The organism is Collinsella sp. SGI.184, assembly GCF_050313415.1.
Classification (GTDB): Bacteria; Actinomycetota; Coriobacteriia; order Coriobacteriales; family Coriobacteriaceae; genus Collinsella.
Genome location: NZ_JBNPLJ010000004.1, coordinates 1 through 57,671, shown reverse-complemented (window position 1 = coordinate 57,671; position 57,671 = coordinate 1). Strand labels below are relative to the sequence as shown.

Annotated in this window: 49 protein-coding genes and 1 tRNA gene; 12 read left to right on the top strand and 38 right to left on the bottom strand. The window is 59.6% G+C overall.

Going from position 1 to position 57,671, the window contains the following annotated elements:
- Nucleotides 1-283 precede the first annotated feature (283 nt).
- The gene (locus tag ACQRAJ_RS02235) at nt 284-679 is read right to left on the bottom strand and encodes a helix-turn-helix domain-containing protein (RefSeq protein ID WP_427747654.1); all 396 of its coding nucleotides are present in this window, start codon (nt 677-679) and stop codon (nt 284-286) included.
- A gap of 454 nt (nt 680-1,133) precedes the next feature.
- Entirely contained in the window at nt 1,134-3,164 is a 2,031-nt protein-coding gene (bilR, locus tag ACQRAJ_RS02230) for a bilirubin reductase, long form (protein WP_427747606.1), read from the bottom strand.
- A 738-nt stretch (nt 3,165-3,902) separates the two neighbouring features.
- Between bilR and ACQRAJ_RS02225 the strand changes: the two genes are divergently transcribed.
- From ACQRAJ_RS02225 to ACQRAJ_RS02215, 3 genes are all read left to right on the top strand, one after another.
- Complete coding sequence (locus ACQRAJ_RS02225; protein ID WP_427747605.1) at nt 3,903-4,556, top strand: hypothetical protein; 654 nt, start codon at nt 3,903-3,905, stop codon at nt 4,554-4,556.
- Nucleotides 4,557-5,060: 504 nt separating this feature from the next.
- The gene (locus ACQRAJ_RS02220) at nt 5,061-6,014 is read left to right on the top strand and encodes a helix-turn-helix transcriptional regulator (RefSeq protein WP_427727197.1); all 954 of its coding nucleotides are present in this window, start codon (nt 5,061-5,063) and stop codon (nt 6,012-6,014) included.
- Nucleotides 6,015-6,272: 258 nt separating this feature from the next.
- Nucleotides 6,273-7,937 carry a C45 family autoproteolytic acyltransferase/hydolase gene (locus ACQRAJ_RS02215; protein ID WP_427747604.1) on the top strand — a complete coding sequence of 555 codons (1,665 nt, stop codon included), beginning with the start codon at nt 6,273-6,275 and terminating at the stop codon, nt 7,935-7,937.
- A 324-nt stretch (nt 7,938-8,261) separates the two neighbouring features.
- Here the strand turns inward: ACQRAJ_RS02215 and ACQRAJ_RS02210 are convergent.
- Nucleotides 8,262-8,338 (bottom strand) — tRNA-Met (locus tag ACQRAJ_RS02210).
- A gap of 197 nt (nt 8,339-8,535) precedes the next feature.
- On the opposite strand from ACQRAJ_RS02210, the gene ACQRAJ_RS02205 reads away from it, so the two are divergent.
- A complete protein-coding gene (locus ACQRAJ_RS02205; protein WP_427718022.1) occupies nt 8,536-9,309 on the top strand; it encodes a type III pantothenate kinase in 774 nt (257 codons plus the stop codon).
- Between the two features lie 109 nt (nt 9,310-9,418).
- Here ACQRAJ_RS02205 and ACQRAJ_RS02200 read toward each other — a convergent pair whose 3' ends face one another.
- The 4 genes from ACQRAJ_RS02200 to ACQRAJ_RS02185 form a co-directional block, all read right to left on the bottom strand.
- Nucleotides 9,419-10,615, bottom strand: coding sequence for an ATP-binding protein (locus tag ACQRAJ_RS02200; RefSeq protein ID WP_427747603.1), 1,197 nt, complete (start codon nt 10,613-10,615; stop codon nt 9,419-9,421).
- Nucleotides 10,616-10,878: 263 nt separating this feature from the next.
- The gene (locus ACQRAJ_RS02195; protein WP_427747602.1) at nt 10,879-11,580 is read right to left on the bottom strand and encodes a hypothetical protein; all 702 of its coding nucleotides are present in this window, start codon (nt 11,578-11,580) and stop codon (nt 10,879-10,881) included.
- Complete coding sequence (gene folP, locus ACQRAJ_RS02190; protein WP_427747601.1) at nt 11,581-13,308, bottom strand: dihydropteroate synthase; 1,728 nt, start codon at nt 13,306-13,308, stop codon at nt 11,581-11,583.
- A 94-nt stretch (nt 13,309-13,402) separates the two neighbouring features.
- Nucleotides 13,403-14,155: an NAD-dependent protein deacylase gene (locus ACQRAJ_RS02185; protein WP_427747600.1), complete on the bottom strand. Its 753-nt coding sequence runs from the start codon at nt 14,153-14,155 to the stop codon at nt 13,403-13,405.
- A gap of 136 nt (nt 14,156-14,291) precedes the next feature.
- On the opposite strand from ACQRAJ_RS02185, the gene ACQRAJ_RS02180 reads away from it, so the two are divergent.
- Nucleotides 14,292-15,110: an exodeoxyribonuclease III gene (locus tag ACQRAJ_RS02180; protein ID WP_154516667.1), complete on the top strand. Its 819-nt coding sequence runs from the start codon at nt 14,292-14,294 to the stop codon at nt 15,108-15,110.
- A gap of 535 nt (nt 15,111-15,645) precedes the next feature.
- Here the strand turns inward: ACQRAJ_RS02180 and ACQRAJ_RS02175 are convergent.
- From ACQRAJ_RS02175 to ACQRAJ_RS02165, 3 genes are read right to left on the bottom strand one after another with little or no spacing between them, the layout of a single operon-like run.
- The gene (locus ACQRAJ_RS02175; RefSeq protein ID WP_427747599.1) at nt 15,646-16,359 is read right to left on the bottom strand and encodes a DUF6580 family putative transport protein; all 714 of its coding nucleotides are present in this window, start codon (nt 16,357-16,359) and stop codon (nt 15,646-15,648) included.
- A 4-nt stretch (nt 16,360-16,363) separates the two neighbouring features.
- Nucleotides 16,364-17,983 (bottom strand): ABC transporter ATP-binding protein, encoded by a 1,620-nt coding sequence (locus tag ACQRAJ_RS02170; protein WP_427747598.1) that lies wholly within the window; start codon nt 17,981-17,983, stop codon nt 16,364-16,366.
- Between the two features lie 23 nt (nt 17,984-18,006).
- Nucleotides 18,007-18,885: an energy-coupling factor transporter transmembrane component T family protein gene (locus ACQRAJ_RS02165; protein WP_427747653.1), complete on the bottom strand. Its 879-nt coding sequence runs from the start codon at nt 18,883-18,885 to the stop codon at nt 18,007-18,009.
- A 205-nt stretch (nt 18,886-19,090) separates the two neighbouring features.
- Between ACQRAJ_RS02165 and glmU the strand changes: the two genes are divergently transcribed.
- The 6 genes from glmU (at nt 19,091) to gltA (ending at nt 26,843) form a co-directional block, all read left to right on the top strand.
- On the top strand, nt 19,091-20,503 hold the full coding sequence (gene glmU / locus ACQRAJ_RS02160; RefSeq protein ID WP_427747597.1) for a bifunctional UDP-N-acetylglucosamine diphosphorylase/glucosamine-1-phosphate N-acetyltransferase GlmU: 1,413 nt from the start codon (nt 19,091-19,093) through the stop codon (nt 20,501-20,503).
- Between the two features lie 193 nt (nt 20,504-20,696).
- Nucleotides 20,697-21,683 carry a ribose-phosphate diphosphokinase gene (locus ACQRAJ_RS02155; RefSeq protein ID WP_154516678.1) on the top strand — a complete coding sequence of 329 codons (987 nt, stop codon included), beginning with the start codon at nt 20,697-20,699 and terminating at the stop codon, nt 21,681-21,683.
- 746 nt (nt 21,684-22,429) lie between these two features.
- Nucleotides 22,430-23,266 carry a hypothetical protein gene (locus tag ACQRAJ_RS02150; RefSeq protein WP_427747596.1) on the top strand — a complete coding sequence of 279 codons (837 nt, stop codon included), beginning with the start codon at nt 22,430-22,432 and terminating at the stop codon, nt 23,264-23,266.
- A 348-nt stretch (nt 23,267-23,614) separates the two neighbouring features.
- Nucleotides 23,615-24,244, top strand: a complete 630-nt coding sequence (pth, locus tag ACQRAJ_RS02145; RefSeq protein ID WP_427717993.1) for an aminoacyl-tRNA hydrolase — start codon at nt 23,615-23,617, stop codon at nt 24,242-24,244.
- Nucleotides 24,245-24,603: 359 nt separating this feature from the next.
- Nucleotides 24,604-25,443, top strand: a complete 840-nt coding sequence (locus tag ACQRAJ_RS02140) for a sulfide/dihydroorotate dehydrogenase-like FAD/NAD-binding protein (protein WP_006235793.1) — start codon at nt 24,604-24,606, stop codon at nt 25,441-25,443.
- Nucleotides 25,434-26,843 carry an NADPH-dependent glutamate synthase gene (gene gltA, locus ACQRAJ_RS02135; RefSeq protein ID WP_427728860.1) on the top strand — a complete coding sequence of 470 codons (1,410 nt, stop codon included), beginning with the start codon at nt 25,434-25,436 and terminating at the stop codon, nt 26,841-26,843. Before ACQRAJ_RS02140 ends, gltA begins: the two co-directional genes overlap by 10 nt.
- 127 nt (nt 26,844-26,970) lie before the next feature.
- Here gltA and ACQRAJ_RS02130 read toward each other — a convergent pair whose 3' ends face one another.
- From ACQRAJ_RS02130 to purF, 13 genes are all read right to left on the bottom strand, one after another.
- Nucleotides 26,971-27,594, bottom strand: a complete 624-nt coding sequence (locus ACQRAJ_RS02130; RefSeq protein WP_427717988.1) for an AAA family ATPase — start codon at nt 27,592-27,594, stop codon at nt 26,971-26,973.
- A gap of 173 nt (nt 27,595-27,767) precedes the next feature.
- Nucleotides 27,768-28,406: an amino acid ABC transporter permease gene (locus tag ACQRAJ_RS02125; RefSeq protein ID WP_427747595.1), complete on the bottom strand. Its 639-nt coding sequence runs from the start codon at nt 28,404-28,406 to the stop codon at nt 27,768-27,770.
- Between the two features lie 3 nt (nt 28,407-28,409).
- Nucleotides 28,410-29,156: an amino acid ABC transporter permease gene (locus ACQRAJ_RS02120; RefSeq protein ID WP_427747594.1), complete on the bottom strand. Its 747-nt coding sequence runs from the start codon at nt 29,154-29,156 to the stop codon at nt 28,410-28,412.
- Nucleotides 29,157-29,181: 25 nt separating this feature from the next.
- The gene (locus tag ACQRAJ_RS02115; RefSeq protein ID WP_427747593.1) at nt 29,182-30,057 is read right to left on the bottom strand and encodes a transporter substrate-binding domain-containing protein; all 876 of its coding nucleotides are present in this window, start codon (nt 30,055-30,057) and stop codon (nt 29,182-29,184) included.
- An 8-nt stretch (nt 30,058-30,065) separates the two neighbouring features.
- A complete protein-coding gene (locus tag ACQRAJ_RS02110) occupies nt 30,066-30,797 on the bottom strand; it encodes an amino acid ABC transporter ATP-binding protein (RefSeq protein ID WP_055251548.1) in 732 nt (243 codons plus the stop codon).
- Between the two features lie 368 nt (nt 30,798-31,165).
- Complete coding sequence (locus ACQRAJ_RS02105) at nt 31,166-31,609, bottom strand: GatB/YqeY domain-containing protein (RefSeq protein WP_427747592.1); 444 nt, start codon at nt 31,607-31,609, stop codon at nt 31,166-31,168.
- Nucleotides 31,610-31,663: 54 nt separating this feature from the next.
- Nucleotides 31,664-32,887 carry a peptidylprolyl isomerase gene (locus tag ACQRAJ_RS02100; RefSeq protein WP_427747591.1) on the bottom strand — a complete coding sequence of 408 codons (1,224 nt, stop codon included), beginning with the start codon at nt 32,885-32,887 and terminating at the stop codon, nt 31,664-31,666.
- Nucleotides 32,888-33,066: 179 nt separating this feature from the next.
- The gene (locus ACQRAJ_RS02095; RefSeq protein ID WP_427747590.1) at nt 33,067-33,534 is read right to left on the bottom strand and encodes a PTS sugar transporter subunit IIA; all 468 of its coding nucleotides are present in this window, start codon (nt 33,532-33,534) and stop codon (nt 33,067-33,069) included.
- Between the two features lie 65 nt (nt 33,535-33,599).
- Nucleotides 33,600-34,067: a PIN domain-containing protein gene (locus ACQRAJ_RS02090; RefSeq protein WP_427747589.1), complete on the bottom strand. Its 468-nt coding sequence runs from the start codon at nt 34,065-34,067 to the stop codon at nt 33,600-33,602.
- Nucleotides 34,064-34,408, bottom strand: coding sequence for a type II toxin-antitoxin system RelB/DinJ family antitoxin (locus ACQRAJ_RS02085; RefSeq protein ID WP_427747588.1), 345 nt, complete (start codon nt 34,406-34,408; stop codon nt 34,064-34,066). Before ACQRAJ_RS02085 ends, ACQRAJ_RS02090 begins: the two co-directional genes overlap by 4 nt.
- A gap of 234 nt (nt 34,409-34,642) precedes the next feature.
- Nucleotides 34,643-35,350: a phosphoribosylglycinamide formyltransferase gene (gene purN, locus ACQRAJ_RS02080; protein WP_427747587.1), complete on the bottom strand. Its 708-nt coding sequence runs from the start codon at nt 35,348-35,350 to the stop codon at nt 34,643-34,645.
- Nucleotides 35,340-36,443 carry a phosphoribosylformylglycinamidine cyclo-ligase gene (gene purM, locus ACQRAJ_RS02075; protein ID WP_427747586.1) on the bottom strand — a complete coding sequence of 368 codons (1,104 nt, stop codon included), beginning with the start codon at nt 36,441-36,443 and terminating at the stop codon, nt 35,340-35,342. Before purM ends, purN begins: the two co-directional genes overlap by 11 nt.
- Nucleotides 36,444-36,599: 156 nt before the next feature.
- Nucleotides 36,600-38,270 carry an amidophosphoribosyltransferase gene (gene purF / locus ACQRAJ_RS02070; RefSeq protein WP_427717962.1) on the bottom strand — a complete coding sequence of 557 codons (1,671 nt, stop codon included), beginning with the start codon at nt 38,268-38,270 and terminating at the stop codon, nt 36,600-36,602.
- A gap of 297 nt (nt 38,271-38,567) precedes the next feature.
- On the opposite strand from purF, the gene ACQRAJ_RS02065 reads away from it, so the two are divergent.
- The gene (locus ACQRAJ_RS02065) at nt 38,568-39,797 is read left to right on the top strand and encodes a putative ABC transporter permease (RefSeq protein WP_427747585.1); all 1,230 of its coding nucleotides are present in this window, start codon (nt 38,568-38,570) and stop codon (nt 39,795-39,797) included.
- A gap of 106 nt (nt 39,798-39,903) precedes the next feature.
- On the opposite strand, the gene ACQRAJ_RS02060 is transcribed toward ACQRAJ_RS02065, so the two are convergent.
- The 15 genes from ACQRAJ_RS02060 to rpsF all read right to left on the bottom strand — a co-directional run bounded on the left by ACQRAJ_RS02060 (nt 39,904) and on the right by rpsF (nt 57,244).
- On the bottom strand, nt 39,904-40,320 hold the full coding sequence (locus tag ACQRAJ_RS02060; protein ID WP_427747584.1) for a molybdenum cofactor biosynthesis protein MoaE: 417 nt from the start codon (nt 40,318-40,320) through the stop codon (nt 39,904-39,906).
- A 143-nt stretch (nt 40,321-40,463) separates the two neighbouring features.
- Complete coding sequence (locus tag ACQRAJ_RS02055) at nt 40,464-41,468, bottom strand: class B sortase (protein ID WP_427747583.1); 1,005 nt, start codon at nt 41,466-41,468, stop codon at nt 40,464-40,466.
- Nucleotides 41,469-41,504: 36 nt separating this feature from the next.
- Complete coding sequence (gene purE / locus ACQRAJ_RS02050) at nt 41,505-41,969, bottom strand: 5-(carboxyamino)imidazole ribonucleotide mutase (RefSeq protein ID WP_154516732.1); 465 nt, start codon at nt 41,967-41,969, stop codon at nt 41,505-41,507.
- Nucleotides 41,970-42,408: 439 nt separating this feature from the next.
- Nucleotides 42,409-45,723 (bottom strand): carbamoyl-phosphate synthase large subunit, encoded by a 3,315-nt coding sequence (gene carB / locus ACQRAJ_RS02045; protein ID WP_427747582.1) that lies wholly within the window; start codon nt 45,721-45,723, stop codon nt 42,409-42,411.
- Nucleotide 45,724: 1 nt separating this feature from the next.
- Entirely contained in the window at nt 45,725-47,170 is a 1,446-nt protein-coding gene (carA, locus tag ACQRAJ_RS02040) for a glutamine-hydrolyzing carbamoyl-phosphate synthase small subunit (RefSeq protein ID WP_427747581.1), read from the bottom strand.
- A gap of 411 nt (nt 47,171-47,581) precedes the next feature.
- Nucleotides 47,582-48,547 (bottom strand): hypothetical protein, encoded by a 966-nt coding sequence (locus ACQRAJ_RS02035; RefSeq protein ID WP_427729200.1) that lies wholly within the window; start codon nt 48,545-48,547, stop codon nt 47,582-47,584.
- A 19-nt stretch (nt 48,548-48,566) separates the two neighbouring features.
- On the bottom strand, nt 48,567-50,336 hold the full coding sequence (locus ACQRAJ_RS02030; protein WP_427729202.1) for an ABC transporter ATP-binding protein: 1,770 nt from the start codon (nt 50,334-50,336) through the stop codon (nt 48,567-48,569).
- Nucleotides 50,337-50,418: 82 nt separating this feature from the next.
- Nucleotides 50,419-51,114: an NUDIX domain-containing protein gene (locus ACQRAJ_RS02025; protein ID WP_195838565.1), complete on the bottom strand. Its 696-nt coding sequence runs from the start codon at nt 51,112-51,114 to the stop codon at nt 50,419-50,421.
- Between the two features lie 21 nt (nt 51,115-51,135).
- Entirely contained in the window at nt 51,136-52,440 is a 1,305-nt protein-coding gene (gene purD / locus ACQRAJ_RS02020) for a phosphoribosylamine--glycine ligase (RefSeq protein ID WP_427729204.1), read from the bottom strand.
- 120 nt (nt 52,441-52,560) lie between these two features.
- Entirely contained in the window at nt 52,561-53,847 is a 1,287-nt protein-coding gene (locus ACQRAJ_RS02015; RefSeq protein WP_427717940.1) for an adenylosuccinate synthase, read from the bottom strand.
- Between the two features lie 92 nt (nt 53,848-53,939).
- The gene (dnaB, locus tag ACQRAJ_RS02010) at nt 53,940-55,337 is read right to left on the bottom strand and encodes a replicative DNA helicase (protein WP_427718155.1); all 1,398 of its coding nucleotides are present in this window, start codon (nt 55,335-55,337) and stop codon (nt 53,940-53,942) included.
- A 218-nt stretch (nt 55,338-55,555) separates the two neighbouring features.
- Complete coding sequence (rplI, locus tag ACQRAJ_RS02005) at nt 55,556-56,095, bottom strand: 50S ribosomal protein L9 (protein WP_154516756.1); 540 nt, start codon at nt 56,093-56,095, stop codon at nt 55,556-55,558.
- Nucleotides 56,096-56,110: 15 nt separating this feature from the next.
- Entirely contained in the window at nt 56,111-56,377 is a 267-nt protein-coding gene (gene rpsR / locus ACQRAJ_RS02000) for a 30S ribosomal protein S18 (RefSeq protein WP_006235829.1), read from the bottom strand.
- 72 nt (nt 56,378-56,449) lie between these two features.
- Nucleotides 56,450-56,902, bottom strand: a complete 453-nt coding sequence (locus ACQRAJ_RS01995; RefSeq protein ID WP_006235830.1) for a single-stranded DNA-binding protein — start codon at nt 56,900-56,902, stop codon at nt 56,450-56,452.
- A 48-nt stretch (nt 56,903-56,950) separates the two neighbouring features.
- Nucleotides 56,951-57,244 carry a 30S ribosomal protein S6 gene (gene rpsF, locus ACQRAJ_RS01990; protein WP_006235831.1) on the bottom strand — a complete coding sequence of 98 codons (294 nt, stop codon included), beginning with the start codon at nt 57,242-57,244 and terminating at the stop codon, nt 56,951-56,953.
- Nucleotides 57,245-57,671 lie beyond the last annotated feature (427 nt).

The window sequence follows — 57,671 nt, the reverse complement described above, 5'->3', positions numbered from 1 at the left end:
ATCACTCCCCCATGCAAAAACGCTGCAATTATTTAACGTTATAGCTCAAATTGGGAGTTCAGGCGGCAGGTTTTCGGTCAACTGGGGAGTTTTAGGCGTATGGGGTAAGGGCACGTCCGCTTTGGAGCAGAGAGGCGACGCTCCCCCTATCGTAGCGGCGGGCGCACGGGCCACTGCGCGCGGTTTATTGACCACTTTGAAGGATGTCCCGATAGACTCGCGGCGGTCCAAAAAGTTGGCGCGGCAAGAAAAATGCGCCCCTGCGGACGCACCATCCCGTTCGCTATTCCGCCTTTTTAACGCGCGGTTTACGACCCCGCGGCTTATCGACCAAGGCGGCCTCGCCACCGTCGCGATACTGTCGGCACCAAGCTTTAACCGAAGACTCGCTGGGGACCTTGTGCTTGACCATGACCTCACGCACCGTCAGACCATGTTCCAAGCGGTCCTTAACCACGGCAAGCTTAACGTCAAACGAATATGTGTGGTGATGAGAGCCCGCATTGAGAACGGCGTCGACGCCGCCCACGGCATACGCACGGGCCCACTGACGGGCTGTGGCCTGGGGGATGCCAAGCTCTGCGGCGAGCGCGCGATGGCCAACCCCTTCTTGGAGGATCTCGACAGCGCGCTGCCTAATCTCGGGCGCATGCGTGCGAGTCCTTGTTGTTTCTGACATACCTGCCACTTCTACTTCTTAGCCTTAAACGTTAAATTGCTTTCTTACGTGCAAGTTAGATAGTAGCATTTTACTGTTTGCTCAAAGCAGTTAATTAAAATAGACGCGGCGCTATCTGGGAATTTGACACCAATTTACGACATTTCTTTATTGATTATTTACGCTGGTAACTAGCTCGCAGCTAATCGTCATTCGCTTGCCAGCAAAATTGGCATCTCTTTATATCCTTTGGAATAGAGGATATGATTATTAACCCCTCCTCCAATAATTTTGAGCAGCCTGCAAGGCAGTAGACGCCTCACTCCCCATGATTAGCGCGCATTGCCGTCCACCGGGGCAAAACAAAAAGGGCGGGACCTGCTGCGCTTGCAGGCCCCGCCCCGATTGACACCCGATGGGACGCGGCCGGGCGAGACAGATCCGTGCTACCGCCCCGCCTGGCCGCGATGTTCAACTACAGCTCGTTGGCCGCGTGATATGCCGTGCGAATGGCGTTCGCAATGTCGGCGGTGCGCTCGCCCGAGCAGTCGCCCACACAGGTCACGGGCACCGTAACGCCATCCAAGTCAAACGCGTTGGCCTTGGAACCGACGGCCATCACCACGTAATCGCAGGCGATCTTCACCGGCTCCTCGGCGCCGTCATCGGCAGTGCGAATGGCCTCCACGCCCTCGTCGGTAATGGCGGTCAGACGGGTCTTAACATGCTGCTCCACGTTGTGCTCTGCAAAGTCGCTCATAATCAGTGGCAGAATGGTCTCGGACTCGCCTGCGGCAATCTTGTCGAGCATCTCCACGATCGCCACTTCGCAGCCGTGCTGCAGCAGGTACTCGGCAGTCTCGGTGCCCACCAGGCCACCGCCAATGACGGCGACGCGGCCCGTAAGCTCCACTTTGCCGGCCAGCACGTCCCAGCTCGAGACGACCTTCTTAGAATCGGCACCCGGAACGGGGATGACCACGTCGTGCGCGCCCACGGCCACAATCGCGGCGTCGGCGGCGTTGAGGTCCTCAGTGGTAGCGACGTGGTTGAGCTCAACCTTCACGCCCAGGCCGGGCAGAATCTTCTCGTAATACTCGACCGAGCGCATGATTTCGTCCTTGCGCGGAGGCGCGGCCGCCAGCACAATCTGGCCGCCCAGATGATCGCTCGCCTCGTAGACGGTCACGTCGTAGCCGCGCTTGGCCGCCACGCGTGCGGCCTCCAGACCGGCAATACCGCCGCCCACAACGGCGATCTTCTTGTCGCCCTCGCCCGGCTTAATGGCGATGGTAGCCTCGTCGCCGTTCTCGGCATTGAGCACACACGAGATGTACTTGCGGTTTTGAATCGCATCGACGCAGCCCTTGTTGCAGTTGAGGCACTCGCGGATGGGCTCGCCCGTGGCGGCCTTCAGCGCAATGTCGGGGTCGCACATGAGCGAGCGGCCATAGGCGATGATATCGGCTGCGCCGTCTTCCAGAATCTTCTCGCCAGCCTCGACCGAGACAACACGGCCCACAGTTGCTACCGGCACGGAGACCAGGGCCTTGACGCGCTCGGCCACGGGCAGCGTCCAGTTGTAGGGCATGGCGCCCATGGACGGAATGGTATCGCCCATATTGCCGGTGTGGTTGGCCTGTGCAACCTGGATCATATCGATGCCCGCGCCCTCGAGCAGCTTGGCGAACTCGCAGGCCTCGTCGGGCTGCAGGCCGCCCTTGCCACGCGGCGTGCCATCGGGGTTCTCCATGATCACGGGGAGCTTATACTCCACCATCAGCTGCGGCGCGGCTTCCTTGATGGCAGCGACGACCTCCAGCGCGTAGCGAACGCGGTTCTCAAACGAGCCACCGTACTCGTCGGTGCGCTTGTTGAGGATCGCGGAGCACAGCGAGCCCACCAGGCGGTCGCCGTGGACCTCGATGGCGTCGATGCCGGCCTGCTGCGCGCGAGCGGCCGAGGCAGCGATGGCCTCCTTGATCTGGGTGAGCTGCTCTACGCTCGCCTCGTTCACAAAGTGCTGCATGTCGTGGTGCAGCTTGGCGTATGCCTGCTTGCGAATCTCGTTGGACTCGGCCATCTTGGCGGCAAAGGTCTCCTCGTCGCCGGCGGCCTTGGCCTCCTGCGCGGCTTTGGCTGCAGCCATGGAGCCCATGACCATGCGACCGACACCGGGCACGTCGTACTCGGGGTGGAACAGCTGCAGCGCGACCTTGGCACCGTGCTTGTGGACGGCGTCGGCCAGTGCCTTAAACGTGGGGATCTGGGCGTCGGTTGCCAGCTTGGGCGTGGGGCTTGCGGTCATGACGGGAGCGACGTCGCCGATGACGATGTAGCCCACGCCGCCACGGGCCAGGCGCTCGTAAAAAGCCAGGCTGCGCTCGCCGATGGAACCGTCGCGCTCCTCATAGCCGGTGGTCAGCGGCGGAAACATAATGCGGTTCTTGAGCTCAAGGGGGCCAACCGTAATGGGCTGGAGCAGCTTGGACGCAGGTGCGGTCATGGACATTCCTCTCTTGTAGACGCGGCGGCGATGGTGCCGCGTAGTTGTTTAGAGGATATGGCATGGGGGTACAGCGGCACAACGAAAATCGGCGGATAGCAGGCAGCGGCAGGCGGATGGGGCGGGGCGGCCCGTCGGTTTGTCTCAATCTGTAACAGCTACCCAGCAAAACCGGGTCTTACTGTTACAGATCGAGATATTTCTCTCGACCCATCCTCAACAATCTCAATCTGTAACAGCTAGACCCGCTTTTGACCCCTACCTGTTACAGATCAAGACAAACGGAAGCGTTCCGTCGGAAAATCTCAATCTGTAACACCTACAGGCCAAAAACGACCCCAGATGTTACAGATCGAGACGAACAAACTCGGTCCGACCAAACATCTCAATCTGTAACATCTAGACCGACTTTTGGCCTCCACCTGTTACAGATCAAGACAAACGGCAACTGTCCGTCCGAATATCTCAATCTGTAACAACAACTCGGCAAAATCCGTCCCTCGTGTTACAGATCGAGACAAACGGAGCCCCGCTCGCCGGAAATCTCAATCTGTAACATCTACAGACCAAAATCGGACCCACCTGTTACAGATCGAGACAAACCCCAGCAGCAACACCGTCCCCGTTCGAGGAAACGACCGCCACACTCACCTTTTTAAACAACCTAATACTGCGCAGCCTGCGATAATAATTTGGTCACGCGTCGACTACGGCGAAGACGCGGCAGAGGGGACACCCATGCAACCGAGTACCACCGATAGGTCCACCGCAAAGCAAGCGCTGCTCGAGGCGCTCTTGAGCGACGCGGGACTCAAGAACCTCACGCAAACAGCCTCTACCGTTATGGGCAACCCGGTGCTCGTCGTCGATCCCGTCTACCGCTATGCCGCCCGCGGTGGCTTTGAGCTCGACGATGCCGACGACCCCCCCCTTGCAGCCATCACCCGCGCCGAGCTCTCCGAAGGCGATATGCTGCAGGACGAAGCCGTGCGCTACATCATCGAACGCGATCTAGACGAGAAGATTGCCCGCTCGACAGGCCCGCTCACACGCTATAACGACATGTTCTGCCTCAACACCATGACCGGTGCGATCAAGGTGCACGGCACGTGTCTGGGTCGGGCGATGATGATCGAGCGCAATCTCATGCGAATCCTCCTTTATAGGGCTCTCGGACGAGCCCGGGTTTCATGCGAATTGCATGCGTATCGACAGCCATACTTTCGCTCGAGAACAGGCTCAAAACCATGTGCAGGCGCACCGATGTTTGCCCATAGCGACCATGGGCTTTGTGCGGATGAACCATGCGTTTGGGCAACGCTTTCGAGCGCATGGTCCTGGCGCCATACGCACAAGGGGGGGGGCGGTGTGCCTTATGGCACCCGCCCCTGATAATCGAGTTTTCTTATGTTTAGTCCTATTAAACAGTCCAATATCTTTAGGCAAGATCACCCCGACGGCGCTCATCCCACTTGGAAGGCCAGACTCCACCCGCCTGCTCGATGGGATGAGTCCGCGCATCACCTGGACTCTCTACGCCTCCAATGGATCGGTAGCCTCTTACGAACACTTTCAAAAGTATGACAAGAGAAAGAAAAGTCCGTAGATTATGCATCTTTAGACTCGCGAAAAAGCACATCATGCCCGTCAGCGGCGACGCACCGGCCTTCGGGACGCCTGAAGGCTACTGGGCACGGCGGCGATATTCATAGCGAATGATACGGACGCTGCAACTGGTATTATATGACGTACTATTGAAAGGATGCTGAAGAGGTTGCGGGAAAATGCTTGCTTACTAGAAGCAGAGCAAGGAGATCCAGAAGACGGATTGCGGACAAATGATATGAATTAAATAGGGCACTGCGCGCTATAGAAGGAAAAGGGTGGTGGGTCCTGATGCTGGTACTGTCTGCTGTTTTAAGTTTATTAATAAAATCTGGCTGTGTAATCTGTGCAGCCCTTTATTTAATCCTCTATATCGGAGGTCAAAAGAAGGAATATCTGTATATCGCTCTGTTTATGCTAAGCCAGTACTTGATTGAGCTAATAGTTCGAGGATACGAAATTAGTTCGCCCCTTTATTATTACTTTCATAATTTTTTTTCGGTGCCCGTAGTAATCAAGTCGCTATTATATTTCGCCTGCGCCTTTCTCATATGTCATTTATTCAAGGGGGCTGTTGGAGGGTCAAAAACATGGATATTGACATTGGTGGAAGCGCCATTGTTCATCTGGCTCATCATGTTCCCTTTGTTAAAGGTGCGTACAGGATTCTTGTATATTTGTTATTTATTGCCATTCCAGCTTCTGGTTATCGTACTAGCCTTTATCGGTAGCAGGTCCTTTGGCAAAACAGTGCATAAGAGCATGTTTTTAAGGTTAGATATGTTCTTGCGACTGGTTGGAATCCTTGGATTAATGACTGTCTTTGAGGATATTCTTACGGGGTTACATTATGGGCTAAATAATGATGTTGCAAGCCTAGTAACTAGCGGCGCGATTCGAAGCCGCAATTTTGGCGAAAGCGTCTCCCAGATAGTTGTTGCCGCATATCTTATTGTTGTTGCGGCGCGTTTTCTTGTTGACAAGATCACAGTGAAACCGATTAGCTATGAAGCCTTGACAGGAGAGCTTTCGGAAGAAATCATAGACGCCTATGCGACATCTATTGGCCTTAGTCTCAGAGAGCGAGAGATTCTGGGATTCTTGCTCAAGGAGAAAAGCACACAGGAGATATCCGAACTGTTGTTTATTTCGACTGGCACCGTCAAATCTCATACACATAACATTTACCAGAAGGCCGATGTTAGCAACAGGATGCAGTTGCTGCAGAAAATCAGATGTTCATAACGTTGATTACGTTGGGCTAATCAATATGAATCCCGCTTCCTTTTGTTTATACAGTTTAGCGCTTTATGAACCCTGGTTCATAAAGCGCTAAACCAGGGTATAGGCTAAGATTGAACATATTTATCGAGACCAGTTCATGTGAAAGCGGATTGGAAAACTACATAATTTTGTCATTGGGTTGTCGGCAACGAGGGGCCTTTGCTTTAGCCATCAAGTTATCGGCAACACGGAACCTCTGAAAGAGAAGGTGACAAGATTATGAGAAGAAAGATAGCCTGCGTATTGTGTTGCGCCAGCCTATGTTTAAGCATGGTGGCAGGCCCAGGATGTTCTGCAAATAATACGCAAGGTGGGTCATCAGACGGCGCGCTGGCAAATGCCGGATCAACTTCTGAAAACGAAGAGTTTGACGGGAAGTTCGATGCAACCGTCAACGCAGGAAATGCGCAAGAAGTTGTGTATGTAAATGGCTCTTGGTTTGACATGGGAAAGCAGTATGGCTTACAGCAAAAGGATCAGTTAGAAAATAACTGGACAGCTGTAATGTCTTCAATTTATGCAGAGGCAGACGATGCCGCATATAACGAAGCTATGGGTAAGATTCTGAAACATTATGAAGAGGATGATCCATCTGTATTTGATTTCTTGTCGGGAGTAGCTGAGGGGGCAGGAGTCTCAAAGGAAGATGCAGTAGTTGCAGTTATGGGCTCATCTGTTCTTAACTATGACCTCATGATGCATTTTGATCCAGAGAGCTCAAATGATCCAGAGCGTTCAAAAACATGTATGAATGTATCTGCTTGGGGAAGTATGACTCAGGATGGTCATCATCTTGGAGCTGCTAATCTTGATGCAGTCAGCACAACACCCGCCGCAATGTTCTCGAGCATGGTTTCTTATCCGAAACATGGCAATGCAGTCATTGCATCAGGTGGATTGCAGGGAAATGCGTTCATGAACTCTAAGGGCCTTATTATTACCTATGCCGGAGGGCCTACGGCATCGCCAAGCGATGATGCTAAGACAATCGATAGGGAAGGCACCTTCCTCGATACTTTGTTTGCTTATTGGTACACAGCCACAAAGTGCGATACGGCAGACGAAGCAGTCAAAATGCTTACGAAAACTGAGTGGATTCACACGGGTAACATCAACGTTTCCGACAACAAGGGAAATGCGTATCTCATCGAGCAAAAAGATAATGCATATGTAGTACGCAAAGCCGGTGACTACGGTGAGACGGACTATCTAATTGCAGCGAATCATTTCAAGGATGAGCTCTGGATGAATGATTCATATGAGGCATATCCGGATAGCGTGCCAAGAGCCAATACTCTAGAAAAGGTTATGCAGGACGAGAGCGGCAGCGTTACCCCACTCACGCTCGCGAACGGACTCGGAAGCATTCGTTACTATGACGAGGGCAAATGGAGTGAGGAAAATTGGGACTTCGGTGGTTTCTATCAGTTCCACTCTCCAGAAGGCGATGACATAGAATTCAAGACAATTTTCAGGACAATTTTTGATGCAACTGATCAGGAAATGTATGTCTTGAGAGGTCATGACGAGAAATTCCGTTCAGACGTTCCCTATGGTACAGCTAATTACTACAGGCTTACTCTCGGAAAGAACATGCAGGCCACTAATAAGAGCGCAGAAGTCGACGCGCGTATTGCGGTAAGAAATGCAGGAGCTGAATTGTATAAGAAGGGCTCAGTGGATGACGAGTCCATGGAGTATTACAATAAGGCTGCTGAGGCGGTACACACGGGATGCAATTACACCACTATGGCTGATTGCGCCAATGCGAAAGGCGATAAGGAGCAGGCTGCGATTATGTATGGCCTTGCTACTTCGCAGTTTGCCAATGCTCAGCGATACGCACAGGCATCTTATACTACTGAAAATGTAATTATTCAATAATCTTGCGTAACGCTCAGCTCGTCATTTAAAGAAAGCGGAAGTGATCTCGAACCCTCCCTAAAGATAACGCTCGAGATCACTTCCAAGATGTACCATCATGCCGATCATCTCGGCATGATGGTATTTTTCGTTTATTCGCGCTGCCAGGCTTTCCTGCGTCTGACCCGGAGTTTTGATCGTGGAGGCCGGATTCGAACCAACGACCTCCAAGGCGCAGAGATTGACACGGGGGATCCAAAATGCCCGCGCAGCAACTAGCTCGCCGTGCTATTTATCCAAAGAAAAACAGCTCAGAGAACAATGCCTCTGAGCTGCTAAAAGTCTTGGTCGCGGGGGCAGGATTTGAACCTACGACCTCCGGGTTATGAGCCCGGCGAGCTACCAGACTGCTCCACCCCGCAATGTCTGGGCGCCTCATATGCGCAAGAAAGAATATTACTCGGGAGTTCGGTGGACGGCAAGGAAAATCTCGTAGAGCATAATTCCTTCATATTTAAAACCCCTCAGCCCATATCACCGTAAACGAATCGCAGCCGAGCGCCGTCGACAGCACGTATACAATGGTGCGCGTCCTTTTATGCCGAAACCGGGAGTAGACATGCTGCTCGCTATCGATATGGGAAACACGCAGACGGCCATGGGCCTGTTTGACGGAGACGAGCTGGTGCAGTCGTGGCGCATGCCCACCGACCGCTCCTATACCGCAGATGAGATCCATGTGCGCCTGATGGGTTTTTTTAAGATGTACGGCCTTTCGCTCGACGCGGTCGACGCTATCGCCTTTGCGGGCGTGGTGCCGCAGCTCTCGCGCGAATGGCATGCCGTGGCCGACCGCATTGCCGCAGACGCCATCGTCATTGGGCCGCAGACGGCCGCCGTGACCAAGCTGCGCGCGGCGCGTCCCCAGGCCGTAGGTGCCGATCGCGTCGCCAACGCCGTTGCGGCCGAGACCTTCTACGGCGCGCCGGCGATCGTGGTGGACTTTGGCACCGCAACCAATATCGACGTCATCGATGAGGACGGCTATTACATTGGCGGAGCTATCGCGCCGGGCATCCGCATCTCCATGGATGCACTTGCCGCCCGCGCCGCCAAGCTCGCCAGCGTGCCGCTCGAGGCGCCCGAGCACGCCATCGGCCGCGATACCGAGGAGTGCATCAAGGTCGGCGCCGTGGTGGGCACCGCCGCTATGGCCGAAGGCCTGGTCGCGCGCATGAAGCGCGAGCTGGGCCGCGAGGATGCCACCGTTATCGCCACGGGAGGCCTCGCCGGCATCGTCGCCGATTCGACCGATGCCTTCGACGTGGTCGATGGACAGCTCACCATTAAGGGTATCTGCGAAATCTACCGCCGCATGCAGGAGCTGGGATAGGGCAGGAGCTTAAGTCGAGCACGAGCGCGAGCGGCGAACTAGGCAACGCATCGAGCCTATTCCTCAAAAACGAAAAATTTTCAGTTTTGAGGAATAGGCTCGAAGCACGCTACGCCTCACCGCACAGCCACCTCGCCAGGTCCACGATCTGCACTCCGTCGCGGTCCGTGGCCTCGTGATGCGTGCGGGCGAGAATCATCTTGGGGTACGCGTCGCCAATGCTCAGCAGTGGTGAAATCTCGCGTTCAAATGTCTTATCCGAGCTGATGTCGTCGCTCACCTGAATGTAGAGCTTCTCGCTTCGCTTGATTGCTACAAAGTCAATTTCCTTTTTATAGAGTACGCCGACGTATACCTCATATCCGCGGCGCAGCAGCTCGATGGCCACTATGTTCTCGTACACGCGACCCCAGTCCATATCGCGTGTACCGAGCAGCGCGTATTTGAACGCGTGGTCTGCCAGGTAATACTTCTCGCCGCTCTTAAGATATTTCTTGCAGCGAATGTCGTATCGGCGAACTTTATAGAAGGCAAACGCATCGCACAGGTACCCCATGTACGCACCGACCGTCTTGTTCGTAATCTTTAGTCCATCCGCATTTAATGCATCGGTAATGTTGCGTGCCGACGTAATGTTGGAAACGTTGTCCATCATGTAATCGGCAATGCGCAGCAGCGCCGATTCGTTTCTCACGTTATGCCGCTGCACGATATCTCTCACAATGAGCGTCTTAAAGACGTTGGAGAGATATTGATAGCGCTGCTCCTGCAGTGGATAAGGGTAAGAGCCAGACATACCGCCGGTTCTCGCATACCCATCGAAGCCACGGTCGACCTCGCCCTCGTCGCCATAGAGACGATACTCCTCAAACGAGAATGGGAAAACCTCGATCTCGAACGTGCGCCCCGTAAAGAGCGTCGACAGATCGCTCGACAGCAAAAAGGCATTCGATCCGGTAATGAAGATGTCATAATGCTCGGATGCGTGAAGGCTGTTGATCGCACGCTCAAAACCTTCGCACATCTGAACCTCATCGATAAGCAGAAAGTTTTGTTTGCCGGGCACCCGATGATCTTTTACATAAGCGAGCAACGCGTGATACTCGAGCAGGTTCTCGAACTCATCGAGGTTGTAGTTGATATGGATGACATTCGAATTAGGCAGATTTGCCTCCACGTAATCGCGGAGGGCCTCGAGCAATTTTGATTTACCGCTGCGGCGGATGCCCGTGATGACCTTGATATCCGGCACGCCAATAAGACTCGTCAACGTGTCCATATATGACGCTCTATTGATGAGTTTCATCGGGGCCTCCTCGCGGTCTTTTATCTCTATTCCTCAAAAACGAAAAATTTTCAGTTTTGAGGAATAGGCTCTATAGCGAATATACCTCGCGAAAGGCCGAGCTGCCTTAATCCTATTCCTCAAAAACGAAAAATTTTCAGTTTTGAGGAATAGGGCCGCGATGCCACCCTGTAGTCGCGCAAAGACCCTCCCCGGCAGAGGCAGTTCACTCTGCCGGGGAGGGTCTTGTTGTCATCGTTGTCTTTGAGCGCGGGCATCTCGTGTTACAGCCCGCGAATCCGTACGGCCTCGGGCGGAAACTCCTGCTCGCCGGCATCGGTCTTGATGGTCGCGCGACCCCAGATGTCCAGGCCCGCAAACACACCGACCGCAAGCGGCAAGCCGTTGGGCGACACCGCCGCAACCTGGCGGCCCAGCAGCGGCACCATGTCGAAGTACTCGCCCAGCACGGGAGCCAGCGGGCCGGCGGCGCCCTGCGGCGTGTTGGCGACAACCGCCCAGGCGTCCACGCGGGCCAGCACGGCGGTAGTCAGCGCTTCGACCAGCGCTTCGTCAGCCACGTCCACACCGAGCTCGCCCAGCGCCGCGCGCTCAATATCCACCGTCACGGCACCGAACATACCCGCAGCACCGGCGCCACCGTTGACGGCGACGCGTGCAAACGACGTCTCAAACGCGGGCGCGCCGCACACAATATCGCTCGGCCACTGAATGCCCACCTTACCGGCAAGACCCAGCCCCGGCGTCGATGCCGTTCCCGCGAGCGCGTCCATCATGCCCATCGCCGCCACAAACGGCAGGCCATGGAAGGCGTGCATATTCACATCCGGGCGCACGACCAGCGAAAACGTCAACGACGCCTCGCCCACGCTCCAAGCGCACCAGCCCGCGGACACGCCTTCGCGGCCCGCGTCACGTGCCGCGTCGAGCTCGGTACCGGCGGCAACAGCATTCATCTCGATCATCTACATACGCCCCAATTCGCCCACGATATGGCCCACGCGATCCTCGGGCTCCTTGACCTCGACGCCGTTGTAGCGGAAGAACCGCGCCGGGTCGTGCATCAGGTCCTCGAGCGGCACCAGTACAAAGTCGCGTTCGCCAATGAGCGGATGCGGCAGGCGCAGCTTTTTGCCGCCATGGGTCTCGCCATCCATCCACAGCAGGTCCAGGTCGATGGTGCGCGGGCCGTTGACCTTGGCCTTCTTGGATCGGTCGCGCCCCAGCTCGGCCTCGATCTTCATAAGCTCGTCGAGCAGCACCAGCGGCGCCAGCTCGGTCTTGATCTCGATGACGGCGTTGGCAAACGCGTCCTGGCGCGTCTCGTAGGCCGGCTCGCTCTCGTAGATGCGCGAGCAGTTGGACACACAGGTGAGCGGAATCTCGGCGATCATGTCGCGCGCGGCGCGGATGTTGTCGCAACGATGCCCCAGGTTGGAGCCCACAGCCACAAACGCGCGACGCGGCTGCGGCTTGGCAACAGCCCAGTAGCCGTTCAGGAACTGCGCAAAGCCGGTGACATCGTGCACGCGCACGATGTTGGCACCGGCCTGGATAGCGCCCAGGCACACGCCAAATGTGGCGGCATCGCGCTCGGCGGCCTCGGTCACGCCCGAGACGGCGCCCACAAAGCGCTTGCGCGACACGGCGCACATGAGCGGATAGCCCAGAGACGCCATCTTGGCGGTCTCGCGCTGGATGACGATGTCTTCGTTGGCCGTCTTGCCAAAGCCCGGGCCCGGATCGATGCAGATACGGTCGCGTGACACGCCGGCGTGGATGAGCGCGCGGGCCTGATCGGACAGAAAGCCCATGACGCGGCGCATGATGGGCGCCGAATCGGGCAGGGTAAAGCGGCGGAGCTGCGAGGTGGGAACATAAGCCTCCTCGCGGCGGGCGCTGCGGCGCATCATGGCGGCCAAGTGATCGCTGGGCTCCGGCGCAGGCTCAGGGGTTGTGGCGGCCTCGGCGGCAGGGGCAACCTGCTCGGCGGCCGGCGTCTCCTGCTTCTGCTCGCCCGTTGGCTCGGGCGCTGGCTCCGGATCGCCAAACGGCAGCGAGGGCTGCACCACGCCACCCGGCAGTTTGGCCTCCGTCTTGGGCTCGCCCAGCAGCTTGCCACGACGGCGGCGGGCGGGCTTCTCGGCCTCGCGCGCGGCCTCGGCAGCCGCCTCGCGCGCCTTCTCGGCAACAAACGCCGCGGCAGAGGTATCGAGCTGAACCGTTGCATGCGTGCGAGCGGGCGCGGCGACCTCGCCGGCGTGCATCACGATGACGCCGCAGGTGCTCGTCGCGACAAACTCGACCATCTTGGGGTCGGTGAATCCCGTCACGTCGTTGACGATCGAGGCGCCGCAGCGCACGGCCGCCTTGGCAACCGCCACGTGACGTGTGTCGATCGAGACGATGGCGCCCTCTTTGGCCAACGCACGCACAACGGGCAGCACGCGGCGAGCCTCCTCGTCAGGGTTGACCGGGGTAAAACCCGGGCGCGTGGACTCGCCGCCCACGTCGATGATGTCGGCGCCGGCATCGAGCATCGCCAGGCCGTACTCGATGGCGGCATCCGGGTCGAAATGCTCCCCGCCGTCGCTAAACGAATCGGGCGTCACGTTGAGGACGCCCATGATGCGCGGACGGTCAAAGCTGAGCTCGTACTTTCCGCACCGCCATGTCTTGCTGTCGTTCGCCATGAACATCCTCCTAAAATGCCCGCGCCGCCACGCTCGGGCGCAGGCGGCGGGGTCGCTTTGCAATTAGTCTTTCTATTGTATCCGCGCGCGCGGGCTAGAACGCAAACGCGGCAGCGATGTCGCAAGAAATCAGCAGGTCGGCATTTGCATCCTGATCGGTGGGAGCAAGATTGCATATGGCCAGCGTATCGCCGGTAAAGTATCGCGTAAGGCCCGCCGCCGGATACACCACGAGCGAGGTCCCGCCCACAATGAGGGCATCGGCCGCGGCAATGGCGGCAACGGCGTCGGTCAGCACATGCTCGTCGAGCGGCTCCTCGTAGAGCACCACATCGGGCTTAATGCGCCCGCCGCACGCGGGGCACACGGGCACACCCGCGGCGTCCTCGTGCCCGCGGGCGCAAATCCACTCGGCGCTATAGACCGCGCCGCACGACTGGCAAATGTTGCGATGGACCGATCCGTGCAGCTCGAACACGCGCTGCGAGCCTGCCATCTGATGCAGGCCGTCGATGTTTTGCGTCACCACGGCACCAAGCTTGCCGGCACGCTCCAGCTCGGCCAGCTTGGTGTGGCAGCGGTTGGGCTTGGCGCCAAGCGTGATCATCTTGGTGCGGTAGAAGTCGAAGAACTCGGCCGGATGCGCCCCGTAAAAGCTATGCGAGAGCATGGTCTCGGGCGGGTAGGCAAACTGTTGGTGATATAGGCCGTCCACGCTGCGGAAATCGGGGATGCCACTCGCCGTGGAAACACCGGCGCCGCCAAAGAAGACCACGCGCTTGTGGGTACCAAACAGCTCCGCCAGTGCGGCGGAGGCCCGCTTGGGATCCGATATCGCCTGCGTCATATAAGTCCTCCGTCCTTGTTGGTCGGGCAGCGTCGGGCGACATCCCAGCATGCGGCCTTTGAGTCAGCACGCGCGGAGCCCACCACCGCCCCTTTTGCGCTAATCTTAAGCCTGCAAACCCCGTCGAAAGGACACCATGCCTCAGACTTACACTTTCGCCTCGTGGAACGTCAACGGTCTGCGCGCCGTGCTCAAAAAGGACCCGAGCTTTATCCAGATCGCACAGGAGCTCAATGTCGATATCCTGGCGCTGCAAGAGACCAAGCTGCAGGAGGGCCAGGCCGATATCGACCTGCCCGGTTATCACCAAACCTGGAGCTACGCCGAGCGTAAAGGCTATTCGGGCACTGCGGTCTTTAGCCGCCAGGAACCGCTGCGCGTGCTGCGCGCCGATGCGCTGCTGCCTTACGCCGGCGAGGGCGCGGCAGCCGAGCTCGTGGCGCAGGCCGCGACCGAGGGCCGCGTCTGCGCGCTCGAGTTCGACAAGTTTTGGTTTGTGGACGTCTATACGCCCAACGCCCAAAATGAGCTCGCGCGCATCGATGTGCGCATGGCCTGGGACGATGCCTATCGCGGCTTTTTGGCGGGACTCGAGCGCGAGACCGGCAAGCCCGTGGTGACCTGCGGCGACTTTAACGTCGCGCACGAGGAGATCGACCTTAAGAACCCCAAGTCCAACCGCGGCAACGCAGGCTTTTCGGACGAGGAGCGCGGTAAGTTTACCGAGCTGCTCGACGCCGGGTTTACCGATACCTGGCGCGCGGCAAATCCCGACGTCGAGGGCGTCTACAGCTGGTGGAGCTACCGCTTTAATGCCCGCAAGAACAACGCGGGCTGGCGCATCGATTACTTCCTGGTGAGCGACGCCATCGCCGGCAACGTGCGCGACACCGGCATCCGCGGCGACATCTTTGGCAGCGACCACTGCCCCGTCACCCTCACCCTAGAGCTCTAGCACCAGCCGACCCCTCGGGGACGAAGCAAAACGGACCATTTTCACCTCGCGAGGGAATCCACGCGGCACACCCGCCACGAAACTGCCCCATCTACTACGTTTAAGCCACTACCCTCAACCACGGCGAACAACGCAAAAAGAAAACCGCAGGTAGAAAGCCTGCGGTTTTTCATAAAGCGCGGTCATGGTCGGGGGTATCAAGCTAAACGTAGTAGATGGGCTAGTTTCGTGGCAAGCGCCGTCAACTGATTCCCTGGGGACGTCTGGGGGCGGAAGAAAACGGATCGATTTGGCTCTCTGAGGGCCACGACGCCCGTCATATCAGCCGGCCATTCCAAAACTATGCCGGTTTACGGGGCTGAATCGCAAATCCCCAACCAAACGCAATTCAAGCAAAATAAAACCGCAGGTAGACGGATCGTCTATTTTCGGAAAAAGCCGGTATGGTCTGCCTGGGCCAATCTAGCCCCGTAAACCGGCATAGTTTTAAAATGTCACTTCAACAGTATTGATTCTCGCCCCGGCGCAACCGCCACTACAGCCCGTATTTCACGACGACACGGTTAATGCGACGACACCAAGGTTTGTAGAGAGCGGCCAAGAACAAGCAGGTCGCAAGGCCGTGTGTGATATCGAACGGTACCGCCGTGGCAAGACGCGCCACGGCGCCCGCCCACGTGAGCGGTTGCACAAAACCGATGATGTCGTAGGCGTTAATCACGGCGCCATAGAGCAGGCCCGACGCAAAGCCGTACGCCATCAGCGCTGGCATGCGCACGGTGCCGTCGGCGCGGTCGAACGCACCCGCATACGCCAGCGCACCGCCAACATAGCCGACCAGACCCCAGGCATACATCTGCCACGGTGTCCACATGCCCTGCCCAAAAAAGAAATTGCTGGTCAGCGCCGCCAGCGCGCCAACCATAAAGCCGTTACGACGACCGAGCGTCGCCCCGGCGATAATGGCGATGGCGCTCACGGGTTTAAAGTCGGGAATGGGGCCAAACAAGATACGCCCCGCCGCGGCCAACGCCGCCAGAACCAGCGTGGGCATAATCTGGCGCAGGCCCGGTCGCGACGCCTCGTAGCCCGCAAAGAACAGCGCGAGCACCAGCGCCACCACGACAAGCATGGCAAGCGCCGCCTGCTCAACGCCTGCCAGCAACGCCGCGGCCATTACCGCTGGCACCGCCAGCAGCAGTGGGATCTCCAGTTTTGCGAGTAGGCGCAAGACGCGATAATTCGCCATCCCATCACGCCCTATAAAACACATTGTCGGCAAAAAAGTCGGCGGGCGGCTCCATGCAGGCAATCTCACCGTCGAACATCATGGCAATGTCATCGGCAACCTGCTCGGCAAAACCCAGATCGTGCGTTGCCATGATGACGGTACCGCCAGCCTCCGCATGGTCGCGCAGGGCGCGGGCGATGATGCGACGGCTGGCCAAGTCCAGACCCTTGGTGGGCTCATCGAGCAATAGCAGCTCGGGGCCGATCAACAGCAGCTTTGCCAACGCAAGCAGCTGGCGCTGCCCGCCCGAAAGATCGTACGGATGGCGCCCATCCAAGCCGGACAATCCCAGACTCGTCGCGCGCTCTCGCGCCATAGCCTCGTCATATCCGCAGGTCGAAGCCCATTCCATCAGCTCCTCGCGCACCGTCTCGGCAACCAGCAGCGCCTTGGGATTCTGAGGCAGCAGTGCCGCCGAGGCCGCCCCGCGCTCCATATGCCCACGCTGCAACTTGACCGTCTTGGCCAGCACCGAAAGCATTGTCGACTTACCGCAGCCGTTACCGCCCACAACAGCATGCACCGCGCCTGCCGAAAACGACGCATCGAGCCCGCGCAGCACCCAGCCGGACGCTCGATCGTAGCGAAACCAGCCCCCTGCCAGGGTGGTAGCCGACCCAGCGTGCATTTTTGGGAGTATTCGGCATCCACCGGCGCACGACGGCGCCCCCGAGTCGTCTTGCGACAGGATTTGCGCCTCAAATTCAGCCGATTTGTCCGATTTCGGTCTTTTTTTTGCGCCCGGAGCGCCCACGCGCGGGTCCAAATAGCCCGGCCGGCCACTGGCGCTGCTGAAAACTCCGTTTTTTGCACGCCGCGAGCCACCCCACCCTGGCACCTCGCCAGAAAACAGCTCTTCGCGATGCCCCAAGGAGGCGATGTCAGCGACCTCGCATACGCGCCCGCCCTCAATCCGATACGCGCACGTCGCGTATTCGAGCATCGGGCGCGGCTGGTGCGTTGCCACAACAACCGTGCAGCCCAGCTCGCGATTCACGCGAAACAGCGCATGCAGAAAATTTTTCTCGGCAACGGGATCCAGTTGGGACGTGGGCTCGTCGAGCAGCAGCACGCGAGGGCGCAACGCCAGCACGGCTGCCAGCGACAGCAGCTGCTTGCGTCCGCCCGAAAGCGTATCGGTATCGCGGTGGAGCCAATCCTCCACCCCAAAGAAATAACTGGTCTCGGCCACGCGACGACGCATCTCGTCGCGTGACATGCCTAAGTTTTCCAGGCCAAACGCCATCTCGTGCCACACGGTTTCGCACACAATCTGGTTCTCGGGGTCCTGAAACACATAGCCCACGCGCTCCGCGGACGCGCGAACGTCCATGTCGGCAACGCTTTCGCCCAGCATGCGCAGCTCGCCGGAGCATTCGCCCGCCGGCGAAATCTCGGGCTTGAGCAACGAGAGTAATGTCGACTTGCCCGACCCGGTACCACCGACAAGCAACGCAAACGTCCCTTGGGGAACACGCCAATCGAGCTCCTCGAACACCGGCACTTCGGCCCCGGGGTAGGCAAAGCGCAGGCCCCGCACTTCAATCGCCGGTATATCCGAGCCGCACACCGCGTCCGCCATGATGCTCCCGTCCAACCGAGCCATCAGCCAAACCTCTTCTCGTCAATCGCATGCACCACGCAGGGCAGCGCCATCCAGGTCGCGTATACAACATAGCCAGGCCACGGCGCTGGCACCGAAAGCTGCGGGTAAAACGAATACTGCATCGTCGCGGTCCACGCCACTGCCGCCGTGGCCACGCCAAACAGCGCAAGCCCAACCAGCGCGGCAACGTCGCCGCGCGCCAGCCGATACCGCACGTACGTCGTGCGACGCGCCGCGGCGCCCCACCCACGGGAGCGCATGGCGTCCGCACGCTCCAGCGAATCTTCCATGCCCCAGCCCATCAACACGCTCGATGCCCGTAGGCGCGAACGCACGGGGTCGGCCGGCGCGCGGCCCGGCACATCAATCGCATCCTGCACCGCCAGCACCGTGCGACCGCGACGCAAAAACTGCGGGATAAGCCGCATACACATCGAGATCATGAGCGCGATCACCGGCGCGGCATTACCCAAAAGCGCAAGCACCTTGTCGTAGCTAAGCATCGATGCCGCGGCCTCAAACCACAGCACGCTCGCCACAAACAGCCCGCCCATGCACAGGCCGTATACCATGCTCTCCAGATACACCGCGCGCATGCCAATACGGAACAGTTCCGTCGAGCCCGAAGCGCTAAATAACGGGTTGAGCACCGCGATAATCAAAATCACCGGCAGCTGCCAGCGAAGCGCCCCCAACGTGCGTGCGACGCCGCGCGTCGCAAACCCATACGCCAGCCCGCCCGCAAGCGACAGCGCAAGCAGCACCGGTTGCATCGAGAATATGGTGAGCCCCAGCGTCAGCACCATGTAGAGCGCCGGCACCGCCGGATGCGACATCGAGAATGCCGCGACGGGCTCGTTGCCCGACTCCTCTCGCATGATATCCACGGACACCCCCATCCCCTCGCTCAAACGCCAACGCCGCAGTGCCGCCGCCATGCACAACCAGCGCAAACATCACGCCGGTGGCACCGACATCGGCCGCCATGCGCCAATCGTTACGCGCTCATCATATGCCTGCGGTATCATATTGCGCCGTGTATCGTTTCCAAACTCACGTGTCTATAACGTAACAGGAGATCACATGGACGCAACCGCAATTATCCTCGCCGCCGGCGAGGGCACCCGCATGAAGTCGAACCACTGCAAGGTTTCGCACAAGATCCTGGGCAAGCCCATGGTCCAGTGGATCGTCGACGCCACCATCAAGGCCGGCTGCAGCCGCGTCGTGGTCGTCATCGGCAGCCACGCCGACGAGATGCGCGCGCTTATCGACGGCGCCTACGCCAACAGCGCCACCAAGGTCGAGTGCGTCGAACAGACCGAGCGCCTGGGCACCGGCCACGCCGTAAAGGTCGCGCTCGAGGCATGCGGCATCATGCAAGGCCCCGTCGTCGTGCTCAACGGCGACCTGCCGCTCATCACCGCCGACACCGTCGCCAAGTTCGCGAAGACCGTCGCCGGCGGCGAGCTCGCCTGCACCGTCATGACCATGACCCCGCCCGATCCCTTTGGCTACGGCCGCATCAAGCTGGGCGCCGACGGCCAGATCGAGCGCATCATCGAGCAGAAGGACTGCACGCCCGAGCAGGCCGCCACGCTGCTCGAGTGCAACGCCGGCTGCTACGCCTTCGACGGCGCGCAGCTCGCCGCCCACATCAGCGAGATCGGCAACGACAACGCGCAGTCCGAGTACTACCTGCCCGACATGCTCGAGATTCTCAAGGGCCACGGCCAGGCAGTCTCCATCTTCCACTGCGACGACTACCGCGACGGCCTGGGCGTCAACAGCCGCATCCAGCTCGCGCAACTCACCGCTATCGCGCGCGACCGCATCAACGAGCACTGGATGGCCGAGGGCGTTACCTTCATCGACCCCACGCAGGCCTGGATCGGCCCCGACGCCGTCATCGGCCGCGACACCGTCGTGTGGCCGCAGACGCATCTGATCGGCCACGTCACCGTGGGCGAGGAGTGCCAGCTCGGCCCCAACAGCCGCCTCACCGACACCACCGTTGGCAGCGGCTGCACCATCGATGAGACCATCGCCATCGAGGCTGTCATCGAGAACGGCGTCGACTGCGGCCCGCGCGCCTACCTGCGCCCGGGCACCCACATGCTCGATGGCTCCAAGGCCGGCACACACGTGGAGATCAAGAAGTCCACGATCGGCGAGGGCTCCAAGGTACCGCACCTGTCCTACATCGGCGACACCACCATGGGTTCCGGCGTCAACGTGGGCGCGGGCTCCATCACCTGCAACTACGACGGCGTGCACAAGCACAAGACCGTCATCGGCAAGGATGCCTTCATCGGTTCCGACACCATGATGGTCGCGCCCGCCCAGATCGGCGACGGCGCGCTCGTGGCCGCCGGCTCCGTCATCACCGAGCCGGTCCCGGCTGACGCACTCGGTCTGGGCCGCGCCCGTCAGGTAAATATTGAGGGCTGGGCCGCCGATTATCGCCGCCGTCTGCACGAGGACGACGAGGTATAACGTTTTACCAAGCATCTAAGGAGCTGTTCCCATGGGAATGGCTCCTTTTTCTATGCTGACCTGCGCGACCGGATGAGTGGTCGGTTCGTGTCCGTTGACGGTAAAGACGTTATCAAGACCCGATAAACCCCGCCGCGCGGTTACAATGCAACAAGGCATCTATATGGCATTCGATATATAAAGGAGAAGGGTAATGCCGATTAATGATCCCGAGAAGTCGGAGAATATGCGCAAGTCCATCCGCGTGTATTCCGGTTCCTCCAACCGTCCCCTCGCTCAGAAGATCGCTGAGTACCTTGGGGTCGAGCTTTCGGGCCTTACGCTAAAGCAGTTCGCCAATGGTGAGATTTACGCCCGCTACGACGAGACCGTCCGCGGCGCCGACGTCTTCCTGATTCAGTCCGTGGCCGGCGGCAACGTCAACGACATGCTCATGGAGCTGCTCATCGCCACCGACGCTGCCAAGCGCGCATCCGCCCGCTCCATCACCGCCGTCATCACCCACTACGGCTATGCCCGCCAGGACCGCAAGGCCGGCCCGCGCGAGCCCATCACCGCCCGCCTCGTCGCCAACCTGCTCGAGCGCGCTGGCGTCAACCGCATCATCACCCTCGACCTGCATCAGGGCCAGATTCAGGGTTTCTTCGATATCCCGGTTAACCACCTGTCTGCACTGCCGCTGTTTGGCCAGTACTACAACGACATGCACTTCGACACCGACAACCTGGTTGTCGTCTCCCCCGACGTGGGTCGCGCCAAAGCTGCTAAGAAGCTCTCCGACATGCTCGGCTGCAGCCTTGCCATCGCCCACAAGGGCCGTCCGCGCCACAACGCCGCCGAGGTCATGGGCATCATCGGTGACATCAAGGGCAAGACCTGCATCATCAATGACGACATGATCGACACCGCTGGCACCCTGTGCGCCAACGTCAAGGAGCTCAAGGCCATGGGTGCCGGCGACATCTACGTGTGCGCCACCCACGGCATCTTCTCGGGCCCGGCCATCGAGCGCCTGAACGACGCCCCCATCGTCGAGTGCCTCGTCACCGATGCCATCCCCGTCGAGGTTGGCGGCAAGATCAAGACCATCTCGGTCGCCGAGGAGTTCGCCGAGGCCATCTCTGCCGTTTACCACGAGGAGCCCGTCTCCACGCTCGTCGGCGGCGACTTCGCGCTGTAATCCAGCGCGCATCGCATCATCTTTGGTGTTTTTGAAGGGTCGGAAGCTCACTTCCGACCCTTTTTTCTGCCCCTCGACAACCCGCCTTGGACAGTTAGTTCAGATTTGTATTAATGTGGCATTCGTTTGGGCCATTTAATGCGTGGAAAGCTCTCTTGCCGGCATAATTCCACTCGATTCCTCCACCTATGGATCTCTTCACCATGCCACTGGCCCCATTTTGCCCACCGAGTCCTTCAACAATGGCAATACACGCCGGCCGCCTAGTACAAATCTGAACTAACTGTCCAGCACCCATCTCAGTAGATGCCTCCAAGGCCAACCCATCACTCCATTCTCCACTTTTCCAAGGCATTCCGTATGATGTCGTTACCGCCCGCGGCGCGCGACGCCCCTTTGAGCGAAAAGAACGGTACGGCCATATCATTTCGCCAACGGCTTAGTACCTTATAGCTATGACAACCGTAATTTCACACCTCTCCGCCCTCCGCGCAATTCGCCGCGCTCGACGGGCGTACTCCGCCCTTCCCTGGGACGCCATCGATGACGAGCAACAGACACAAGCCCTCGTAGATTGCGTTCCCAACAAGGACGCCATAGACTTTGCGGCCCTTGCAATACTTGACGCCTGGAGCGAAGACGACTCCGAGCGTCTAGACCTCTTTGTTGCGAGCGGCAGCAACAGACGGCCCGACGGACGGCTCCTCCAGCACACCATCACCGCCCCTCTCCCCCAGGGCGCGATCATGCACATCGAAGCCGACATCTACGCAACGTCTCCCGCCATGACGGCCATGCTTTGTTCCAAAAATGAATCGGTTGCCAAAACCTTGATGCTTCTCATGGAACTGCTCGGAACCTACTCACTTCCGCCCGAAGCAACTTACCCCATCGCCTACGACGACACGTGGCCCGAGGCCAACAGCTTCGAAACGATGGACGATCTCGATTGCCAGGGCGATCAACCGACACCCGAAAAGCAATCCGAAACCCGCTACGAACAGGCACACTACAAATGCGAGCCCGCCACAACCATCGAAGAGCTCGAGGCGGTCGCACGGTTTGCCAAAAGTAGTTCCTACGCCTCGTTTCGCACAGCTATCAAACTCGCCCGGGCCGGATCCGCATCCCCAGCGGAATCATTGATGTTCGCCGTCCTGGGCGCACCCATGCGCTTTGGCGGATTCGGGTGTTGCAGCCTGCCCATGGGAGGCCTGCTGCTCAACTATCGAATCGATTTCGACACCCTTGCGGTCAACATGTCCTCGGGCATCCCCTACGCCATCTGCGACTTATATTGTCCAGCCGCCGGAGTCGACAACGAATACAACGGAATTGGACATGAGCTTCAAAACGCTCGCATCCACGATGGCAATCGCAACAATGGCCTTAAGGCCATGGGTATCCACGTCCTGGTTATCAATCGCGACCAAATGAAGGACCTTGTTGCACTCGAAGCCTTCGCCCAGACGATGCATCGACTTGCGGGAGTTCGATTCCGCTACCGCATCAAGGGTTATCGCAAGCGTCAGGCCGCCTGGCTCAACACCCTGCGGGCCGGAATCGGCCTCGCGCCGGTCTAAAAGACTTTTACCCAGTGTTACCGAGCATGGCTGGACAGTTAGTTCAGATTTGTATAAACAGACGGCTAATGTCGAGATGGTTTGCCGCCATCCCGGCGCCAATCACCTCATTTGAAGACTCAAAAGATCTGAAATAGCACAAATTGTGCTCCCCAAAGCGCCGTGACAGTTCCGTGGCCCCGATTTTGGCAGTCAAAGATCTCTTGGTTTATACAAATCTGAACTAACTGTCCATCCCGGCTTCCGACGACTGTCCAAACGCCCTCATGCAGCCTCAATCACCCTCCATTTGACAGCAGCAACGGGGTCGCTCACCATAGCAGGCGACAAATCGATGAAAGGAAGCACATGGCAGCTGCACAGCCGCTTAAGATTCGCATGGTTGCCGGACTTGGCAACCCTGGCGATGAGTATGCCGAGACCCGCCACAACGCAGGCTTTAAGGCGATCGACGAGCTGGCGCGTCAGGCCGGCGTCACGTACTGGAAAAACCAGGCCGGCGCCGAGGTCGCGCTCATCAACATCAACGATCCAGAGGAAGAGGGCGGCAAGCGCCAGATTGTGCTGGTCAAGCCGCAGTCGTACATGAACACCTCGGGCGGCCCCATCTCCAAGCTTTGCCGCGAGTACAAAATCAAGGCCGAGGAGCTGCTCGTAATCCACGATGAGCTCGACATTCCGGCCGGCGACGTGCGCGTCAAGGTGGGCGGCGGCCACGCCGGCCACAACGGCCTGCGTTCCATCATCGACAAGATGGGCAGCCGCGACTTTAGTCGCATCCGCACCGGCATCGGCAACCCTCCCGGCAAGATGGCTGTCGCCGACTACGTGCTCAAGCAGCTGCGCGCCCGCGAGGCCGAGGACTTCCAGGACACCTGCGCCCGCGCCGCCGACGCCGCCGGCCTGGCGATTGTGCACGGCGTAATCTATGCCCGCGACCACGTCAACGGCTCCGCCTCTGCCAACGGCAAGCACTAAAACCTACCAAAAAGGGACGTTTATTTTGGCAGGTTTTATATGCGAAAACGCCGCAGCGGCCGCATCGCAATAAACCCTGTGCCGCCATACATACCCAACACCCCAAAAGGGGCCGGCCTCACCGATGTGCAAGGCCGGCCCCTTTTGTCGTTTTATCTGATAAAACCCGCCAAAATAAACCTGTCTCTTTGTGCTAGATCACTTTTCCCGCCTGCCAAAGATACACGTAAGCAACATGTCCATGAGGGTATAATTTACACCGTATGTCTGCACAACGCCTGTGCGCGTACGGTTTTATTCGGGCTGCCGTCCATTTCCGTGGAGGCACGGTTCGGTTGCCCTAACAAGAGAGGGGTTCTATGTATAAGATCCTGGAGAAGACGCAGTTCTCGGAGAAGGTGTTCAAGTTCCGCATCGAGGCGCCTGCAATCGCCAAGCATGCGCACGCTGGACAGTTCCTCATGGTTCGCGCCAACGAGACGGGCGAGCGTGTCCCGTTTACCCTGGCCGGCTGGAACGGTGACGAGGGCTGGGTCGAGTTCATCTTCATGGTGATCGGCAAGACCACCGAGATGCTTTCCACCTACGAGGCCGGCGAGTCGCTGCGCGACGTCGTGGGCCCGCTGGGCGTTCCCACCGAGATGGCCGAGGGCCCCTGCGCCGTCATTGGCGGCGGCGTCGGCCTGGCAATTGCCTTCCCGGTCGCCAAGCACCTGGTCGAGACCGGCCACGAGGTGCACGCCATCATGGGCGCTCGCACCAAGGACCTCCTGCTCATGGAGGACCAGTTCCGCGAGCTCCTCGACGAGGACCACATCCACATCACCACCGACGACGGTTCCTACGGCGAGCAGGGCGTTGTCACCGCTCCGCTGGAGCGCCTGCTGCAGGACAAGGCCGTGAGCCAGGTCTTCTGCGTCGGCCCCGTTCCGATGATGAAGTTCTCGACCCTCACCGCCCAGAAGTACGACACCCCCATCACCGCGTCGCTCAACCCCATCATGGTTGACGGCACCGGTATGTGCGGCTGCTGCCGCGTCGAGGTGGGCGGCGTGACCAAGTTTGCTTGCGTCGACGGCCCCGACTTCGATGCCACCCTGGTCGACTGGGATGACCTTCGTGCCCGCCAGGCCGCTTACCGTTCCGAAGAGGGCGAGTCCCTCAAGGCCTATGAGGAAAAGAGCTGCGCATGCCACTAGTTAACGGTCGTTTCGTTGCCGATATGAAGTCGCCCCGCACCCCCGATAACGAGGAGCCGGCCGCCGAGCGCGCCTGCGACTTCCGCCCCGTCGACAAGGGCTTCACCGAGGAGATGGCGCTGGCCGAGGCCGAGCGCTGCCTCAACTGCAAGAAGCCGTTCTGTGTTGAGGGTTGCCCCGTCAACATCAACATCCCCCGCTTTATCGAGCAGATCCGCGAGAAAGATTTTGGCGGCGCCCTCGATACCATCCGCGAGGACTCCATGCTTCCCGCCATCTGCGGTCGCGTCTGCCCGCAGGAGAACCAGTGCGAGGGCAAGTGCATCCGTGGTAAGAAGTCCGAGCCCGTGGCCATCGGCCAGCTCGAGCGCTTCCTGGGTGACCGCCCCGAGCTCGCCTCCACGCCCAAGATGGCTCCCAAGAACGGCAAGAAGGTCGCCGTCGTCGGCTCCGGCCCGTCCGGCATCACCTGCGCCGGCGAGCTCGCCCGCAACGGCTTTGACGTTACCGTCTTTGAGGCCTTCTTCACCGGCGGCGGTGTGCTGGTCTACGGCATCCCCGAGTTCCGTCTGCCCAAGGCGGTCGTCAAGCGCGAGATTGACGGCCTTGAGGACATGGGCGTCAAGTTTGAGTACAACTCCGTCGTGGGCAACATGGCCACGGCCGATGAGCTGTTCGAGCAGGGCTTCGACGCCATCTACGTGGCGACCGGCGCTGGCCTGCCCAAGTTCCTCAACGTCCCCGGCGAGAACCTGCCCAACGTCTTCTTCGCAAACGAGTACCTCACCCGCGTGAACCTGATGAAGGCCAACAAGTTCCCCGAGTACGACACCCCCACCAAGCACGGCAAGAACGTCGTCGTCTTTGGCGGCGGCAACGTGGCTATGGACGCTGTCCGTACCGCCAAGCGCCTGGGCGCCGAGCACGCCATCATCGCCTACCGTCGTACCGAGGACGAGATGCCCTGCCGTCGCGCCGAACTGCACCATGCTAAGGCCGAGGGCGTCGAGGTTCTGCCGCTCGTCTCCCCGCTCGAGTTTGTCGCTGGCGAGGACGGCTCCGTGTGCGCCGTCAAGGTCCAGAAGATGGAGCTCGGTGAGCCCGACGAGTCCGGCCGTCGTCGCCCGGTGCCCATCGAGGGCGCCATCGAGGAGATCCCCTGCGACGTCGCGATCTCGGCTATCGGTACCAACGCCAACCCCTTCGCTGCCAAGATCGGCGGCAAGATGGAGCTCAACAAGTGGGGCTACATCGTCGCCGACGAGGAGACCGGCCAGACCACCGATCCCCGCATCTGGGCCGGCGGCGACATCGTTACCGGTGCCGCTACGGTCATTCTGGCGATGGGCGCCGGCAAGAAGGCCGCCGCTTCCATCACCAAGAGCCTGCTGGGTGAGTAATCACCTGCAGCGCTAACCACCAAACGGCAAAGTCCCCGTCGGGCACACGCCCGGCGGGGACTTTTTCTATGCCGGCCGCCCGATCACCATAAAGGGAACGGGCACCTTTGTGATGGCTTTTGGTCGGCTAGCCTTCGAGCTGCGCCACCTTGTAGCGGTAGGCAGCGGCTATGACGTCTTTGCAGCCCTCGCGGCCCAGCTTGGCGCGGTTGACGACGATATCCTTGCCGCTCGTCATTTTCCACTTTCCGGCGCTGTAGCGCTTATAGAACGCCTCGCGTGCCTTCTGCTGCTGCTTGACCAGCTTGGCGCCCTTCTTTTTGTTGAGCCCACGCTTCTTGCGCACGATCTCGACGCGGTCCTCAAAGGGTGCGGTCACCAACACGGCAATGTGATTAGGGTTGTTACGCAGCAGGTAATCGGACAGGCGACCCTCGATAATGCAGCTCTCGGTCTCGCCCAGGTCCAAAATCACCTGGCTCATCTTTTGGAACAACTTGTCCGAGTACGAACGCGCATCGTAGCGGTCGGGCAGAAACGCCATGTTCTCCACGGCCAGACGCTCGTCATAGGCGGCCATCTTATCGAGCGACTCACCCGCGCGCATCGACGCACGCACCAGCAGCTCGTTGTCGTACAGCGGAATTCCCAACTCGTTGGCAAGCATGCGGCCAATCTCGTGGCCCTCGGCGCCAAAGTCGCGCGCGATGGTAATGACCACAGGATTCTTCTTGTTCTCCAGATCGCTCATCGCGATTCCTTTCTCTATGTGACAAAGGGACAGTCCCTTTGTCACATTCATTTTGCCCCCACCTTCGTCCTGGTTTCCCAAGTGCGACAGATTGCCCCGAAAGCGGAGCGCCGCGTACTAAATGTACGCAAGCGACGATTGAGGGGCAAGGTGCCGTGCTTGGGGAAACGGGACTATGCGGCCACAATGCGATGTTGATATGCCCTCACCAGCAGCGAGATACCAAAGTTGAGCACAAAGTACATCGCAAACACCAGGCCGTAGAGCATAAGCACCTGCGACAGGTCGATCGCGTGGGCCATCACGACGTTTGCCGTGTACATGAGCTCGGCCACGTTAATGCCCGAAAGATACGAGCTGTCCTTGATGACGGTCGTGCACTGGCTAAACAGCGCCGGAATGATCGTCTTAAACGTCTGCGGCAGAATGATGTAGCGCATGGTGGCAAAGAAGCCAAAGCCCTGGCTCTGCGCCGCCTCAAACTGGCCGCGCGGAATCGAGTTGAGGCCGCCGCGCACAATCTCGGCCATAACGGCGCTGGTAAACAGCGTAAAGGCGATGGTCGAAATCACAATGTCCAAACCCTGCACCGTAAAGTAGATAAACAGGATCCACAGCAAGTTTGGCGTGCAACGGAACAGCTCGATATAGGCGCTCACCAAAATACGGAATGGACGGGGCGCGTAGCTTTTAACGAGCGCCAGCACCGTGCCAAAGATGAGCGAGAAAAAGATCGACAGCGCCGAGATCTCGATCGTCTTAACAAAGCCGCTCCAGATGTAGAGCAGGTTGGTCGCGTTGAAGATTTCCATGCGCTAGGCCTCCTCTACGTTGTCGAGCCCCAGCTCGGCCAGGCTCACGCCGCGCGGACGCTCCTTGGAGCGGCGCTCGAGCCACTGCACCAGCATGGCGAGCGGGAAGCAGATGATGAAGTACATAAGGCAGCAGACGATGTATCCCTGCAGGTAACCGTACAGACTCACAAAGTTGTCGGAACGGTACATAAGGTCGCCGCCGGCCACAAGCGCCAGCACCGACGTGTTCTTGACCAGGTTGAGCGCCTGGTTACACAGCGGCGGCAGAATGATCTTGAACGTCTGGGGCAGCACGATGTAGCAGTATGCCTGCGCACGGGTGAAGCCCTGGCTCTGGGCCGCCTCCATCTGGCCACGCGGAACGGCCTCGATACCGGTGCGGATGACCTCCGAAATGTAGGCAGCGTGATACAGGCCCACGCCCAAGAAGCCCAGCACAAACGGCGCGATACGCACCGGCTGGTCGGCACCGGTTATGGCCTGCAAAAACTGCGGACCGGCCATGTACATAAAGAGCACCTGCACGGGCAGCGGGGTGTTCTGGTAAAACTCCACGTACACGCGGCTTATGGCGCGCAGAACGCGAGAACGAGTGGTAGAGAACACGCCAAGCAGCGTGCCCAGCACCAGCGACAGCAGCAGGCCGGCAACGACCACCTGCAGCGTCACGCCAAAGCCCTCCCAGAAGGGCCCCATGTTTTGGAATGTCGTCGACCAGCGGTCGGCGTCAAACAATCCTTCGAGCATTTGATTCCTTCCTTGGACGATGCGCCTATACAAGACCCCAGGTCTTAACCTCTTGGTCGAGCCAGCCGTCGGCCAGGCGATCGCATATCACCTGATCGACCACGGCCGAAAGATCACAGCCCTTCTTGGTCGCCACGCCGTAGCCCTGCTCGCCAAACTTGACCTCGGGTTGCAGCAGCTCAACGGTCTCGTTCATGTAACCGGCCAGCGTGGAGCGGTCCATGGCAAAGACGTCGATATTGCCGGCATCGAGCGAACTCTTAATGATGGGGTAGCCGCTAAAGGCCCTAAACTCGGGCTTGCAGCTAAAGCCGTTGTCCTTGATCATCTGCTCGATCAGGCCCTGCGTGGTTGCACCCTGGCTCACGCCAATGACTTTGCCGTCCAGGTCCTCAATCGAGGTAAAGCCCGAACGCTTCTTGACCATGAGTCCCACGTAGTCGGTGCGGTACGGCGTCGAGAAATCCCAGCTCTTCTTGCGCTCGTCGGTGATGGTGTAGGTCGCCGCGACCACGTCGAGCTGGCCGTTATCGATCAGCGGGCCGCGCGTCTTGGGCGTTACGTCAGTAAACTCGACAAGCTCATGGGCACGGGCCTCCTTGTAGCTCACGCCAAAGACGGCAGCGGCGATCTGGTAGCACAAATCGACCTCCATGCCCTCAAAGCGGCCCTTGGCGGTGTCGTAATAGCCGTAGCCGGGAACGTCCTTCTTAACGCCGGCATTCAGATGGCCACGCGACTTGATGGCCGCAAGCTTAGACCCCTTGTCGGAGTCCTCACCGCCGGTGGAGTTGCCGCAACCGGTAAGCGCGGTCCCCGTCAGCGCGAGCATACCGGCGCCCGCCAGCTGCAAAAAGTGGCGGCGCGACACGGCCGCCCTCGTCATATCCGTCATGTCCATCACCGCGCCTAGTGCAGAATCTTGGACAGAAACTCGCGGCAGCGCGGGTTCTCGGGGTTATCGAAGAAGTGCTCGGGTGTGCCCTCCTCCAGGATGCGGCCGTCCTCCATAAAGATGACGCGGTCGGCCACCTGGCGCGCAAAGCCCATCTCGTGCGTCACGCAGATCATGGTGATATCCTCCTGCGCGAGCTCAATCATAACGTCCAGGACTTCCTGGACCATCTCGGGGTCGAGCGCCGAGGTCGGCTCGTCAAACAGGATGATGGGCTGCTTGGTGCACAGGGCACGGGCAATGGCGATGCGCTGCTGCTGACCGCCCGAGAGGTTCTGCGGATACTCGCCGGCCTTATGCGCCATGCCGACGCGCTTGAGCGCGGCGATGGCGATCTCGGTCGCCTCCTCCTTACTCTTCTTTTGCAGCTTGATGGGCGCGAGCGTCAGGTTGCCCAGCACCGTCATGTTGGGATATAGGTTGAACTGCTGAAACACCATGGAGCTGTACTTGCGAGCCATCTCCAGGTGATTCTTTTTGGTGAGCGGCGTACCGTCGATGATGACCTCGCCCGACGTGGGCTCCTCCAGATAATCGACGCAACGGATGAGCGTGGACTTGCCCGAGCCGGAAGGCCCGATCATTACGAGCTTCTCGCCGCGCTTGACGGTGAGGTTGATATCTTTGAGCACATGCAGGTCGCCAAAGTACTTGTTGAGATGCTTGATCTCGATCATGTCTGCCATGAATATCCCTTCCCTGTGCTTACACGAATTGCTCTATTTTACGGAAAGAACCACGTTTCCGCAGCCCACACTGCATTCCCGTAAAGAACCCGCAACCTTTAACCCACTCATTGGGGACAGGCTTAAATGAGTGCCCAGCCCACCAAAAAGGGGCGCGACCATGACGGCCATACCCCTCAAGACCCGAAAATAATACAACCGCCCTTGTTGAGCATAAGTCAGCGAAAACCCGTACACGCGAGCAAGGTGACGTGAAATGAAAGGGCGCAGACCTCATGGTCGCGCCCTTGAAATTGAACGTCAGATTGCCGCGTGTACGGGTTTGCAGCGTCGAGCCGTTACGCGGTTTGGTAAAACCGCGTAACAAATTACACGAGTTTGCCGCCGACAATCTTGGCGGCTGCAGGCTTATCGAAGTTGCCGCCGGTGGCCTTGCCGAGCGCCCCCATAACCTGGCCCATCTGCTTCTTGGATGTGGCGCCCAGCTCGGCGATGACCTGCTCAATCAGCGTCTCGAGCTCCTCGCCCGAAACCTGGGCGGGCAGCAGGCTCTCCAGAATCTTGACCTGCTCGGTTAGGTTGTCGGTACGATCTTGATCGGTACCGGCCTTGATGGACATCTCCAACGTCTCGCTTGTCTGCTTAATCAGACGCTTGATCATGCTGTTGACGTCTTCCTCGGTCACGTCGCGTCGCTCGTTGACCTCGATGTTCTTAACCTCGGCCTTGACCTGGCGAATGATAGACAGGCGAACCTTGTCCTTGGCCTTCATGGCGGCAATCATTTCCTGCTGCAGCTCTTCGTTGGTCATCTGCAAATCCTCCTCAATAACATGGGCGGCACTCGCACGAGCACCGCCCCTTGATTACTCAGTCGTCGACGAATCGTCGGTCGAGCTCTTGGTGACGCCCTTCAGGCTCACGTTATAGGGCACGTCCTTGGGCATGGGGTTGACGGTAATGTCGGCATCCTTCGTGTACTTCTCCAGCCACTCGTTGTATGCCGTGCCCGATGCCTGGGTCTTCACCACATTGGAAACGTACTTCTTAATAGCCTTGGGCACCTGATTGATGTCATCGACCTGGCCATCGACATGGAAGTAGTCGGTGCACTTGATGATGTGGTAGCCATACGTCGACTCGACCACATCGCTCATATCGCCCTTGTTAAGGCCCTCGAGCGCCGTCTGGTAGCTGTCGACAAAGGTGGTGAGCTTATCCCAGCCCACGTCACCCTTCTTCTCCTTGGAACCGGTGTCGTCGGAATACTGCTTCACGGCATCCTCAAAGCTCAGCTCGCCGGAGTTGATCTTATCCAGGCACTCCTGCGCCTTGGCCTTGGCGGCGGCCTTGTCCTCGTCGGAAGCGTCGGAATCAACCTTGATCAGGATGTTCGACGAGCGGCGGGCATCGTTGTAGTTAGACAGGTTCTCGTTAATGTAATCGACAATCTCGCTGTCCTTGGGCTTGCTGGTGGGAGCAACGGTATCCTTAAGCTTCTGCTGCGCCAGGCTCTCCTTGAGCGAGTCCTTGTAGGTGTCCTCGGTATAGCCGTAGGTCTTAAGGGTCTCCTTAAAGGTCTTGGCGCCGCCCGCGCTCTTGCAGGCGTCCTTCCAAGCCTTCTCTACTTCCTCGTCCGAAACCGTCACGCCGTTCTCCTTCTGCGCCTGCTGGAGCAGAATCTGCTGCGTATAGGAATCGATGAGCTGTTTGCGGTACTTCTTGGGCGTCAGGTCGTTGTCAACCAGATACTGCGCCCAATCCTCATCCTTGGTGTAGCCGTAGGACGTGCGCATGCTCATGATCTGCTTGGTTACGGTGTCCTCGGTGAGATTGGTTCCGTTGACGGTAGCAGCCACACCGCCGGTCAGTTTGTAACCCGAGTTATTGTTCTCGGTCTGCGACATCAAACCGGAGCACGCCATGGCCGAGACGGAAAGCAGCATTGCCAGCACGCCGATAACCACCAGAACGATCTTGACGGTCTTGGACACATAGGTCTTGCGCTGCTTCTTGCGAGAGCTGGAGGCGGCGCGGGCCTGCTGCTCGGGCGTCGGCGCGGCCTCGGAGTTCTTTTTCTTATTTGCCATAGTTGGCCTTTCGCATCACGAATCGAACAAACGTCATTGTGTCACAACGCAGCCCCGCGGCACACCTGGTGCATGGGAGACAGGTCAATCTGCACCATTTTGGTGCAAAGGGGACAGCTCCGACAGCTAGGGACGTTCCTTTTCTGCCGGCAGTTAGGGACAGTCCCCAAATGCCGGCCCTAGAAGTGGCGGCGGATGGCGTCGACCATGCCCTGGGACGAAGTCTGACCGAGCACGTCGGCTGCGGCGTCGGCATCCATAAAGATATTCATAAGCGCTTGCAGGGCCTCGACCTGGCCGCCCGGCTCGGCAATACCCAGATTGATGATGATCTGCGCCGGCACGGGGGCACCCATGCCCGCCATAGCATTGAACGTCACGGGCGCGGAGGGCTTCACCACCGCGATATAGGGCTTAGCCACAAACCCCGGATCGGTATGCGGAATGGCAATATTGGCCGCCGGCATGGCGAGGCCCGTGGGATAGATGTCCTCGCGCGTACGGACGGCATCGAGCCAACCGGACGCAATGTAGCCGTGCGGAGCAAGCTCGCCCTCGAGTCGCGCAAACACCTCATCCGGCGTCGCGCACTCCCAATCAAAAAACACCAGCTCAGGCGCGAATAGCATCTCGGCGTTATCCGCCATACCGTCCTCCAAAGTTGCATGAGGTTCACAATGCCCCATATGATAGCGAAACCAGACAGGCAAGGTTAGCCGAGGATCCCAATCATCTCGAGTGCGCGGGCAGGCGTCAAGCACACCTCGGGCATCGCCTCCAGCATGCGCCGATCGCTCGTGACCACGTAGTCAACATCTGCCGTCTCGCCCGAAGCGATGATGAGGTTGTCTTCGAGATCCGGCATGCGCTTGCCAAGCATGCGCGCCATCTCGCACTCTGCCAACGAAAGCGGAGAGGCAGTTGCCACCTGCATCATATGCTCGATGCAGGCCCATGACGCCGAGGCAAACGAAACGTTAATCCCATTCGCATTCCGCCGAGCCAGACGCCGAGGCAGGATATAGAACACATCCTTTGCCGTCGTGGGCGTGTACAGAAGGTCAATCTTTCCCGCCTCGGCCAGTTCAACTAATCTCTTCGCTTCGTCGAACGCCCCCTCTTGCAGGTAATAATCGAGCCAAACGTTCGTATCTACCAAGAGATGCTTTGCCTCGATCATCGACAATTCGCCTCAATATCGGCAATCATCGTGTCATACATATCATCTCGTACGGCATCCCAATCTTCCGCAGATGATCCAACTGGCGCAAAATCCGAAGCATTTAACCCCAGCGATGAAAAAGCTAGGCCACACCCCTGCTCAGCCAGGCTCTCCGCGCGGGGCGCCTCGCGCTTATCCGTCACCATAAATCCCGGCAACGCTTGATGCTCGACAAGATAGGCCCAAAGCGCACGAACGGCATCGCTCGGCCCCAATCCATTGCGTGTCAGGACCGCATCGCCACCAGCCTTGAGCATAGGATCGATTCGTGTGTTGAGCTGCACCGTTGCTGCACCCATAGCGGCTCCTTTCTACTTGCTAGCAGTATAGCAAACATAAAAGGCCACGCAAAAGGGCCCCGCCCACACACGGACGAGGCCCTATCGGATTTCTTGGAATGGGAATGGTGCCCGTCACGTTATCCAAAGCCCAAAATCAAAGAGGTATTAAGCTGATTGGGGCACATGTGATTCCATATGCCCCAATCAGCTTTTTTGATAGTTTACGTCGCAAGGAAAACCAAGCGAATCCTTTTACGCACGATGGCGCGCCGGATCAATTGCAACCTTACCGCTCTCCAACACGTGGACGCGGCCGTCAGCGAGCATCTGCACGACTTCGGGATACAGCACGTGCTCGATCGCATGGATGTGCTCCTCGAGTGTGTCGACATCCCAGCCTTCCTCAACGGCCAGCGCGCGCTGGGCAATGATGGGGCCGTTGTCGTAGACCTCGTTGGCAAAATGCACGGTCACACCGGTCACCTTGACGCCGCGCGTAAAGGCATCGTCGATCGCATGCGCACCGGTAAAGCTCGGCAGCAGCGCCGGATGCAGATTGACAACGCGGTTGGGGAACGCCGCCAGCAGCGGCGTATGCACCATGCGCATGTAGCCAGCCATGACCACATACTCGCAGCCGCGCTCGAGAAGCTCGTGCGCAATAATCTCGTCGGCGGCGATAGGGTCGGCGTAGACATCCTTGGAGAGCGTCAGCGTCTGGATACCCGCACGCTCTGCACGCTGCAGGCCCTTGGCCGAAGGACGGCTCGACACCACGAGCTCGATCGAAGCATTGAGCTTGCCGGCGGCGATCAGGTCGATCAGCGCCTGTAGGTTGGTGCCCGAACCGCTGATGAGCACGCCGATCTTGAGCGGCTCGGTGGTATCGGTGCCGGTCGGACGGGTATAGGGCGCAAAACCCAAGCCCTCGGCGGCAGTCATCTGCTCGTTAGCGCTCATCGGAGTACACGACCTTACCGGAGCCCTCGACGCATTCGCCCACGCGGAACGGCTTCTCGCCCAGCGCGACCAGGGCATCGGTTACCGCGGCCTCATCTTCGGGAGCGACAATCAGGCACAGGCCGACGCCCATGTTGAAGGTCTTGCATGCCTCGTTGGGCGTAAGCTCGGCCTGGCGCGAAACATAGGTGATGACGGGCGGAACGTCCCAGCCCATCTCGGCGCCATTACGGGTGACCACGGCGTCGACGTCGTCGGCCAGCGCACGGTTAAGGTTCTCGGTGATGCCGCCGCCGGTGATATGGGCGATGGCGTGCACCGGAGCGCCGCCGCGGAGCAGCTCAAGAATCGGCTTGACGTAGATGCGCGTGGGGGCCAGCAGAGCGTCTGCCAGTGATGCGCCGCCGAGCTCCTCGAGCGGACGGCTCAGCTCCTCGGCCTTAGCGGCGGCCTCGGGCGTACCAGGCTTGATGCCGTCAACGCCGATGACCTTACGCACGAGCGAGTAGCCGTTGGAGTGCACGCCGGTGGAGGGAAGGCCCAGAATCACGTCGCCGGGGCGGACGTTGGCGGGGTCGAGCATCTTGGGACGGTCGACGACACCCACGGTAAAGCCGGCGAGGTCGTAGTCGGCGGGAGCCATGACGCCCGGGTGCTCGGCCATCTCGCCGCCCACGAGCGCGCAGCCCGCGAGCTTGCAGCCGTCTGCCACGCCCTTGATGATCTTTGCCATGTGCTCGGCCTCGATGTGGCCGATGGCAACATAGTCCAAAAAGAAGAGCGGCTCGGCGCCCGAAGCCAAAATGTCGTTGACGCACATGGCGACCAGGTCCTGGCCCACCGTCTCGTGACGGTCCATGATCTGGGCGAGGACGAGTTTGGTGCCCACGCCGTCGGTACCGCTGATCAGGATCGGGTCTTCCATATCCTTAAGCGCGGCGGCCGAGAACAGGCCGCCAAAGCCACCGATGCCGCCGATAACCTCGGGACGGTTGGTATCCTTAACCATTTGCTTAATAGCGTCGACGGCGCGGCCGCCCTCGGCGGTATCGACGCCGGCATCCTCATACGTCACATGCTTGCTGTCGCTCATCTGAGCCTTCCTCTCCCACTACTGTTTGACACACAGACGCCAAACAGTGCCCATAGTTGCCCTCAAGTTGGCGCACACGGTAACAACACGCGCCGCCAAATCAACAAAACAGCAGGTAAAACCTACCAAAATAAACCTGTCCCTAAATGGCAGGTTCTAGGCCTCGCCGTGCTTCTCTTCCCAGCTGCGGTCATCGTATTTCTCGACCACGGCGTCATCGCCAAAGTGCAGCGGCTTATCCAGGTTGCGGGGCTTAAAGCCCTCCATAAACTTGTCGCGGCCAAAGCTCTCGGGAATCGCCACGGGATAACGGCCGGTAAAGCACGCATCGCAGTAGCCGCCCTTGGGCATGACCTTCAGCAGGCCCTCGACCGAAAGGAAGGCCAGCGAATCGGCGCCAATGTACTCGCAGATCTCATCGACCGTCTTGTTAGCGCTGATGAGCTGCGACTGCACGTCGGTATCGATGCCGTAGAAGCACGGCCAGATGACCTCGGGCGAGTTGATGCGGATGTGAATCTCCTTGGCGCCGGCGTTGCGCAGCATCTTGACGAGCTGCACCATGGTGGTGCCGCGTACGATGGAGTCGTCGATGACGACCAGGCGCTTGCCCTCGATATTGTCGCGCAGCGGATTGAGCTTCATGCGCACGCCCATGGCACGCAGCTCCTGCGTGGGCTCGATAAACGTACGGCCCACATAGCGATTCTTGATGAGGCCCTCGCCAAAGGGAATGCCGCTCTCGCGCGAATAACCCTCCGCAGGCGGCAGACCGGAGTCGGGCACGCCGATGACCAGGTCGGCATCGACGGGCTCCTCGTGTGCCAGCTGACGACCCATGTCGTAACGGCAGGCGTAGACGCTCTTGCCATTCATGATGGAGTCGGGGCGGGCAAAGTAGACCTGCTCAAAGATGCAGTTAGCGGGCTCTTCGGCAGCGGGCACACCCTGCTCGGATACCAGGCCCTCGGCACTGATGCGCAAGATCTCGCCGGGACGGACATCACGGACATACTCGGCGCCCACGATATCGAGTGCACATGTCTCGGAGGCAACGACCCAGCCGCCAGCGCGCGTGACATGAGCGGCAGCGTCGACCGTCGCGGCGTCGTCTTGCGACGGTAGCTGCGAAACGGATGCGGCGTCGGCCTGGTCCAGGCCCTCGTCCACGAGCTTGCCCAGCACCAGCGGACGAATGCCATGTGGGTCGCGGAAAGCGTAGAGTGCCTGCTCGTTGATGAGCGTCATGGCGTAGCCGCCGCGCACGAGCTCCATGGTCTTGCGAATGCCCTCGCGCAGGTGGCCCGTACGCTGGGTAAAGTAGCCAATGAGCTTGGTCGCGACCTCGGAATCCGAATTGGAGAGGAACGGCACGCCGAGCTCGATCAGCTGGCGGCGCAGCTCGTCAGTGTTAACCAGGGTGCCGTTGTGCGCAAGCGCGATGATGACGCTGTTGATGGTGGAAAGATGCGGCTGCGAGGCTTCCCAGCTCTTGGCGCCGGCGGTACCATAGCGCACGTGGCCCACAGCCAACTGGCCGGAGAGCGTCGACAGGTCGGCGTTGGAGAACACGCGATCGAGCAGTCCCAGGTCTTTGCGAACCATAACCGTGCCGCCATCGCCCACGGCGATTCCCGCCGATTCCTGGCCGCGATGCTGCAGCGCACGCAGACCAAAGTACGTCAGTCGAGCCACGTCGCGATCGGGTGCCCACACACCAAAGATGCCGCATTCCTCATGCAGCTGGTCGGAGTCCGGATCATACGTCGACATGGTCGTCACCCGTCCTGTAGCACGCTCGGCCGCGCGGATGGTTTCTTGAGACATGGCATCCCCTCAGAGCCTCGTTATTTGGCGTTACCTGCCCTATTATACGCACGGCAAGACAAGCACTCCCGCGCATGAACAGCGGTTTTTAAAAGCCCACCGAGCTTATAATCCGTTTTGCGGCCAAACATTTTATCGGGCAACCCGCCCTCGGGGCCAACGGTCCCGTATGTTTCCGTCGCGACGCGTCTCGCCCACCGTTAGGGCTTACATTGCTGCAATTGGGCCATTCGTCCTGTCTTTAAGCAGGTCGGCGGCGTATCCTTGTAACCTACAACAAAACGAGAAAGGTTCCGTATGGATCGAAACGAACTCGACCCCAGCGTCCCCAGCGCCACGGAGGTCAAGAAGATTCCCCTCATCATTAAGGTGTACGCCGTCCTGTGCATCCTGTCCGGCGTAGGCACGCTCCCTTCGGTCGGCGCTTTTATGTGGCAGGTCATCACCGCGCTCATCAACGGCAACGCCGCCGCCAAGCTCGGCGACAACACGCTCGTCGCGGTCGGCCTTATCGTCGCCGGCATCATGCTCTCGGCGGCGAGCGCGGTCATCTTGATCATCTTTGGCCTGGACCTCATCAAGAACCAGCGCCGCAACGCCGCGCGCCTGTCCTATATCCTTATCGCACTTACCGTCATTGAGCTTTTGGTCGACGTGATGCTCCAGGGTATCGGGCCGTTCTTGCTGCGCCCCGCCATCCAGCTCGGCATCCTCGTCGCGCTTTCGGCCACTGTTGACCCCACGCTTCGTCAGGAGCGCGAACTGCAGCGCCGCCTGCAGGAGATGCTCGATCGCGACGCCGCCGCCGAGGGCATGCTCGGCCGCGATGAGACCGGCGAGGGCTACATTAAGCTCAACTACTTCAACCTGTTCTGGGTATTCTTTGTCTGCTGCGTGCTCGGCCTGATCCTGGAGGACATCTGGCACATGACGGTCGACGATCCAGGCGTCTACCAGAACCGCGCCGGCATGCTATTTGGCCCCTTCAGCCCCATCTACGGATTTGGCGCCGTACTCATGACCATGGTGCTCAACCGCTTCTACAAAAAGAACCCCATCATTATCTTTTTGGTGAGCGCCCTGCTTGGCGCAAGCTTTGAGGTCTTTGTAGGCTGGTTTATGCAGACCTCGTTCGGTGTGGTCTCGTGGAGCTACTCGCATATGAAGCTCTTTGGCATGCCCGATCCGCTCGCCGTGCTTACGGGCGGTCGCACTTGCACGGGCTTCGCCTGCCTGTGGGGTCTGGGCGGACTCATCTGGATCAAGCTGCTGCTGCCCAGATTGCTCAAGCTCATTAACATGATTCCCTGGAAGAGTCGCTACTCAGCCACCGTCATCTTTACCATCATCATGCTGGTCGACGGCGTCATGACGCTGCAATCGCTCGACTACTGGTACCAGCGTGTCAACGGCACGGCCAGCGATATTCCCGTTGCGCAGTTCTACGGAAAGTACTTCGATAACGAGTATATGGAAAATCGCTTCCAGAGCATGACCATGAGCCCCAAGGACGCCACGCGCGTGTAGCGAGCGCCGGCACAAAACAGCCCCAACACACCAAAGCCCGCTGGCAGATCTACATGAACTGCCAGCGAGCTTTTGCTATAGACGTACACGGGTTGCCGGCTAGGCGTTACGCTTCGCGCTCGACCTCGCTCACGCACTCGTTCTTGATAGTGCCGACGAGCGCCTGCAGGGCATCGACCACATGCGGGCGAATGTCTCCGCCAATGAGCACGAGCATGATATCGTCGCCCACGGCAAGCTCGCCGCTCGCCAGCCATACGCGCACATAGCCGATACCCGGCATCGTGCGCGTCGCCTCGATGGCAGCCTGTACCTTGCTGGCGTCGTAGCCAAACACCATGCCGCCCACCTTGTGGTCCGGCGCCACGCCATCGGTCTCGACACCGCGCGCCTCGGACTTGGGTGTCGCACGCACCACGCCATTGTGCGTCAGGTACATGCCACACGCCGGCGCCGAAGCGTCGGCCTTGGCTTCGCGCAGCCACGCATCGACCGAAGGCATCAATTTGCCGTTCTCAAGCATCATTTCTCCTTTTTAGCGTCGTCGAGTAGCTAATTTGGGACGGGGCTCTTTTAGCTACCCCCGTCACCTAACCCAGCAAAATCATTCTGCATATCCGGGGTAGCTAAAAGAGCCCCGTCCCAAATTAGCTACTCTCGAACCGCTTATTCCTCGACCGGCGTGAGTACCATGACTGCGCGCGTATTGCTAAATGACAGTGAGCGGCAGGTCACAAGTGTTACGACCTTGGTTGCCGAAGCGGCACGATCGGTGGCATCGCTCGCCACGGCCGAGGCGCCATCGAGCATCTCGGACAGATAATTCGTCAGCCCGTCGTCGCCCTCAAAGTTGGTCGCGCGCGCCTTGGAGTACGTATCCTCAACCACCTTGGTCGCCAGCGGTCTCAGCTTATACGTGCCATCGCGCGTGATGTAGTACACGTACTCGATGCTGTCGAACGTCGCCTGGTCGGTGGTGTCCGAGATCACATTAAACATCGATCCGTCGTTCATATGGTGGCCGTAGATTGTCGTCTGCTGGTCCACCATGCCCGGCGCGACATCTTCGAAGTCCAAGAAAATCGCACCCGATGCATTGGACGTACCGTCAAACAGCGTGTTGAGGTATTTAGAGTTGTCCTTGGCCTGCACCACGGGATAGTTGATGTTGGTATCCGGCACATAAATCCATCCCACGATCTCGGGATTTGCCTTAGCAAGAGCGTCAAAATCGACAATCGGCACGCCGCTCGCATCCTTATCGCTCACGTACTGCTTCTCGATTTTCTGGTACGAATCGCTTGCCTGCTTATAGCCAATCTGAGCATTGATAAAGATGGCGGCAGCGGCGACAATCAGACCGATGCCCACGATGATGAGCAGAATGGGGATGATGGAGCGGCGCTTCTTACGCGGCGGCTCGGTGTAGCTGGACGGAGCGCCGCTCGGTTGCCTCGTCGACCGGGCCTGCTTCTTTGCCGTGCCATATGACGAGGGGCGAAACGCAGCCGGCGTATCCTGACGGCGATGGGACGTCGGCGTTACGGGGCGCGGCGCACGAGCCTGTTGAGGAGAGGATGCCCGACCCTGCTGCATGGAGCGGGCCGATCCCGACTTGGATGGATCGGGGATATGAGAAGCCGAGAAACGTTTTCCCTGATAGTCGGACATGACTCTCCCTATGATTACAACGGAACGGCAAGCCGCTTAGGCGTCAGCCATCTCCTGCTTCATCTTCTCGATAATTGCGCGATACTCGGGATCGCAAGCACCCAGAATCTGCGTGGCGTAGATGGCAGCGTTCTTGGCGCCGTTGATGGCAACGCATGCCACAGGCACGCCCGAAGGCATCTGCACCATCGACAGCAGCGAATCCATGCCGCCCAGATCACTCGTCTTCATAGGCACGCCGATAACCGGCAGCGGCGTAAAGGCAGCCACGACACCGCCCAGGTGCGCGGCCTTGCCGGCTGCGGCGATAATCACCTTGATGCCACGGTCGGCGGCAGTCGAAGCCCACTCGTGGACCTTCGCCGGCGTACGGTGCGCGCTGGCAATCACGAGCTCATAGGGCACACCGAGCGCCTCGAGCTCGGCGGTGCAGCCTTCCATAACGCCCAGATCGGACTTGGAACCCATGATGATCCCGACAACCGGCTTTTGATCTGCCATAAACAAAGACCTCCTGTTGAGAGCGGTGACGCGGCCAATCCGCGACCCTTAACTACTGAGAGTAGTATAGCTGCTCCCGTCCCTGCGGTCTTTGTGGCGCTTCGCGGGCGGGCCAGGCTTTATCTTCACTCCGGTTGCTTCGCAAAGTCGTTCAGATAAAGACTGGCCCGCCCGCGAAGCGCCCTGCGACCTACCGGGAATTGCTATGACGTACGTTGGCTGAAATATTAACGTGGGATCTGCCGTTCATTCGAACGGCAGATCCCACGCTCACTTTATTTCTCAGCCCTAGTCATCGCGCAAAGCCCCTTCTGCAGCACATGGTGCAACCGAGTCACCGCAGGCCGGGGCGGGAGGCGGACCTTTCTCTCGGAAAACTTCGCGAAGCCCAGTTTCCGAGAGAAAGTGTCCGGCTGCCGCCCCGGCCGACCAGGTCACATTACACCGTGTACTGCGGCAGGTCCTGCAGGGCGATGACGTCCATGCCCATGTCGTTGGCGCTGCCGTGGCCCTGCTGGTCCTCGCGCACCGCCTCGATAGCACTCACGTAGGTGTTGGCGGCAGACATCGCCGTCACGCAGGTCACGCCGCGGCGCACCGCCTCGGTGCGCAACAGATAGCCGTCGCCGCGCGAGCCCGGGCCGTACGGCGTATTGATGATTACCGCGATCTTGCCATCGGCGATAAGGTCACCGATGTTGGGGCGCTCGCCGTCGTGTGGGCCGCTGATCTTTTCCACGACCTCGCACGTCACGTTGCCTCCACGCAGCACGCGCGCCGTACCCTCGGTAGAGCAGATGTCAAAGCCCAGATAGCGCAGGATACGGGCGACCGAAAGGATATGGCGCTTGTCGCGATCGCACACGCTAATGAACACCTTGCCGGCGCTCGGATCGGGCAGTTTGTAGTCAATCGCCAGCTGTGTCTTGGCGTATGCCTCGGGATAGCTCTTGGCGACACCCATGACCTCGCCCGTCGACTTCATCTCGGGCCCCAGGATAACGTCGGCTCCCGGGAAACGACCCCAGGGCATAACGGCTTCCTTCATGCAAAAGCAGTCCAGCTGGCGCTCGTCGCTCGGCAGGCCCAGGCTCGCGATGGAATCGCCCGCCATGATGCGCGCCGCGCACTTGGCCAGCGGCACGCCGGTGGCCTTGGAGATAAACGGCACGGTACGGCTGGCACGCGGGTTGGCCTCGATCACGTAGACGGTCTCGCCCTTGATGGCATACTGCACATTGACCAGGCCGCGAACTCCCAGCGCCATCGCAATGCGGCGCGTGGTCTCGCGGAGCTTCGCCTGCAGACTCTCGCTAAAGCTAAACGGCGGAATGCAAGTCGCGGAGTCACCGGAGTGGATACCGGCCTCCTCGATATGCTCCAGAATACCGCCGATGTAGACTTCCTCGCCGTCGCACAGGGCATCGACATCGGACTCGATCGCGCCCTCCAGGAAGCGGTCGAGGTACACCGGGTAGTCGGGGCTAATGCGCGCAGCCTCGGCCATGTAATCGTGCAGATGCTCGGCATCGTAGGCGATCATCATACCGCGGCCGCCCAACACATAGCTCGGACGAACCAGCAGCGGGTAGCCGATATGCGCAGCCACGGCCTCGGCCTCCTCAAACGAGGTGGCCTGACCCGCCGGCGGGTACATAATGCCCAGCTTGTCGAGCAGGGCGGCAAAGCGCTCGCGGTCCTCGGCAAAATCGATGGCATCGGGCGTGGTACCCATGATGTTCACACCGCTCTCCTCGAGCATGCGCGCCAGCTTAAGCGGAGTCTGGCCGCCGAGCGTCACCACGGCGCCGTCGGGGCGCTCAACATCGATAACGTCCATGACGTCCTCGTAGGTGAGCGGCTCAAAGTACAGACGATCGGACGTGTCATAGTCGGTCGAGACGGTCTCGGGGTTGCAGTTGACCATGATGGTCTCGAAGCCACGGGCCGCCAGCGCGTAGCTCGCGTGCACGCAGCAGTAGTCAAACTCGATACCCTGGCCGATACGATTGGGGCCGGCACCCAGAATCATCGCCTTGGGCTTATCTGCCGGCGTGGTCTCGTCGGGGGCAACGCACTTCTTGGCGACCGAGCTCGTGCGGTAGATGTTTTCGTAGGTCTTGTAGTGATACTCCGTGGCACTCGAGAACTCAGCAGCGCAGGTGTCGACCGTCTTCATGCTGGGAACCACGCCCAGACCCTTACGGTAAGCGCGAACAAAGCGCTCGTCCGAGCCGGTCAGCGCGGCAATCTCGGCATCGCTCGTGCCATACTGCTTGAGCAGGCGCATCGCGTCGGCGTCGATGTCCTCCACGCGCAGGCCGCGAATGCTCTCCTGGACCTGCACCATATCGTTGATACGGTTGAGATACCACGGATCGATGCCGCAGATGGCATGGATGCGCGCGACATCCCAGCCACGACGCAGGGCCTCGACCACAAAGAAGATGCGGTGCTCAGTCGGGGTGCCCACGGCCTGAGCGAGCTCGTCGTCGCTCAGCTTATCGGCACCTTCCTTGCCACCAGCGCAAATGCCCTGATGCCCGTCCTCCAGCGAGCGCATGGCCTTGCCAAAGGCCTCCTCAAAGGTGCGGCCGATCGCCATGATCTCGCCCACGGCTTTCATGCGCGTTGTGAGCGTGGGGTCGGTACCCTTGAACTTCTCAAAGGCAAAGCGCGGCACCTTGACCACACAGTAGTCGATCGTGGGCTCAAAGCAGGCAGGCGTGGCTTTGGTGATGTCGTTGACGATCTCGTCGAGCGTGTAGCCCACGGCCAGGCGAGCGGCGGCCTTGGCGATGGGGAAGCCCGTGGCCTTGGAGGCCAGTGCGGACGAACGGCTCACGCGCGGGTTCATCTCGATGACGATCAGGCGACCGGTCTGCGGGTTCACGGCAAACTGCACGTTGGAGCCACCGGTCTCGACGCCGATCTTCTCCAGAATGGCGAGTGAAGCGACACGCATGCGCTGATACTCAAGGTCGGAGAGGGTCTGCGCCGGCGCCACGGTGATGGAGTCGCCGGTATGCACGCCCATGGGGTCGAGGTTCTCGATGGAGCACACGATGATGCCGTTGCCGGCGTGGTCGCGCATGACCTCCATCTCGTACTCTTTCCAACCCTCGATGGACTCCTCGACCAGCACCTCGTGGGCGGGCGAGAGCTCAAGGCCCTGGCTCACGATGGAGACGAGCTCCTCGTGGGTGTGCGCGATGCCGCCGCCGGCGCCGCCCAGGGTAAAGCTCGGGCGCAGCACGCAGGGATATCCCACGCGCTCGGCGATGGCCTCGGCGTCGGCCACGCTGTAGGCATAGCCCGAGCGCGCGACCTCCAGGCCGATCTCGGCCATGGCCTCGTTAAAGAGCTTGCGGTCCTCGCCGCGCTCGATGGCGGCAAGGTCGCAGCCGATCATCTCGACGCCGTACCGGTCGAGCGTGCCGTCCTTTGCCAGCTCGACGGCGGCGTTCAGACCGGTCTGGCCGCCCAGCGTGGGCAGCAGCGCGTCCGGGCGCTCCTTCTTGATCACGCGCTCGATAAATTCGGCGGTGATGGGCTCGACATAGGTGCGGTCGGCCAGGCCCGGGTCGGTCATGATGGTCGCCGGGTTGGAGTTGACCAGGATGACCTCAAAGCCATCCTCCTTGAGCACCTTGCAGGCCTGGGCGCCGGAGTAATCGAACTCGCAGGCCTGGCCAATGACGATGGGGCCCGAGCCAATGACGAGGATGCGCTTGATGTCAGTACGTTTAGGCATGTTAGTTCTCCTCGGTCTCGGTCGTGGCGGAACCCTCGTCGGCAAAGCTCCAGCCCTGCAGGCGGTCCTTCGCGGTATCGATGTCCAGGTAGTTCTCCTCGCCGTCCATGAGTCGCGTAAAGGCGGTAAAGAGATAGTGGGCATCGGTGGGGCCGGGCGAGGCCTCGGGGTGGTACTGGACCGAGAAGCACGGGGCGTCGAGCAGCTGAATGCCCTCGGCGGTGCCGTCGTTGAGGTTCACGTGCGTCAGGCGAATGCGGCCAAAGCGCTCGTTCATCACGACGGGCGCGATACCACGGCGCACCCAGACGCGCAGATCGCCGTCGGCCGCATGATCGGTCTCGCCGCCCGAAAGTTCGGGGACAAGCCTGCCCAAGCTGGGGAACAGCAGGCCAAAGCCATGGTTTTGCGCGGTAATTTCCACGCGGCGGCTGACCAGGTTCATAACCGGCTGGTTACCGCCACGGTGACCGAATTTGAGTTTTTCCATCTGGGCGCCGCATGCCAAGCTGATCATCTGGTGCCCCAGGCAAATGCCAAAGACGGGCACCTTGCCGATCAGCTGCTGCACCTGCTCGTAGGTCTCTACCACGGCATCGGGGTCGCCGGGACCGTTGGACAAAAAGACGCCATCGGGATTCATGTCGAGTACCTGACGCGCGGGTGTATCCCACGGCACGACGGTGAGGTCGCAGCCAGCACGGACCAGACCCTCCAGGATGCCACGCTTGACACCGCAGTCGTACGCGACCACGTTGTGGCGGGCGGGAGCGGGGGCCGCAAGCGCAAAGCCATGCTCGGCAGGCAGATCGCTTCCGGCGAACGGATGGGGTGCAGGGCAGCTCACGGTCTTGACCAGGTTCTCCCCCACCAGCGTGGGAGCAGAGGCCAAGCGCTCGGCAAGCTCGTCGATGTCGAGGACCTCAGTCGAGATAATGCCCATCTTGGAGCCATTGTCGCGCAGGTGGCGCACCAGGGCTCGGGTGTCGACGCCCTCGATAGCGACGATGCCGTGTGCGCGCAGGTACTCCGGCACGCTGACGGCCGAGCGCCAGTTAGAAGGCGTGGCACACATGTCGCGCACGATCATGCCGCGCATGGCGGGAGCACTCGCAGGGCGTACGTCATCGCCGGGGAAGGCGGACTGGACATCGGTCTCGTCGATGCCATAGTTGCCAATCTGCGGATAGGTCATGGTAACGATCTGGCCAGCATAGCTCGGGTCGGTCATAACCTCAAAGTAACCCTCGAGTGAGGTATTGAAGCAGACTTCGCCGGTCGCGGTGCCCTCGGCACCACATGCACGGCCATAAAAAATGGTCCCATCCTCAAGGTACAGGATGCAGGGACCGCAAGCACCCTTGCTGGTTTTGGCCAGCATGCGCTGGCACAGTTCGCTGGGCGCGATGGTGCGGGCAGCAGCGCCCGCAATATGGTTGTTCGCCATAGTTCTCCTTCCCGGTCTCTCGGGACCGGCTTAAAGGTGTGTAGTTAGGCCTCGCGGTATTCTAACCGTAAGTATGCCGTATGGCGTTAATTACATAGAATTGTTTACAAAATTATAATTATGACTTCTTATGCATAATGATTTTTCTGGGACGGGGATTAAAAAATCATTCTGAAAGCAGAGCTTTGTCGCTGAGTAGTCAATTTGGGACGGGGCTATTTTAGCTGCCCCGTCCGTCAATCAACCTAACCGTCGTGCCACCAGCCGGGGTAGCTAAAATAGCCCCGTCCCAAATTGACTACTCGCCAACCGCATACATGACAGAATAATTTTTTAATCCCCGTCCCAGAAAAATCATCCCGCGTGGGCTTGCGGCTCACGCGGGATGTCATCGTTCTATGTGGCTGCGGACTACTTTTGCTTGTCCTGCTCAAGTAATTCGGACGGGGTGCGGCCAAGCTTGCCGCCACGGAAAATCTCGCGGCCGTGCAGGCGGTGCTCCAGGTCACGTTCGGCCTTTTCCTCGTCAATCTTAGTCTGGCTCACCGCCGGGTCCTCGATGAGCGACGATACCGAGTTCACCTGTTTCTGAATACGCTCGGCAATGGTGTCATCCATGCTCACGATACGCATCTTCCAGTCGATATTGGTGGCGTTGGAAGAGCTCTTGGTCCAGACGAACGTCAGGATGGCGCTCTGGTGGCCCTGGGCGGGAAACATGCCAAAGAAGGAATCATGCTGAATCCTGCTGTCCTCGTCGATATAGGCGTGGACGTTATACACCACACGGTCAATCTTGTCGTTGAGCAGGGCATTGGTTGCGAGCGCCGCCGCCTGAATCTGACCGTTGGACAGCAACTCGAGTTCATTGGCAGAAGACGTGTCCAGCACCGTCACCTCAACCGTGCCCGTACCCTCGTCGGCCTCGTCGACGGTAAAATCGAGCGGGAACTGCGTAAAGCCGTTGCCCCATTCAAGTCCACCTTTGAGCGCGGTCGAGACGGTATCCACCGAAACGCTCTCGGAGAGGTTCGCGGTGTTCAGGCGTCGCATCACGCCGTAGCCGATCTGCATGCCCACAATCAGCACCAAGATGCCGATAACCACGACCATGGCAGTTTTCGTAATGGTATGGCTCACCTGCGAACCCGAAGGATCGTCCTCGGACAGCGGGTCGATATGTTTTGCCTGGCTCGCGCGATCCTCGCTGCGCAGCCGCGCCAGTGTCGCCTTGTCACCGCGTTTGACGGCAGACTCTTTCTCGCGCATGCGCTCGGTACGCTTTTTGGCGAGTGTAGGATCCAAGACGCCGGATGCATCGATTTCGGAGAATAATTCCGTCACTTCTTCCGGAGTCAGATGGTTCTTATCAGCCATAACCTTCCTGTCATATCAATCAGTCGAGCTCGTGCGCACGCGCACCTTCGAACTGCATTCGATAGTAACGGGCATAAGTGCCGCCACGGGCGAGAAGCTCCTCGTGCGTGCCACGTTCCACAACGCGACCATGCTCAACGGTCGCAATCTCGTCGGCATGCTTAATGGTCGAGAGACGGTGAGCGATGATGATCGTGGTGCGGCCACGCGCCAAGCGCTCGAGCGACTCCTGCACCGCCTCCTCGCTCTCGTTATCCAGAGCACTGGTCGCCTCATCCAAAATAAGGATCTTGGGATTTTTGAGAAACACGCGCGCGATGGCGACGCGCTGCTTTTGACCACCAGAAAGACGGCTGCCGCGCTCGCCCACCACGGTGTCGTAGCCCTGCGGAAGCGACTCGATAAAAGCATCGATGTTGGCGCGATGGGCCGCCTCGGCGATTTCTTCTGCCGTGGCGCCCGGCTTGCCATAGGCGATGTTCTCGCCAATCGTTCCGTCGAACAGATAGACATCTTGCTGCACCAGGCCGATGGATCGGCGCAGGCTACGCTGCGTCACGTCGCGCACATCCTGGCCGTCAATGCTAATGGAGCCGGCGGCAACGTCGTAAAAGCGCGGCAACAGCGAACAAGTCGTTGATTTGCCGCCGCCCGAGGGACCAACCAAAGCGATGGTTTGACCGGGCTTAATGGACAGATCCATATGGTCGATAACGGGACGCGTCCCGTCGCCCGCGCCCAGCTCGACATCCTCGTAGCTAAAGCACACGTCGCGATACTCAACAGCGCCGGCCGTCACCTGCAGATCCGCAGCACCCGGCTTATCCTGAATATCGGGAACAGTCGAGAGCACCTCGTCCATGCGCTTAAAGCCGGCGATGGCTTTCTGATACGTCTCGGCCGAATTGACGAGCGTCTCAAGCGGCGTGCAGAACAGCGAAATGTAGAGCGCGAAGGTTGCCATATCGACCGCCTGCAGCTGGCCTTGGGCAACGAGCCAACCGCCCAGCAGCACCACGATTACATAGAGCACGCCCGAGAGCAGACCATACGTCGCGGTGTAGACGCCCATGGCGTGATACATGTTTTCCTTGGACGAAAGGTAGCGATCGTTAGAGGCACGGAACTTAGAGCGTTCGGTCTGCTCATTGGCAAAGCTTTTGACCACACGCATACCCGCCAGCGAATCCTGCAGCTGCGCATTGATGCCGCTGATCTTTTTGCGGTTATCGCTAAAGACCTCGCGCATGCGCATATTCTGCCAAAACATAATGACCGCGAACACCGCCGTCACCACGGCCATGGCGAGCGCGAGCACAGGCGCAATGGTAAACAGAATCACAAACGAGCCAATGATCTCGATACCGCAAATAATGATCCATTCGGGCACGTGGTGCGCCGCCTCGCAGATATCGAACAGGTCGTTGACCACGCGGCTCATCATGTCACCCGAGCTGTTGCGATCAAAGTACGCAAAGCTAAAACGCTCGTACTGATCGAACAAGTCCTCGCGCATCTTGGACTCCATGCGCGCGCCCATCACGTGGCCCCAATAGCTCACAAAGTAGCGGCAGGCGCAGCGGGTGGCATACATCAGCACCAGTCCCACCGCGATCATACCGAGCGCCTGCATAATGGCAGTCTGGCCCTGGGTAAACAGCCCGCCGCACAGATTGCGCAGGATAATGGGAAACGCCAGGTCAATGGCGGCGAGCACCAGGGCGCAAATGGTATCGGCAACAAAAAGCCCCATCTGGGGCTTGTAGTAAGACAGAAAACGCTTCAGCATGTGATCCTCAAAGAAATATCAGCAACATAAGACCCTGGGACAAAGCAATCAGTAGTACTTGTCCCAGGGCTATCCCCACTCGTTACAGCTCAGAACCACCAAGGCGGTGCGCGATGCTGTCGCAGGCAAGTGCGCCCACGACGGTCTTGGCATCCTCGATCTTGCCGTCGAGCACGGCATCGATCAGCTCGTGCAGCGGCACCAGGTCAACGTTGACAAACTCGTCATCGTCGGGGTTGGGCGCATCGAACTCGAGCTTGGTGGCCAGGTAGATGTGAATAATCTCGTCGCAAAAACCGCAGGTCGTGACAATAGACGTTAAAAAGCGAATGCGCCCGGCCTTAAAGCCCGTCTCCTCATGCAGCTCGCGCCTGGCACAATCGAGCGGGTCCTCGCCTGGATCGAGCTTGCCGGCGGGAATCTCAACCGTCACGCGGTCGATGGCGGTGCGGTACTGACGCACCAGTACGATCTTGCCGCTCTCGGTCAGCGCCACAACGGCTGCCGCACCCGGATGGCGAACGATATCGCGGGCGCTGCGGTGACCGTTGGGCAGCTCAACCTCAAGACGGTGGACGTCGAGGATCTTGCCCTTCCAGGCGCACTCCTCCGAAAGAATCTTCTCGTGCAGCTCGGCATCGTGCGGGTCGTCGTCGCCCAGCACCAGCGCCGGCTCGTCAGCGACCTCGCCACCAGGCTCGCCCTCGGCGTGCCCATACATGCGGCTGTCCTCTTCGACGATTTGCGCGTCCACGAGCTCTTCGTTCTTCTCGTCCATCCGTCTCATTCCTCTCGGATTTTAGGCATCCCAGGCGTCGCGGCCGCGCAGCGCGCGCAGGCCAATGTCGTGACGCAGGGTCTTGCCCTCAAAATCGATCTTTTCGCAAGCCTCGTAGGCAAGGTTGCGAGCGTTCTCGAACGTGTCGCCCAGCGCGGTCACGGCGAGCACGCGGCCGCCGTTGGTCACGAGCTGGCCGTCCACCACGGCGGTGCCGGCGTGATACACGGTCACGTTCTCCATGGCCTCGGCATCCTCGATACCGGTGATGATCTTGCCCTTCTCGTAGCTGCCGGGATAGCCCGCGCTCGTCAGGACAACGGCCACCGCCCACTCGTCACGCCAATCGAGCTCAATCTGGTCAAGCTCGCAGTTGGCGCAGGCAAGCATGACCTCGACCAAGTCGTTCTTAAGGCGCGGCAGCACGACCTGCGTCTCGGGGTCGCCAAAGCGGGCGTTAAACTCCAGCACCTTGGGGCCGGCGGGGGTAAGCATAAAGCCGCCGTACAGGCAGCCACGGTAATCGATGCCCTCGGCGGCGAGCTCGGCCACGGTCTGCTCCATGACCTTCACCATGGTGGCGTGCTCCTCGTCGGTCACGATGGGCACCGGGCTGTAGACGCCCATGCCGCCCGTGTTGGGACCAAGGTCGCCCTCAAGCGCGCGCTTGTGGTCCTGCGAGGTGGCCATGGGGCGCACGGTCTTGCCGTCGGTAAAGGCCAGCAGCGAGCACTCGGGGCCAACGAGCATCTCCTCGATCACCACGGTGTTGCCGGCATCGCCAAAGGTGCCGCCAAAGCACTCGCGCACGGCCTCTTCGGCCTGCGAAAGCTCGGTTGCCACAATAACGCCCTTGCCCGCGGCAAGACCGTCGGCCTTCACGACCAGCGGAGCGCCCTGCTCGCGCACATAGGCGAGAGCCGAAGCCTCGTCGGTAAACGAGCCGTAGGCGGCCGTCGGAATGCCCGCGCGCTCCATAAGCTGCTTGGAGAACAGCTTAGAGCCCTCCATCTGAGCGCCCTCGGCACCCGGGCCAAAGCAGGGAATACCCGCCGCGCGCACGGCGTCGGCCACGCCCGCCACGAGCGGAGCCTCGGGGCCAATCACCACGAGTCCGCATCCGTGGCTCTGTGCAAACGCCGCCACGGCAGCAGGATCGCAATCGTCGAGAACCACGTTCTCGCCGCAGCTCGCGGTGCCGCCGTTGCCCGGGGCGATGTAGAGCTTGCCGGCGCGCGGTGATGCCGCGAGCTTGGCTGCCAAAGCATGCTCGCGGCCGCCGCTGCCCAACAACAGGATGTCGATGGTTTGAGTGTCCGCCTTCAAGGGTGCCTCCTCTATGGATTAACGGCCCGTCAACCATGCGGGCCCATTACAAGCAAATATACCCCTCGGCCGCCCGTCCGGGCTGCGAAGGGGTATATCGCAATAACCAAATAACGCCGATTACTTCCAGAATCGGTTGATGATCTGCTCGCGGCCGGCGCCAACACCGACAAACGTCACGCGCGTGTGCGCCAGATCCTCGACAAATGCCACGTAGTCCTGAGCCTCCTGCGGCAGCTCCTCAAAGCTGCGGCAGCCGGTAATATCGCACTTCCAGCCAGGAAGCTCCTCGTAGATGGGCTTGGCATGCTCAAAGCGCACCTGGTGCTCGGGCACGCTGGTGTAGCGCTCGCCATCGACGTCATAGGCCACGCACACCTTAATGGTGTCGAAGACCGAAAGCACGTCGAGTTTGGTCAGGGCGATGTCGGTAAGACCGTTGACGCGCGAGGCGTAGTTGGCGATGGGACCGTCAAACCAGCCGCAGCGACGACGGCGACCGGTGGTCACGCCGTACTCATAGCCCTCCTCGGTCAGCGTATGGCCGGCCTCGGACTCGTAGGAAAGCTCAGTGGGCATGGGGCCTGCACCGACGCGGGTGATGTAGGCCTTCATGACGCCCAGCACGCGATCGACGTTTTTCATGCCAACACCAGAACCGGTGATCGCGCCGCCGGCGGTGCAGTTAGAAGATGTGACAAACGGATAGGTGCCATGGTCGATATCGAGCAATGTTGCCTGGGCGCCCTCAAAGAGCAGGGTCTTGCCCTCATCGATCATGTTGTTGAGCAGCAGGCTCGTCTCGGTGATGTACGGGCGCAGGCGCTCGGCCATGGGCAGGTACTCTTCACAGATCTGGTCCACGGTGTAGGTGGGCAGGCCGTAAAGCAGCTCGAGCTCGGGATTCACGCGGGCAAGAGCGGTTTCCAGCTTGTCGCGGAAGAGCTCCTCATCCAGCATGTCCTGCATACGAAGGCCAATACGGGCCATCTTGTCCTGATAGCACGGGCCAATGCCGCGCTTGGTGGTACCGATGCTCTTCTTGCCGAGCTTCTGCTCAAAGGCGCCGTCCAGGTCGACGTGATACGGCATGATCACGTGTGCGTTGCCGCTGATCTTGAGGTTCTTGGTGGTGATGCCATCGGCCTCGAACATGTCGATCTCCTCAAGGACAACCTTGGGGTTGACGACGCAGCCGTTGCCAATCACCGACACGTGGTCGGCGTACATGATGCCGGAGGGCACCTGGTGCAGGCCGTACTTCTTGCCGTTGACAACGATGGTGTGCCCGGCGTTGTTGCCGCCCGAATAGCGCACGACGGCATCGAAGTCGCCGGCGATCAGGTCGCAGATCTTACCCTTGCCCTCATCGCCCCACTGGGCACCGACCAAAACGGTTGACGGCATGTTTACTCCTTACATACATGGACTGTCTGCGCGCCATACGGCGGGCAGAAGCACAAAACATTCCCAGTATACCCGTGCAACGGGCGCCTGTCCTACTCCTCGGTATGCACCCCATCAAGCTCATAGAACTTGGTAGACGCCGGCAGAAACATCAGGTCGACGTCGCCGATCGGGCCCGAACGGTTCTTGGCCACGACAATACGCGTGACGCCCTCGTCGGGTCGGTCGTCGCGCGAGGCCTCAGCCTCGTCGGCGGAACGGTCCAAGAACATGACGATATCGGCGTCCTGCTCGATGGAGCCCGATTCGCGCAGGTCGGAAAGCTGCGGGCGCTTGCCGGTACGGGATTCGACCTGACGCGACAGCTGAGACAGCGCGATCAGCGGAATCTTGAGTTCCTTGGCCATAATCTTTAAGCCACGAGACATCTCGGAGACCTCGACGGTGCGGCTCTCGGAACGGCGTCCCGGCGGAGGACTCACCAGCTGCAGGTAGTCCAAGATAATGATGGCCTTCTCCTTGTTGTGGAGCATGCGGCGGCTCTTGGCGCGAATCTCGGTCACCGTGGTGCCGGGCGTATCGTCAATCAGAATATCGAGCTTGGACAAGGTCTGCGTGGCCTCATTGATATTGGCCCACTGCTCGGGGCTAATGCGACCCATGCGAAAATCACTGATCGAAATCATGGCATAGGCGCAAATCAGGCGCTGGGCAATTTCCTTGCCCGACATCTCCAGCGAGAAAAAGCCGACGGTGTAGCCCGCAGCGGCGGCATTGAGCGCCAGGTTTAGAGCGAACGAGGTCTTACCCACGGCGGGGCGGGCGCCGATAATGATGAGCTGGCCCTCGCGGAAGCCCATAAGCATGCGATCGAGTGACGGGAAGCCCGTGGGAACGCCCGCTGCCTGGCCACCGGCCTGGCACACTTCCTCGGCCTCGTTATAGGCCTCGACCATAAACTCGGTCAGTGTCTTGTAGCTCGACTTAACCTCGCGCGCCGTAACCTTGAGCAGCTTGCTCTCGGCCAGCTCCACGACCTCTTTGGTATCGGTGGGGGCGTTATAGGCCAGCGCGTTAATCTCGTTGGTGGCGCCAATCAGCTCACGCAGCATCGAGTCGCGACGAACGATGGCGGCATGGTGCTGCCAGTTGACGAGCGACAGGGTCTGACCCATCAGCTCCAAAATGTACGCCTCGCCGCCCACGGCATCGAGCTTGTTGATGCTTCGCAGGTAATCGATCAGCGAGATGGAGTCGATGGGAATGCGACTGTTGTACATATCGACCATCGCGGTATAGATGGTCTTATGAATGGGCCGGTAGAAATCATCGGGCTGCAGCTCGACCTGGGCTTCTTCGACCACTTCGGGCGATAGCAGCATGGCGGCCAGTACGTTGGCCTCTGCATCTTGGTTTTGGGGGAGACCCAACTTGGAGCCGCGGTCCTCGACCGTCAGCCATGTCTCCCTATCGTCATATGCCATGAGCATCCTCATTCATATCGCTTGCGAGCATCCATAGTATCAGCCACAGCTTTAAATCGAGGCGCGCCTTAACAATCATCACCGAACCAAACGGATGAACGGTCCCTTATGTGGGACCGCATCTCAATGTATGACGTGACACCCACTCAGCGCAAAAAATAAAAGGGCGCCCCGGTCTCCCAGAGCGCCCTTCTTAGAACAAGATTGTTGCGTTGCAGCAAATGCTACTCGGCAGCAGCCTCGGTCTCGACCTCGGCGGTCTCGGCCTCGGCGACCTCAGCGGCCTCCTCGACCTCAGCCTCGGCAGCGAGCTCCTCGGCGGTAACGCCGACGAGAACGACAACCTCGGCCTTGATCTCGCGGTACAGCGAGATGGCAACGGTGTGGGCACCGGCAACCTTGATGGGCTTACCGAGCTCGACGCGCTTGCGGTCGATGTCCATACCGAGCTGATCCTTGATGGCGTCAGCGATCATAGCGGCGGTGACAGAGCCAAAGAGGATGCCCTCGTCGCCGACCTTGACGTCAACGGTGACCTGCTTGCCCTCGAGGGCAGCCTTGGTCTCGTTGGCGGTAGCCAGACGGACGGCCTCGCGCTTGGCGATGTTGTTGCGACGCTCGTCAAGCTGCTTGAGGTTGCCCTTGGTGGCGGCAACAGCGAGCTTCTTGGGGAACAGGAAGTTCTCAGCGTAACCCTGAGCGACCTCTACGACGTCACCCTCGCCGCCCTTGCCCTTGATCTCATCGAGAAGAATAACCTTCATGATGCGTCTCCCTTCTTAGCCGCGGTCGCGGTTGCCACGAGAGGAAACCACGGGGACGGTGTACGGCAGGAGAGCCATCTCGCGGGCACGCTTGATGGCGTTGGCGATGTCATGCTGATGCTGCGTGCAAGCGCCAGTGACGCGACGGGGCTTGATCTTGCCACGGTCGGTCATGTACTTACGGAGAAGCTGAGTGTCCTTATAGTCGATGAACTCAGTGTTCTCCTTGCAGAACTGGCAGTACTTACGACGCGGCTGACGTGCAGAAAAATCATTAGCCATGTCAAAATACCTTTCATTTGGCAACTTCGGCGAACCGAAGCCGCCTCTCACTCAAAAATAGGTGAACAACCCTTAAAACGGGATGTCCTCATCGTAGACGTCGACCGCGGGCGGCGTAGCCACCGGTGCGGCAGGACGCGCTGCGGGCGCGGGAGCTGCGGGGGCGTAACCGCCCTGATCGTAGCCACCCTGGCCACCACGGGAGCTCATAAACTCAATCTCATCGACGATGACCTCAAGCTTGCTCCTGCGCTGACCATCGCGCTCCCAAGAGCTGTAGCGCAGCTTGCCCTCGATCGCAACCTTGTTTCCCTTTGCCAGGAAACGGCTCACGGCCTCGGCGCGGGTGCCGAACATAGTGCAGTCGACAAAGTTGGGATAGTCCTCCCACTCGCCAGTCTGCGCATTGCGGCGGCGATCGTTCACGGCGACGCCAAAGGACAGAACCTGGGTTCCGCCGGCAGTGGCGCGCAGCTCGGGATCGCGGGTGAGGTTACCGGTGATGTTCACTCGATTGATGCTCATTACTCACTACTTCCTCTTGGGGCACAAGCCCAGTCCAAAACGACAGTCTTACTCCTGGTCGTCGCGACGGACGATCATGTGGCGGACCACAGCGTCGGTGATGCGCAGGACGCGATCAAGCTCGGCGATCTGGGTAGGATCTGCGTGGAAGTTGATGAGGGTGTAGTCACCATCGGTGAGGTCGTTGATCTCGTAGGCGAGCTTGCGCTTGCCCCACTCGTCAACGGAGTCGACCTTGCCAGCGCCCTCAGCGATCGTGGTATCGATACGCTTCATAACAGCGAGACGAGTCTCGGGGTCGAGCGACGGGTCAACAAAGAACAGCAGTTCATAAGCCTTCATATTGTCACCTCCTCTGGACAAATGTGGCTTCAGGTCGTGAAGGTGCGCCTGAAGCAGGAAAAGACTTGGTAATAGTATCTTTCAACCTCCCAGGCTGCAAGAATATGCAGCTACAACCTCATGACCTCCACATATGTCCATACTCGCACGGCCTTTCTTGCATATTCCAACCAAATGCTGTCCAAGAGCTTGACGGATTTGAGGACAAGGGCGGGTACATACCGACTTTCTGCCAGATAACCGCAAGTCGCTCGCAGCACGGCTGCGGTCGCAAAATGCATACCAGCGGTACAACGCGACATTTTGAATTATTAAACTTGATTCCCGACCGTCCGTAACTACCTCATTTGAACAGTTCGTCTGGTCAGATTACGCAGGTCATCGATTGGTTTCGGCACGGTTGGGCAAACGACGGAGCGATGCAATT

What these genes read in the sequence shown, in the direction of transcription:
- ACQRAJ_RS02115 (WP_427747593.1), bottom strand. Translation starts at nt 30,057, where the DNA reads ATGGACATGACGGATATGACGAGGGCGGCCGTGTCGCGCCGCCACTTT.
- ACQRAJ_RS02095 (WP_427747590.1), bottom strand. Translation starts at nt 33,534, where the DNA reads ATGGCGGATAACGCCGAGATGCTATTCGCGCCTGAGCTGGTGTTTTTT.
- ACQRAJ_RS01995 (WP_006235830.1), bottom strand. Translation starts at nt 56,902, where the DNA reads ATGAGCATCAATCGAGTGAACATCACCGGTAACCTCACCCGCGATCCC.
- ACQRAJ_RS02035 (WP_427729200.1), bottom strand. Translation starts at nt 48,547, where the DNA reads ATGGCTGATAAGAACCATCTGACTCCGGAAGAAGTGACGGAATTATTC.
- gltA (WP_427728860.1), top strand. Translation starts at nt 25,434, where the DNA reads ATGCCACTAGTTAACGGTCGTTTCGTTGCCGATATGAAGTCGCCCCGC.
- purN (WP_427747587.1), bottom strand. Translation starts at nt 35,350, where the DNA reads ATGAGCGCTAACGAGCAGATGACTGCCGCCGAGGGCTTGGGTTTTGCG.
- ACQRAJ_RS02060 (WP_427747584.1), bottom strand. Translation starts at nt 40,320, where the DNA reads ATGCTTGAGAACGGCAAATTGATGCCTTCGGTCGATGCGTGGCTGCGC.
- dnaB (WP_427718155.1), bottom strand. Translation starts at nt 55,337, where the DNA reads ATGCTCATGGCATATGACGATAGGGAGACATGGCTGACGGTCGAGGAC.
- ACQRAJ_RS02175 (WP_427747599.1), bottom strand. Translation starts at nt 16,359, where the DNA reads ATGGCGAATTATCGCGTCTTGCGCCTACTCGCAAAACTGGAGATCCCA.
- ACQRAJ_RS02200 (WP_427747603.1), bottom strand. Translation starts at nt 10,615, where the DNA reads ATGAAACTCATCAATAGAGCGTCATATATGGACACGTTGACGAGTCTT.
- ACQRAJ_RS02055 (WP_427747583.1), bottom strand. Translation starts at nt 41,468, where the DNA reads ATGTCCGACTATCAGGGAAAACGTTTCTCGGCTTCTCATATCCCCGAT.
- ACQRAJ_RS02150 (WP_427747596.1), top strand. Translation starts at nt 22,430, where the DNA reads ATGCACATCGAAGCCGACATCTACGCAACGTCTCCCGCCATGACGGCC.
- ACQRAJ_RS02140 (WP_006235793.1), top strand. Translation starts at nt 24,604, where the DNA reads ATGTATAAGATCCTGGAGAAGACGCAGTTCTCGGAGAAGGTGTTCAAG.
- ACQRAJ_RS02090 (WP_427747589.1), bottom strand. Translation starts at nt 34,067, where the DNA reads ATGATCGAGGCAAAGCATCTCTTGGTAGATACGAACGTTTGGCTCGAT.
- ACQRAJ_RS02125 (WP_427747595.1), bottom strand. Translation starts at nt 28,406, where the DNA reads ATGGAAATCTTCAACGCGACCAACCTGCTCTACATCTGGAGCGGCTTT.
- ACQRAJ_RS02235 (WP_427747654.1), bottom strand. Translation starts at nt 679, where the DNA reads ATGTCAGAAACAACAAGGACTCGCACGCATGCGCCCGAGATTAGGCAG.
- ACQRAJ_RS02165 (WP_427747653.1), bottom strand. Translation starts at nt 18,885, where the DNA reads ATGCGAGAGGAGTCGGGCAACGAGCCCGTCGCGGCATTCTCGATGTCG.
- ACQRAJ_RS02155 (WP_154516678.1), top strand. Translation starts at nt 20,697, where the DNA reads ATGCCGATTAATGATCCCGAGAAGTCGGAGAATATGCGCAAGTCCATC.
- ACQRAJ_RS02025 (WP_195838565.1), bottom strand. Translation starts at nt 51,114, where the DNA reads ATGGACGAGAAGAACGAAGAGCTCGTGGACGCGCAAATCGTCGAAGAG.
- ACQRAJ_RS02180 (WP_154516667.1), top strand. Translation starts at nt 14,292, where the DNA reads ATGCCTCAGACTTACACTTTCGCCTCGTGGAACGTCAACGGTCTGCGC.
- purE (WP_154516732.1), bottom strand. Translation starts at nt 41,969, where the DNA reads ATGGCAGATCAAAAGCCGGTTGTCGGGATCATCATGGGTTCCAAGTCC.
- bilR (WP_427747606.1), bottom strand. Translation starts at nt 3,164, where the DNA reads ATGACCGCACCTGCGTCCAAGCTGCTCCAGCCCATTACGGTTGGCCCC.
- ACQRAJ_RS02100 (WP_427747591.1), bottom strand. Translation starts at nt 32,887, where the DNA reads ATGGCAAATAAGAAAAAGAACTCCGAGGCCGCGCCGACGCCCGAGCAG.
- folP (WP_427747601.1), bottom strand. Translation starts at nt 13,308, where the DNA reads ATGGCGAACGACAGCAAGACATGGCGGTGCGGAAAGTACGAGCTCAGC.
- carB (WP_427747582.1), bottom strand. Translation starts at nt 45,723, where the DNA reads ATGCCTAAACGTACTGACATCAAGCGCATCCTCGTCATTGGCTCGGGC.
- carA (WP_427747581.1), bottom strand. Translation starts at nt 47,170, where the DNA reads ATGGCGAACAACCATATTGCGGGCGCTGCTGCCCGCACCATCGCGCCC.
- ACQRAJ_RS02195 (WP_427747602.1), bottom strand. Translation starts at nt 11,580, where the DNA reads ATGATCGAGATGAATGCTGTTGCCGCCGGTACCGAGCTCGACGCGGCA.
- ACQRAJ_RS02215 (WP_427747604.1), top strand. Translation starts at nt 6,273, where the DNA reads ATGAGAAGAAAGATAGCCTGCGTATTGTGTTGCGCCAGCCTATGTTTA.
- glmU (WP_427747597.1), top strand. Translation starts at nt 19,091, where the DNA reads ATGGACGCAACCGCAATTATCCTCGCCGCCGGCGAGGGCACCCGCATG.
- purM (WP_427747586.1), bottom strand. Translation starts at nt 36,443, where the DNA reads ATGAGCGACAGCAAGCATGTGACGTATGAGGATGCCGGCGTCGATACC.
- ACQRAJ_RS02015 (WP_427717940.1), bottom strand. Translation starts at nt 53,847, where the DNA reads ATGCCGTCAACCGTTTTGGTCGGTGCCCAGTGGGGCGATGAGGGCAAG.
- ACQRAJ_RS02205 (WP_427718022.1), top strand. Translation starts at nt 8,536, where the DNA reads ATGCTGCTCGCTATCGATATGGGAAACACGCAGACGGCCATGGGCCTG.
- rpsR (WP_006235829.1), bottom strand. Translation starts at nt 56,377, where the DNA reads ATGGCTAATGATTTTTCTGCACGTCAGCCGCGTCGTAAGTACTGCCAG.
- ACQRAJ_RS02105 (WP_427747592.1), bottom strand. Translation starts at nt 31,609, where the DNA reads ATGACCAACGAAGAGCTGCAGCAGGAAATGATTGCCGCCATGAAGGCC.
- ACQRAJ_RS02220 (WP_427727197.1), top strand. Translation starts at nt 5,061, where the DNA reads ATGCTGGTACTGTCTGCTGTTTTAAGTTTATTAATAAAATCTGGCTGT.
- ACQRAJ_RS02085 (WP_427747588.1), bottom strand. Translation starts at nt 34,408, where the DNA reads ATGGGTGCAGCAACGGTGCAGCTCAACACACGAATCGATCCTATGCTC.
- ACQRAJ_RS02110 (WP_055251548.1), bottom strand. Translation starts at nt 30,797, where the DNA reads ATGGCAGACATGATCGAGATCAAGCATCTCAACAAGTACTTTGGCGAC.
- ACQRAJ_RS02170 (WP_427747598.1), bottom strand. Translation starts at nt 17,983, where the DNA reads ATGGCGGACGCGGTGTGCGGCTCGGATATACCGGCGATTGAAGTGCGG.
- ACQRAJ_RS02225 (WP_427747605.1), top strand. Translation starts at nt 3,903, where the DNA reads ATGCAACCGAGTACCACCGATAGGTCCACCGCAAAGCAAGCGCTGCTC.
- rpsF (WP_006235831.1), bottom strand. Translation starts at nt 57,244, where the DNA reads ATGAAGGCTTATGAACTGCTGTTCTTTGTTGACCCGTCGCTCGACCCC.
- ACQRAJ_RS02065 (WP_427747585.1), top strand. Translation starts at nt 38,568, where the DNA reads ATGGATCGAAACGAACTCGACCCCAGCGTCCCCAGCGCCACGGAGGTC.
- ACQRAJ_RS02130 (WP_427717988.1), bottom strand. Translation starts at nt 27,594, where the DNA reads ATGAGCGATCTGGAGAACAAGAAGAATCCTGTGGTCATTACCATCGCG.
- pth (WP_427717993.1), top strand. Translation starts at nt 23,615, where the DNA reads ATGGCAGCTGCACAGCCGCTTAAGATTCGCATGGTTGCCGGACTTGGC.
- rplI (WP_154516756.1), bottom strand. Translation starts at nt 56,095, where the DNA reads ATGAAGGTTATTCTTCTCGATGAGATCAAGGGCAAGGGCGGCGAGGGT.
- purF (WP_427717962.1), bottom strand. Translation starts at nt 38,270, where the DNA reads ATGTCTCAAGAAACCATCCGCGCGGCCGAGCGTGCTACAGGACGGGTG.
- ACQRAJ_RS02185 (WP_427747600.1), bottom strand. Translation starts at nt 14,155, where the DNA reads ATGACGCAGGCGATATCGGATCCCAAGCGGGCCTCCGCCGCACTGGCG.
- ACQRAJ_RS02120 (WP_427747594.1), bottom strand. Translation starts at nt 29,156, where the DNA reads ATGCTCGAAGGATTGTTTGACGCCGACCGCTGGTCGACGACATTCCAA.
- ACQRAJ_RS02030 (WP_427729202.1), bottom strand. Translation starts at nt 50,336, where the DNA reads ATGCTGAAGCGTTTTCTGTCTTACTACAAGCCCCAGATGGGGCTTTTT.